This is a genomic window from Saccharopolyspora sp. NPDC002376 (assembly GCF_053593195.1).
In genome coordinates this window covers 1-56,590 of sequence record NZ_JBSFBZ010000024.1, presented here as the reverse complement: position 1 = coordinate 56,590, position 56,590 = coordinate 1, and the positions used below count along the sequence as shown (strand labels likewise).

Sequence of the window (56,590 nt, the reverse complement as noted above, 5' to 3'; positions counted from 1 at the left end):
GACCTGGTCGACGCGGTCTCCGCGGGGCGGCTCGACTGCGCGGCGGTGCACCACCCCGCGCTGATCGGTGCGCTGACTTCCGGACCGGTCCTGAAGATCCCGCGCTGGCTGCTGATCCCGGCCGACCGCAAGCCCGCGCTCCGCTCGCTGCGCGGGTTGGCGTGCGCGACGGCTCCGCGCAGCCACGGCACGGCCGCCTTCGACCTGCTGGTGGACACCCTTCGAGCCAAGGGACTGGACGCCGACTTCTTGCCCGCGCCAGGGGACCGCGACGCGATCACCGCGGTCGCCGCCGGTCGGGCGTTCGCGCTGACCGCCGACCCGATGTTGGACGGCCCGGGCGTGGTCCGGGCACCGGCCGGGGACGACCTGGCGCTGCGGGTGCGGCTGGTCTGGCAGGAATCCGCGGCCGAAGACGTGCGCACCGCGTTCGAGGCGGCGCTGCGGAGGACGCGATGAGCCCCGTCGAGCGCCGGATCCGCGAGGTGCTCGCCGATGCCGGTGCCGAGGGCTGGGTGCACGCAACGCAGTTCGGCGGTGGACGGGAGCTCTGCGTCGGTGCCGACGAGCTGGTGGTCACCGCCTCTGTCTACAAGCTGCCACTGCTGGTCGCGCTGTGCCGGGCTTTCGACAGCGGACGGGTAGACCCGCGCGGCGTGGTGCGGATCGACCCGACTTCCTGCACACCGGGACCGAGCGGCTTTTCGACGTTCCTCGACCCGGTGTCGGTGTCCTGGCGCGACCTGGCCGCGTCGATGATGGCCGTGTCCGACAACTCCGCCGCGGACGTCATCCTCGGCGCCGTGGGGTTGGATGCGATCGCTGAGGCGCTCGACGACCTGGGGCTCACCCGCACCCGCGTGGTCGGTGGCGTCGCCGACCAGCACGCCTCGCTGGTCCGCGACCTCGGCGCCACCACGGCTGCGGAAGCGTTCGAGCTGCTCAGCAACAACGACGCTGCGCGCACCGCCAGCGCCTACGACCCCGCGTACGCGAGCGCCACCACGCCGCGCGACATGACCCGGCTGCTGGAGCTGATCTGGACCGACGCCGTCGCCTCGCCGCAGCAGTGCGCGTTCATCCGGCGGCTGATGGGCCAGCAGATCTGGATGCACCGGGTGCGATCCGGTTTCCCGTTCCAGGGCGTCCAGGTCGCGGGCAAGACCGGCACCGTCGGTGCGGTGCGCAACGAAGTGTCGGTGGTGGAGTTCGAGGGCGAGGAGCCGGTCGCGGTGGCGGTGTTCACCCTCGCCGCACGAGCCGATTCTGCGCTGCCGCGCGTCGACACGGCGATCGGGGAGTGCGCCCGGATCGCCGTCGACGACCTGCGTTCCGGGCGGCTTTGAGAGATTTTTTCAGCCGAAATCGGGCAGTTGGGACTAGTCGAACGCTGCGGTCATAGCGAACTGCTATCAACGCGCCGTCGACTGCGGATTGGCGCGATCGCTCAGACGCTGCTTAATTGGTTCCCGACCGGGCTTCCGGTCGACGGACTGAACGGAGAAGTAGTTGCGGCACAACGAAATTCGCGTCGGGCGACGTGCTGTTCTGGGGGCGCTGCTGGCGGTTCCGGCGTTGGTGGCGTGCGGCACCGTCGAGGGTGCCGCGCCGCCTGCGCCCGCCGCGCCCGGCCCTGATCTGAGCGAGCTGGAGCGGCATTACGACGCCCGCCTGGGCTTGTACGCGGTCAACGTCCGCACCGGTCGGACCCTGGTGAACCGCCCCGATGAGCGGTTCGCGCTGTGCTCCACCTTCAAGACCTACGCCGTCGCCGCGATGTTGCGCGAACACGGCCTGGCCAGCGATTTATTCGCCAAGGTGATCCACTACTCGCGCGGCGACCTGGTGACCTACTCACCCATCACCGAGCAGCACGTGGACACCGGCATGACGGTCTCCGCGCTCTGCGAGGCGACCATGACGGTCAGCGACAACACAGCGGCCAACCTGCTGCTGCGCGAACTTGGCGGCCCGCAGGCGATCGCGCCGTTCGCCCGCTCGATCGGCGATGCGACCACCCGCCTGGACCGGTGGGAGCCCGACCTGGGCACCGCGATCCCCGGCGACGAGCGGGACACCTCAACCCCGGCCGGACTCGCCGCGGGTTACCGCGCTTTGGTGGTCGGCGATGCGCTCGCGGCCCCGGAACGCGACCAGCTGACCAAGTGGCTCATCGCCAACACCACCGGCGCCGAGAAGCTTCGCGCCGGGCTGCCGCCGAACTGGCGCACGGGGGAGAAGACCGGTTCCGGCGACTACGGCACGGCGAACGACGTCGGGGTCACCTGGACCGAGGACGGCGCGCCGATCGTCATCGCGGCGCTGACCACGAGGCCTGGGCCGGACGACGAGGGCAGCAACGAGCTGATCGCCGAAGCCGGCCGTTTGGTGGCCGCCGAGCTCCGCTGACCGGCACGGGTTTTTCCGGCTCGCTGAACGACTTTCCCCGCAGCGCGCCGGGTTCGGTCCTTTGTGGAGAAGTCTACCGAGAACGGAAGCACAGCCGGACGGACGCCCGCATCGATCGAACGGTTGATTCCGCACTCCAGCTTTCGGCCGCGGACGACCGACCCCCGGGTCGATGCAGGTCAACGAGCAGCGGAGGACAGTAGGCCCCGTAGACAGTGATCGCACGGAAGGAATCGCATTGCGATGAAGAAGCTCTACTGGGCTGCGTTGAGCTACACGGTTCTCGGGCTGATCGCCGGGCTGTACTACCGCGAGCTGACCAAGGCCCAGGGTTTCACCGGTGACACCCAGCTGGCGGTGGTGCACACCCACCTGCTCGCGCTGGGCATGCTGTTCTTCCTGGTGGTGCTCGCGTTGGACAAGGTGTTCGGGCTGTCCGGCAACCGCCTGTTCACGCTGTTCTTCTGGTTCTACAACTCCGGTCTGGTGCTCACCGCCGCGATGATGGTGGTGCACGGCACGATGACGGTGTTCGGCGCGGAGAGCTCGGCGGCGATCTCGGGCATCGCGGGGCTCGGCCACATCCTGATCACCTTCGGCGTGATCCACCTGTTCCTCGCGCTGCGCAAGGTGCTGCCAGGCCAGCAGGCCAGCAAGGAAGCCGACGAGGCGAAGGTGGGCTAGTTCCGCTTGGCGCGGCTGGGTGCGACGCGCGGTGGTTCGTTGGGCTGCTTCGGGTAGACCGGCGGCCACGGCGCGTCCTGCAACCCGCTGGCCATGTCCCGAGCGGACTGCTCCAGCAGCGGCTCGATCGACTGCGGCTGCCGACCGGCCCACGGATCACCAAGCGCGGCCAGCCGATCCGGCACGGTGGCGATGGTCAGCGAATCCGGCTCCACTGTGCCCAGTTCGTCCCACGAGATCGGCGTGGACACCTGCCCGCCCACTCGCGGGCGCACGCACCACGCGCCGAAAACGGTCTTGTGCGGGGCGTTCTGGTTGTAGTCGACGAACACCCGCGAACCCCGCTCTTCCTTCCACCACTTGGCGGTGATCAGGTCGGGGCGCCGGCGTTCCAGCTCGCGGGCCAGCGCTACTGCGGCGGCCCGCACCTCGTAGCTGTTCCACCGCGGCAGGAGCGAGGAGTAGACGTGCAGGCCCCGCGAGCCGGATGTCTTCACCTGCGCGCCGATGCCGTACTCGCCGAGCAGCTGCCGAGTCAGCTGGGCCGTCTCCACGACCTGCGGGAACGTCACGCCGGGGGAGGGGTCGAGGTCGATGCGCAGCTCGTCGGTCACTTCGGGAGCGTCGGCGTGGTACGGCCAGACGTGGAAGCCCAGGCAACCGAGGTTCACGGCCCAGGCGATGTGCGCGAGGTCGGCGGCGACCAGCGCATCGCTGGTGGTCCCATTCGGCGTGGACACCACGGTTGTCCGCAACCACGGCGGAGCGGACTTGGGCACCCGCTTCTGGAAGAACGACTTGCCGCTCGCCCCGTCGGGATACCGCTCCAACAGCAGCGGCCGCCCCTGCAGAGTGCCCAGCAGCGGCTCGGCCACGGCCTGGTAGTACCGGATCAGGTCGAGCTTGGTCTCCCCGCGCTTGCTGAAGAACACCTTGTCCGGATGCGAAACCGAAACCTCGGTGCCCCCGATCTCCAGCACCACCGAATCACCCACGGTCGACCTCCACCCACCGTCTCCACGCGTCACCCTAGAACCAGCCCCCGACGAACGCAGTGGTTTCCGCGGTGCTGATCGCGCTGCAGGGCGCTGAGGCAGCCGTTGTACTGAGGTCGACGTTCGAGGGGATGGGAGTGTCCGGTGAGCGAGCTGCCCTTTGCCGACCGCACCGATTTCGAGGACGCCGATCGCGGTTTCCTCGCCGCGCTGGAACCGGGTGTTGTGAAGGACGAGCGCGGAGGAGCGGTGTGGAACAACGACGCCTACTCCTTCCTGGCGGACGACTGCCCGGAGACGGTGCATCCGAGCTTGTGGCGCCAGTCCCAGCTGTGCGCGAAGCAGGGCCTCTACGAGGTGGTGCCGGGCATCTACCAAGTCCGCGGACTGGACTTGTCGAACATGACGCTGGTCGAAGGTGACCGCGGCGTCATCGTGATCGACCCGCTCATCTCCACCGAAACAGCCGCAGCCGCCCTGGCGCTGTACCGGGCGAACCGCGGTGACCGCCCGGTCACCGCGGTGATCTACACGCACTCGCACGTCGACCACTTCGGCGGAGTCGCCGGAGTGGTGTCCGAGAAGGTGCCGATCCTGGCCCCGGTCGGTTTCACGGAGCACGCCGTGTCGGAGAACGTCTACGCCGGCACGGCCATGTCGCGCCGCGGCAACTACATGTACGGCATGGTGCTGGAGAAGGGGCCGACCGGGCAGGTCGGCACCGGGCTGGGGCAGACGACTTCGGTGGGCACCGTTTCGCTGATCCTGCCCACGGTCGACATCACGCGCACTGGTCAGGAGGAGTCGGTCGACGGCGTCCGCATCCGCTTCCAGCTCACCCCGGGCACGGAGGCACCGGCGGAGATGAACTTCTACTTCCCGGAGCACCGAGCGCTGTGCTTGGCCGAGAACGCCACGCACAACATGCACAACGTCCTCACGCTGCGCGGCGCGCAGGTCCGCGACGCCCGGAACTGGTCGCGCTACCTCACCGAGGCCATGGCGCTGTTCGGATCCGACGCCGAGGTCGCGTTCGCATCGCACCACTGGCCCACCTGGGGACGCGAGCGCATCGAGCAGCACCTGACCGAACAGCGGGACCTCTACGCCTACCTGCACGACCAGACGCTTCGCCTGATCAACCGCGGGTGGACCGGCATCGAGATCGCCGAGCGGTTCGAACTGCCGCCCGCGCTGGAATCGGCGTGGCACTCGCACGGCTACTACGGTTCGGTGAGCCACAACGTCAAAGCGGTCTACCAGCGGTACATGGGCTGGTTCGACGGCAATCCGGCTTCCCTGTGGGAGCACCCGCCGGTGGAGTCGGCGCAGCGCTACGTCGACTGCCTCGGAGGTGTGGATCGGGTCGTCGAGAAGGCCGCTGAGTACGCGTCCGCTGGTGACCTGCGCTTCGCCGCTCAGCTGCTCAAGCACGCGGTGTTCGCCGAGCCCGACCACACCGCCGCGAGGGACCTGCTCGTCGACACCTACCAGCAGCTGGGGTTCGGCGCGGAGAACGGCACCTGGCGAAACTTCTACCTCACCGGCGCGCAGGAGCTCCGGCACGGCGTCACCCCGAACCCAATGAGCCTCTCGGCCGGGATGCTGGCTGCGCTGACCGTCGAGCAGCTGCTCGACTCGGTGGCGATCCGGATCGACGGGCCGCGGGCGGCGGGAACCAGGCTGGTCGTCGACTGGCACGTCACCGACGTCAACGAGCACGTGCGCACCACCCTGTCCAACGGTGCGCTCGTCCAGGAGCCGGTCGGCGCCGAACCGGCCGATCTCGTCCTCACACTGACCAAACCGCAGCTGCTCGCACTGGTCAACGGACAACAACCGGTTGACGTCGACCACCAGGGCGACCGCGAGGCCCTCACCGCGCTGCTGGGTTTCGTGGACGACCCGGACCCGAACTTCCCGATCGTCACGCCATGACCCACCGGACGGTCATGCGGCGGTGTGCTCGGCGCGGGCCTGGTGGTAGAGGACCTTCAGCGCGGCTGTGATCGGCAGTGCGATCAGCGCGCCCAGAACACCTGCCAGCGATCCGCCGAGCAGGATCGCCACGAAGGCGGCCAGCGGGCTCAGCTCGACGGTCCGCGCGAAAACCCTTGGCGCGATCAGGTAATTCTCGATGGCCTGGTAGACGATGAAGAACAGCAACGTGATCACGGCCAGCGCGAAGCTCTGCGACAGCGCCACCAGGATCCCCGCCACCGAAGCCAGCGTCGCCCCGACCTGCGGAATGGCGTCGAACAGGGCGACCACGATCGCCAGGAGCGCGGGGTAGGGGATTCCCGCTATCAGGAAGAACACGTACGACACCGCACCTGCGCACAGCGACACCAGCGCCTGGCCGGTGACGTAGCCCCCGACCCGGTTCATGGCGGCAAGGATTGCTTCCGGGCGCCCGGGGTGGTTGGAAGCGGCACGCGTCATCGCGCCCTGGAGTCGAGGCATGGCGAGCGAGAAGTAGACCAGCAAGGCCCCCGTCGTGCACGCCGCGAAGATCCCGCCGAGCAAGGAGCCGATGACCGCGAACCCGGCGCCCAGCGCGGTCGCCAGGAGCGCGGCGCCTTGCTTGGCTACCCCCTGCACCTTGCTCTGGACGGCCGGGTCGTCGAGCTCGGCGCGCAAGTCGTGGTTGCCCAGGTGCAGGCCCAGCTGCGACAGGACCTGGGGGAGGTTGGCCACGAATTGGCCGACCTGGCCCACCGCCGGTATCACCGCGAACAGCACGATGAAGCCGACGACGAGCACCACTGCGAAGATGACCGCGGCTATCGCCAACCCGCGTCGCCAGCGGTGCCGGTGCAACCACGCCACCAGCGGTTCCACCCCGAGGCCGAGGAAGAACCCCACGAAGATCAGCACGAGCATGTTGCGCACGGAGTAGGCAAGCACTGCCAGCACCACCACCGCGAGGTAGACGCAGGCGATCTGCGCGTGGCGCAGCAGGGACGGGCCCGTGCTTGGTTCGGAGTCGGCCATGATGCACCAGCCTCCTGCTGGGATGACTCCCCAACAGGATCCGGCAGACCCCGCGGCCTCGCCCGTGGATCGTGGTCAGGCCGCGGTTTCGTGCACGTGTTGCCAGCGCAGGCCGTCAGACGTGCGGCGCAGGACCGCGGTGGTGCGGCGTGCCGTGGCCCGGCCGTCGTGGTGGTGGGTTTCGCGGAAGCGGACGACCGCGAACTCGGCGCTCTCAGCGACCGTGGCGACCTCGTCCACCTCGATCACCAGGCCCGGCGCGGAGTTGTTCGCACCGGCGAGCGCAGCGAAGAGCTGCTCGGCGGTCAGCACCGCGCCTTCGGTGGTGATCAGGGTGAAGTCGTCCGCGTGCGAGTCCCGGAGCTCGGCGAGAACTGCGGGGTCGCAGTCCTGGCCGAGCCAGCGTGCCAGCAGCTGGTGCAGGCGCTCGACCTCGGTGTGGATCACCAGCCGCGTTCCCGCCACTCGGCGAGGTGCGGGCGCTGCTCGCCGATGGTCGAGTCAGCGCCGTGGCCCGGGTAGAACCAGGTGTCGTCCGGGAGCTCGGCGAAGATGCGGTTCTCCACGTCGTCGAGCAGCGACCGGAAGTCGGCCGGCGAGTTCGTCTTGCCGACCCCACCCGGGAACAGCGAGTCGCCGGTGAACAGGTGCGGGTGACCCTTCGGGTCGCGGTAGAGCAGCGCGATCGAACCCGGCGTGTGGCCGCGCAGGTGGATCACCGACAGCTGCGAGTCGCCGACCTCGATGGTGTCGCCGTGCTCGACCAGGCGGTCCGGCGGCACCGGCAGTGCCTCGGCGTCGTCCGGGTGCGCCAGCGTGAAGCAACCGGTCTGACCGGCTACCGAACCTAGCGCCTGCCAGTGGTCGTGGTGTTGGTGGGTGGTGACGATGGTGCGCAGCCGGGGGCGCTGCTCGTCATGGCCGAGCAGGTCGGTCAACCGCTCGGAGTCGTTGGCGGCGTCGACCAGCAACGCGTCGCCGGTGTTGCGGCACACCAGCAGGTACGCGTTGTTGTCCATTGGGCCGACCGAGATCTTGGTGATGGTCAGCGCATCAAGCTCCCGCCGAGCAGGCTTTCCACCGTGGTCGACATGTCCCGTGTACTCAGCTTCGAACTCCACGCCCCGAGCTTAGAGCCTGTCCCTCAGCTCGTTCTGCGTGGCGGAGCGATCAAGCCGGGGCCTTCTCGGCCGGGACGATCAGGCCGTAGATCACCAGGACCGACAGGGCGATCACCAGCAGCGACCACAGCGGGAACGCCGCCAGGAACGCCAGGTGGCCGATCGCGACCAGCGCCGCCAGCACGATGCCGGTGGTGCGGGCCCACTCCTTCCCGTACATGCATCCCACCCCGGCGGCCAGCTGCAGGACGCCCAGCACCAGCCAGATCACGCCCCACGCGGCGAAGTTGAAGACCAACAGCTGGGCCGCGCCGACGACGTAGTAGTCGGCGCGGAACAGCGAGGTCAGGCCGTCGATGATGTTGAAGATTCCGACCAGCAGCATCAGCGAGCCGGCGAACGCCAGCCACCCCGACATCGCGGTCGGCTCCTGCGCGGACGTCATCGCCCACTGCTTCTGCTGCTCAGGCGCCTGCGCCTGCTGCTTGGCCTCCTGCGCTTCGGCGCGTTGCTGCTCCGAACCGGGGCCGGTCTGCGGACTGGACATCTCGAGCGCCCCCTCTGCGAACTCGATGACTTCCACCGCCAGCGTCGCGCGATCGGGCGAACTGCGCAGCCCGGGCACTGGTCGCCCCAGGCGCCCTTCTGCATGCCGGAAGTGACGTTCCGGGAATTCCGAATTTCCCTAAAATTGGGCGATCACTGGGAGCGACCGGGAGCCCGGGGTCAGCGCCAGTCGGGGAGGTCTGGGGCGGTGCCTTGGAGGTCTTGGGCGTCGGTTCGGCCCAGGAGCCAGCCCAGCATCGGGCCGGGCTCGCCGCGGACGCGGCTCGGCGGGGCCGTGGTGCCGCGCAGGTCCCAGGTGCGCTGGTGGTCGCCGAAGTCGACCTCCACCGCCAGCGCTGGCACGTCCGGGCGCCCGCCGAACTGCTGGACCGCGTCCTCCAGCAGCTGTTCGGCGTCGTGCCGCGGGATGTCGGCGAAGTCCACGTCGTGGTCGAGGTCGACCAAGTGCACCCACACCTCCATCAGCCGCAGCCGCAGCACGTGGTGGGCGGGGATCGGGTCGCCGGCGGAATCGGCGATCTCGGCGGTCCACGCGTTCTCGGGCATCTCTTGTGCGGAGTTCGCGAATCGGTCGCAGGATGCCGCAAGGTCCTCGAACAGCAGCCGGTGGCTGTGCTGGGAGCCCTCGGCGATGGCCTGGTCGCGGTCGTCGCTGCTGGCGTACATCGCGTGCTCGATGCCGGTGCGCGCCCAGATCATCAGGTTGACCAGTCCGTCGGCGTTGCGCGCCAGGTGGGCGATCACGTGCGCCCGGCTCCAGCGGGGCAGCAGGCTGGGCTGCCGCATGGACACCTCGTCCAGGTCGCCGACCGTGCGCAGCAGCCGTTGGGTGGCGCGTTCCACCGCGGCCAGTTGAGCGGAGACTTCGCGGGTCACGTGCGCGGTGGTTCCGGGGGCGATGTCAGCCATGCTCCACCTCGCGGAAGAGTGAGGGGCGCGCGGTGCGCGATGTGAGACACCGAGCCTAATTGCGCAGGCCACAAGGGCAACAGTGCCCATTCCGGGGGAATTTGCGTATCGTCGGTAATGGCGGCGGCCAACCGCTTCGGATGTCACACCTTGGAGTGATAATCGGGGGTCGCGCCGGGTGCGGGGCGCAGCCGGTCCGGGACTGTCGGTGGCCCCGAATAGCATGGACGACGCGACGTCGCGACCTGCCGATGACCGGGTTCTCGCGGCCCGGCCCGCAGCGGTGCGCGTCGACCTCAACGCCAGAACTTCCGAAGGGATCACTGTGGCTGACCGCCTCGTCGTCCGCGGCGCCCGTGAGCATAACCTGCGCGGGATCGACCTCGATCTGCCCCGGGACAGCCTGATCGTGTTCACCGGGCTTTCCGGGTCCGGCAAGTCGAGCTTGGCCTTCGACACCATCTTCGCCGAGGGGCAGCGCCGCTACGTCGAGTCGCTGTCCGCCTACGCCCGGCAGTTCCTCGGTCAGATGGACAAGCCCGACGTGGACTTCATCGAAGGCCTGTCCCCGGCGGTGTCGATCGATCAGAAGTCCACCAGCCGCAACCCGCGGTCCACGGTGGGCACCATCACCGAGGTCTACGACTACCTGCGCCTGCTGTACGCGCGGGCCGGCAAACCGCACTGCCCGACCTGTGGCGAAGCGATCAGCAAGCAGACCCCGCAGCAGATCGTCGACCAGGTGCTGGAGATGCCCGACCGGGCCAAGTTCCAGGTGCTGGCGCCGGTGGTGCGCGGCCGCAAGGGCGAGTACGTCGACCTCTTCGAACAGCTGCAGTCGCAGGGCTACGCGCGCGCTCGCGTCGACGGCGTGGTGCACCCGCTCGACGCGCCGCCGAAGCTGAAGAAGCAGGAGAAGCACGACATCGCGGTGGTCGTGGACCGGCTCACCGTGAAGGCCGGTGCCAAGCAGCGGCTGACCGACTCGGTGGAGACCGCCCTGCGGCTGGCCGACGGCCTGGTGCTGATCGAGTTCATCGACCTCGACGAGGACGACCCGAACCGGGAGCGCAAGTTCTCCGAGAACCTGGCCTGCCCGAACGGTCACCCGCTGGGCGTCGACGAACTGGAGCCGCGTTCCTTCTCCTTCAACTCGCCCTACGGCGCGTGCCCGGAGTGCGTGGGGCTCGGCATCCGCAAGGAGGTCGACCCCGAGCTGGTGGTGCCCGACGAGGACTTGTCGCTGGCCGACGGCGCGATCGCGCCCTGGGCCGGTGGGCACACCGCCGAGTACTTCACCCGGCTTCTCACCTCGCTGTCGGAGTCGATCGGCTTCCGGATGGACGCCCCGTGGCGGCAGCTGTCCACCAAGGTCAAGAAGGCCGTGCTGCACGGCTCGAACGACCAGGTGCACGTCCGCTACAAGAACCGCTACGGGCGAACCCGCTCCTACTACGCCAACTACGAGGGCGTCATCCCGTTCCTGGAGCGGCGGTTGGAGCAGACCGAGTCCGACTACGCCCGCGAGAAGTACGAGGGCTACATGCGGGACGTGCCGTGCCCGGCCTGCGACGGCACCCGCCTCAAGCCCGAGATCCTGGCCGTGACCATGGAGAACGCCGATCTCGGTGAGCTGTCGATCGCCGAGGTCAGCGCGTTGAGCGTGCACGAGTGCGCGACGTTCCTCAACGGTCTGGTGCTCGGCCCGCGCGAGCAGATGATCGCCGGCGCGGTGCTCAAGGAGGTGCAGGCGCGGCTGGGCTTCCTGCTCGACGTCGGCCTGACCTACCTGTCGCTGGACCGCGCGGCCGGGACGCTCTCCGGCGGTGAGGCGCAGCGCATCCGGCTGGCCACCCAGATCGGGTCGGGCCTGGTCGGCGTGCTCTACGTGCTGGACGAGCCGTCGATCGGTCTGCACCAGCGAGACAACCATCGGCTGCTGGAGACGTTGAGCCGGCTGCGGGACCTGGGCAACACTCTGATCGTCGTCGAGCACGACGAGGACACCGTGCGCAGCGCGGACTGGGTGGTCGACATCGGCCCCGGCGCCGGCGAGCACGGCGGCCAGGTCGTGCACAGCGGCCCGTACAAGAAGCTGCTGTCCAACAAGAAGTCGCTGACCGGTGACTACCTGTCCCGGCGGCGGCAGATCCCGGTGCCGGAGCTGCGCCGCGTCCCTGACCGCAAGCGCCAGCTGACCGTGGTCGGCGCGCGCGAGCACAACCTGCGCAAGATCGACGTGTCGTTCCCGCTGGGCTGCCTGACCGCGGTCGCCGGTGTGTCCGGATCGGGCAAGTCCACGCTGGTCAACGACATCCTCGCCTCCGTGCTGGCGAACAAGCTCAACGGCGCGCGCCAGGTGCCCGGCCGGCACACCCGGGTCAAGGGCCTGGAGCACGTGGACAAGCTGGTGCAGGTCGACCAGTCGCCGATCGGCCGCACCCCGCGGTCCAACCCGGCCACCTACACCGGTGTGTTCGACCACATCCGCAAGCTGTTCGCGGCGACCACCGAGGCGAAGGTGCGCGGCTACCAGCCGGGCCGGTTCTCCTTCAACATCAAGGGCGGTCGCTGCGAGTCCTGCGCGGGCGACGGCACGTTGAAGATCGAGATGAACTTCCTGCCCGACGTCTACGTCCCGTGCGAGGTGTGCAAGGGCGCCCGGTACAACCGGGAGACCCTGGAGGTGCACTACAAGGGCAAGACGATCTCCGAGGTCCTCGACATGCCGATCGAGGAGGCCGCGGAGTTCTTCGAACCGATCACCGCCATCCACCGCCACCTCAAGACGCTGGTGGACGTCGGTCTGGGCTACGTGCGGCTGGGCCAGCCCGCCCCGACGCTGTCCGGTGGTGAGGCGCAGCGCGTGAAGTTGGCCAGCGAGCTGCAGAAGCGCTCCACCGGTAAGACGGTCTACATCCTCGACGAGCCGACCACCGGCTTGCACTTCGAGGACATCCGCAAGCTGCTCGGCGTGATCAACGGCCTGGTGGACAAGGGCAACACGGTGATCGTGATCGAGCACAACCTCGACGTGATCAAGACCGCGGACTGGGTGCTCGACATGGGGCCGGAAGGCGGCTCCGGCGGCGGCACCCTCGTGGCCGAGGGCACGCCGGAAGACCTCGTCGAGGTGGACGAGAGCCACACCGGCCACTTCCTCGCTCCGGTGCTGGCCGAATGCTGAAAGCACTGGTCTGAGGCGTAAAAGCGAGACGGGGCCTGCGTTCGCAGCAGGCCCCGTTTTGTAACCATTGCGCCACGGCACCGGCCGATCGAACCCTGAGTCGGACAGACTGTGCCGACCGAACAAAGCGGTGATCTTTGGCGGGCGCATACACCAGATGCGTGCGGGAACGCTGATGCTCCGCAACAACCCTGCGGAAAGGTTCTACGTGGAAGCGCTCAACGACGCGATCGTCGCGCTGAACGACACGTTCTGGCTGTACCTGATCATCCCGGTGCTGGCCGTGCTCAGCTTGTACTTCACGGTCCGCTCCGGCGCGGTGCAGATCCGGATGATCCCGGAGATGGTCCGCGCGATGGTCGGCAAGGCCGAGACCGCGGAGGACGGCAAGAAAGCGATCTCGTCGTTCCAGGCGTTCGCGATCTCCGCGGCCGCCCGGATCGGCACCGGCAACATCGCCGGTGTGGCCACCGCCATCGCGCTGGGCGGGCCTGGCGCGGTGTTCTGGATGTGGATGATGGGTCTCGTCGTCGGTGCGGCGAGCTTCGTGGAGTCCACCCTGGCCCAGCTGTACAAGGTGCGCGACAAGGCCGGTTTCCGCGGCGGTCCGGCCTACTACATGCTGCACGGCCTGCGCTCCCGCTGGATGGGCGTGCTCTTCGCGGTGGTCATCACGATCACCTTCGGCTTCGTGTTCAACGCGGTGCAGAGCAACACCATCGTCGGCGCGGTCATGACCTCGGTGGAGGCGACCGGCGCGACCGGGATGGACTGGTTGCAGCCGGTGCTCGGCCTGGCCCTGGTGGTGCTGACCGCCGCTGTCATCTTCGGCGGTGTGCGCCGCATCGCGCACGTCGCGCAGCTGCTGGTGCCGTTCATGGCCGGGCTGTACATGATCCTCGGCCTGGTCATCGTGGTGCTCAACATCGACGCGCTGCCCAGCGTGTTCGGCCAGATCTTCGCCAACGCCTTCGGTTTCCAGGAGATCGCCGCCGGTGGTCTGGGCACTGCGATCGTGCAGGGCGTGCGACGCGGCATGTTCTCCAACGAGGCCGGTCTGGGTTCGGCCCCGAACGCCGGTGCCACCGCTTCGGTGAGCCACCCGGTCAAGCAGGGCCTGGTGCAGACCCTCGGCGTCTACGTCGACACCCTGCTGGTGTGTTCCACCACGGCGTTCATCGTGCTGCTGTCCAACCCGACCTACGGTGAGAACCGCGGCCCGACGATGACTCAGGAAGCTCTGCAGTTCAACTTGGGCAACTGGTCGCTGCACCTGCTGACGCTGATCATCCTGCTGGTGGCGTTCACCTCGGTGCTGGGCAACTACTTCTACGGCGAGTCCAACGTCGGCTTCCTGACCCAGAACCGCGCGGTGCTGACCGGCTACCGCTGGATCGTGCTGGCGGTGACCTTCCTGGGCGCGATCGGGTCCTCGGACCTGGTGTGGAACTTGGCCGACACCACGATGGGCATCATGGCGCTGGTGAACCTGGCGGCGATCGCCCCGCTGAGCGCGATCGCGTTCAAGCTCCTCCGCGACTACAACGAGCAGCGCAAGCAGGGCCTGGACCCGGTCTTCACCCGGGACCGCCTGCCGGAGCTGACCGGCGTCGAGTGCTGGGAGCCGAAGGCGACCGAGCCGGAGAAGACCTCGGCCAGCTGAGGGGTTTTCCCGCACATCTGAGCTGCGGACGGGACGCCCACCAGGGGCGCCCGTCCGCAGCGGCGTTTCCAGGCGCTGGTGGTGCGCGTCAGGTTGCGGCCATCGTGCCGGGTCCGGCCCGGCAACCGGTGGACGGTCACGGCTCGCAGATGCCGTTCCCACAGGTCCAGACCGGTCGGGGATCGGTTTTTCCGTCCGTGCGCATGATCGAGATCTGTTTCTGAGCCGGTACCTGCCCGGTGCCTTCTGCGTAGTTGAGGTCGCCGGTGATGCCGAAGAGCAGTTTGTCGGGCGCCTTGATCTCGGCGATGCCGCGCCACACAGACGGGCCGTCCAACGGGACTCCTCTTTCCTCCTCCGGCGGGAGGCTGGCGCCCACGACATTGATCAGCGCTCGTTGCAGGACGTTGAACGCGTCGTATGCCAGCGATGCGCGTCCTTCCAGCTCAACTCCCGCGTCTTCGGTGGTCTTCCCGTAGAACGAGGTGTACTCCAAGTTTCCGGTCACGCTCTCCTTCAGCTCGCCCCGGAGCATGAACTTGGTGATGTCGTCGCCCGCCATCACGTGCGGAAGGGTGGCGCGCTCGCGCTTGCAGGCGTTCCGCACTATTTCGAGGAAGTTGCGGAGTTCGTCGGCCCGTCCGGTGAAGAAGACCACTTCCTGCTCGCCGCAGTTGATCCGGGCCTCTTGGGAGAACCGGATCCTCGCGGCCGCCCCCGGGCGGTACGCCTCCGTCAGGTCTTCGGCCAGGTTGGAGCTGTAGAGGTCGTCGGTTGAACCCGAGTAGTAGACCGTGAGGTTCTTGTTCTGGTGGAACCTGTCGAGGTAGCTCTTGATGAACTGCGCCTGCTGCTCGTTGTCCGGCCCGACCTGGTGGTAGAGCTTGCTGGTCTCCTGGAACTTGTCCGCCGACGTCGTCGTGCCCGCCATCGGCAGTCCGGCGGCACCTAGCTTCTTGATCGCCTCCCTGGTGCCGGTCCAGCTGCCGCCGAGCCCGACGACGCCGATCACCGGGGAGTCCGAGTTCTTCTTGCGCTCCGCGAACTTGATGATCTGTTCCGCGACTGCGCTGCCGTGCTTCATGCGGTCTCCGCCGTTGGCGAACTCGATGCGGATCAGCGGTCCGCCGCTCATCGCGGAGTTGCGCTGCGCCATGGCCAGGCCCCTGAGCTCTTCGCGGACTCCGTTGAGCGTCGAGGAGTACAGCTTCGGAGCCGACAGCGTGCTGAAGTAGACGATCGTCGCGGACGGACGCGTGTCCTTGCCGCGTTCGAAGTCGATCTCGTTGTTCTGCCTCTTGATCTGATCTTGGGCGTTGATGAAGTCGGCCAGGAAATCGTTCTCGGTTTTGTTGTCACCGTCAGGCGGCAGTTGCTTGGTGAACTCGAAAGTGCCGTCGGAAAGCCCGACGCACTCGTCACCCTCCGCCCACAGCTTCAGGCCGTTCCAAGGAAGCAGTTGTCCGCACGGGCCGACGTACTGCTTGACGTAGGCGCCGGTGCCGACGAGCAGCAGTGCCACCAGCGCGATCGCCGGGACGCGGCGCACCAGCCGAGAGCGCTTGAGCGGTAGGTCCGCCTGGCCCAGCGACAGCGTGGATTCGTCGTCAGTGCTGCCAGGTTCGTCGGCGACCTGCACCGGGACGTACCAGGCGGTGGAGGAGCGGCGGCGGCGCGCGTTCTGCAGCTTCTCCGGCCACTGCTCGAGGGTCACCGATTCGCTCGACGATTCCTCCGGCAGGGCAGCCGCTCCCGCACCGATGACCAGCAGCGGGTCCCGCGAGCCGGTCTCGTTGCGGACGTCGTTGATCAGGCGCACCAGCAGCTTGCCGGTGCTCTCGTCGCGCAGGTTGCGCAGCAGCAGGACCGGATAGCAGTCCTTCGGCACCCACTTCCAGCGCCACAGCCGCCGTTTGTAGGAATCGGTGAGGTCGGCCAGGAACGCGTGCACCAGCAGTTTTCGGACCTGCTCGGCGTTCTCGAAGCGGGAGGGCGTGGCGATCAGGCGCTGCGCGAAACTGGGGAAGTCGGCCGATTCACCGGGGGACAGATAGGGCTGTCGCATGAACCAGCGCGCGACGCGGCCCGCCCGCATCCACCACGCGTAGTAGACCGGGAAGAACATCAGCGACAGCAGGTGCAGGTACCAGGGCAGGTTCTGCGCGGCCAGCTCCCAGCCCTGCGACTCCAGCTGCTCTTCTTGCTGAGTGCGCCGCGGGCGACGACTGCTGAGGTACTCGCGCAGCAGGTGGCGAACGTCGGAGTGCGGTGCTCGGGCCAGGTTCGTCTGCGGCAGGTTCTTCTTGAGCAGCCAGCTCAGCAGCGCGTAGCGGCGGAAGCGCAGACGACCGATGCGCGGCCACGAGTCGGCGTCGCGCAGGCCCAGCGCCGCGCGGTCGAGCAGCTTGCGGATCTGGACGGACTTCTGCCGCTGGGTCTCGGCCGGGCCGGCGCCGACGTCGAGCACCACGTGCGGGACGACGGCGCCCAGGTGATCGGAGAGCTGGTCGACCAGCGCGCCCGGGTTCTTCTCGCGCAGCAGGTGGACGATCGGCTGGTCCGGGATCTTCTCCAGCCGCTTGCGCCTGATCCACCGCCAGCCGAGGCGCTGCGGCAGCTGAGCGACCGGAACCCCTTGTCCCGTGGTCGCTTCCGTCATGAGCACCCCCAGTGGTCAGCTGACCATCAGCAGTGACACTACAGATGAGGTGTGACGGGAGGCACTGGTTTCGCGGATCTGCCTGAAGGCACGTTCAGCGGAACATTCCGGCCGCCGACCAGCAACCGTGCTTGGTTCGTGACCTGAGGTCGTTACGTTTTGGCGCATGGGTCAAAACGAGTTCTCGGTGTTCAGCAGCGTGGTCGTGAATGCTCCTGCGGAGGCTGTTTTCGCGGTGCTGGCCGATCCGCGCAAGCATGCGGTCATCGACGGTTCTGGCACCGTGCAGGGGGAGATGAGCGGGCCGGAGCGGTTGGTGCTCGGGTCGAAGTTCGGGATGCGGATGCGCAAGGGCATCGGCTACCGGGTCACCAACACCGTCGTGGAGTACGAGGAGAACCGGTGGATCGCGTGGCGGAACATGATGCCCGGTCGCTGGCGGTACGAGCTGGAGCCGGCAGGCGAGTCGGCGACCAAGGTCACCGAGACCTACGACTACACGACGATGCTGCCGAAGCTGACCGCGCGGACTGGTCTGCCGAAGCAGAACCTCCGGTCCATCGAAGCCACCCTTCAGCGCCTCAAGTCCCACCTCGAGGAGAACCAGGACTGACCTTCGTCCGACATCAGCGGGGCATGCCGGGGACGCCGGGGCGGGTTTGCCAGGGGTGCGGGCCGCCGAGGGGGCGGTACTCGACGCCGCAGGCGTCCAGGCGGGGGAGGTGGTGGTCGACCAGTCTGCGATGGAAGTCGGTGAGATCGTGCTGCTGGCTCCAGGCCACTTCCGCAAAGGCCGAGAGTCGGGGGAAGGCCGCGTAGTCCAGGCGGCGCGGGGTGTCCAGGTGCTCGGTCCACACCTGCGCCTGGACGCCGAGCGCTCCGGGCAGCGGCTGGTAGCCGTAGACCTTCTCCAGCGTGGTCAGGAAGCCCACCGGGATCGGTTCGTCGGGGTGGTCGGCCTGGCGGTGGTCGAAGTAGAGGTGGTCCTCCGGGCACAGGACGACGTCGTGGCCGCGTTCGGTGGCGCGCACCGCCGCCTGCTCGTCGCGCCAGGCCGCGATGATCGTGCCGGTCGGCAGCGGGTCCACCGACTCCAGCAGTTCGTCCCAGCCGGAGGCGCGGCGGCCGCGCGCGTGGACGTGCTCGATGAGTTCGCGCAGGAAGGTGCCGTGCTCCGGGGTGATGCCGGGGACTTCGTCGCCGCCGAGGCAGATCACCGGAGACGGGAACACGTCCATCAGGTGGTCGAGGACCGCGCGGTAGAAGTCGGTGGTCGCCGGGTCGGTGTTGAGGATGTCGTTGCTGACGCCCCAGGAGTCCCAGACCTCGCGGCGCTGGCCGGTGCCCAGCTCCGGGTACGCGGCGATGGCGGCCTGGCTGTGGCCGGGCACGTCGATCTCCGGGACCACGGTGACGTGGTGGCGGGCCGCGTGGGCGACGATCTCGCGCAGGTCGTCGGAGGTGTAGAAACCGCCGTGCGGCTGGGAGTCGAACTCCGGTTGCGGGCCGCGGCCGACCATCGAGCGCTTGCGCCAGGCGCCGACCCGGGTCAGCTCCGGGTAGCGCGGCATCTCGAACCGCCAGCCCTGGTCGTCGGTCAGGTGCAGGTGCAGCACGTTGAGCTTGTGCACGGCCAGCAGCTCGACGAACCGCAGCACCTCCCGCTTGGGCAGGAAGTGGCGCGCCACGTCGAGGTGGCAGCCGCGCCAGGCGAACCGCGGCCGGTCCTCGACCTCCCCGCACGGCAGCACGAACCGCCCGTAGTGGATCAGCGCGGACCGGTACGCCGACGGATCCAGCAGCTGCCGCAGGGTTTGCGCTGCGTGGTGCGCGCCGGCCACGTCGTGCGCGACGACCTCGACGCCGTCCGGGCGGACCTGCGCGTGGTAGCCGCCCGGCACCGATTGGCGCCCGTCGACGCGGAATTCGATCGTCGGGCGCTCGGCGTCGGCGAACCGCAGTCCGGTGCCCGCCCCGACGTGGCGGCGGAACCAGTCGGCCGTGGTGGGTTCGCCGCCGACCGTGCTGTTCTGGTCCAGCTCCAGCACCCCGGCCGCCGGGCTGACCCGAACCGGGCGCGGCAGCAGCGAGTCCCAGCTCATCCCTTCACCGCCCCGGCCAGGCCGGACACCAGCTTTCGCTGCACCAGCACGAAGAAGATGAGCACCGGGATCGTCATCATCGTCGAACCGGCCATGATCGCACTCCAATCGTTGCCCTCGGGCTTGAAGAAGACCAGGATCGCCATCGGCAACGTCTGGTTCTCGGTGGCCGAGATGATGAACGTCTTGGCGAACAGGAAGTCGTTCCAGGCGTGGATGAACGACAGCACGCTGGTGGCCACCAAACCCGGTGCCACCAGCGGGAAGAGCACCTGCCAGACGAACCGGCCGCGGCTGGCGCCGTCGAGGGTGGCGGCCTCCTCCAGCTCGTCGGGGACCGCGGCGACGAACCCGCGCAGCATCCAGATCGCCAGCGGCAGGCTGAACGCGAGGTGCACCAGCACCAGCGAGCCCAGGTGGTTGAGGCCGAACGCCGGTGCCACGCCGCCGACTTCGCGCATCAGGAAGAACAGCGGGATGGTCAGCGCCTCCACCGGAACCATCTGGGCCACCAGGATCATCAGCAGCAGCACGGTGCGGCCGCGGAACCGGAATCGGGTCAGCGCGACCGCCGCCAGGAACGACATGAGCAGGGACAGCAGCACCACCGCCCCGGCCACCAGCAGGCTGTTCGCGAAGTAGCCGCCGAGACCGTCCACTGTGAACACTCGGCGGAATCCGCCCAGGGTGGGGGCGAACGTCCACGGCCGCGGATCGGCGGACAGCAGCTCGCCTTCCGGCTTGAACGCCGAGAGCACCATCCAGTACAGCGGGAACGCCACTGCGACGGCGATCAGCACCGCCACCGCGTCGGCGATCCGGCGCGGCATCCGCTTTCGCGACGAAGTCATGCGATCGCCCCGTCCTTGCGCTGCGCCCGAAGGTAGGCCAGCGTGATCAGCATGAGCAGCACGGTCATCACCACGCCGATGGCCGAGCCGAGCCCGTAGTTCGAACCGGCGAACGCCTCCTGGTAGACGTAGACGTTGAGCACCATGTTCTGCCCGGCCACGCCGCCGCCGTTGGTCATCACGTAGATCTGGGTGAAGATCTTGAAGTCCCAGATGATCGACTGGATGGTGGCGATCACCAGCACCGGTTTGAGCATCGGCAGCAGCACGCTGCGCGCGGTCCGCCACGTCGACGCGCCGTCCAGCGCCGCGGCCTCCACCACCTCGCCGGGAATTCCGCTGAGTCCGGCGTAGATGGTGACCAGCACGAACGGGAACGAGCACCAGATCACCTCAGCGGCCACCAGACCGAAGGTCACGAACCTGTCGTAGGTCCAGGAGAAACCGGCCGCGCCGTCGACGCCGATCCCGGTGAGCACCTCGTTGACCAGCCCGAAGTCCTGGTCGAACAGGAACAGCCACACCGTCGAACCGGCCATCGCCGGGGTGGCCCATGCCCCGATCGCGGCCAGGAACAGCAGCAGTCGCGGCAGCGGGCTGATCCTGGTGGCCAGCACCGCCAGCGCGATGCCGACGGCCAGGCTGCCCACCACGCACACCGCGGCGAACAGACAGGTCTGGGCCAGGATCGCCCAGAACTTCGCATCGCCCAGCAGCGTCAGGTAGTTGCCAGCGCCGAGGAACTCCAGTGCGGCACCGCCGGAGGCCTGCGCCTGCCCGTACTCGTAGAGGGAGATCTGCACCAGCTGGTAGAGCGGGTAGCCCATCATCACGGCCAGCAGCAGCCCGGCCGGTGCGAGGTAGAGCAGTGCGGCCATCAGCGGCCTTCGAAGACGACGTTCATCTGCTCGGCCGCGCCGGAGGTGGCCTCCTCGACGCTGGTGCCGGTGATGACCTGCTGCACCATCGTCGGCAGCACGCCCTGCGCATCGATCTTCGACCAGCCGTCGGTGGTGGGCACGAACCGGGTTCCGGCTTGCAGGGTCTGCACGAACGGCGCCACGGCGGGATCGTTGGCGGCGATTTCCTGCTGCACGTCGGTGAAGGTGGGCAGGTTGCCCATCGCCTCGTACATCTTGCGCTGGTACTCCTTGCCCGCCAGCAGCTGCACGAACTCCTTGGCCAGCGTCGCGCGCTTGGAGGACTTCAGCACGCCGAGCATGTTTCCGCCGGCGAAGGCCGGGGCGATCGATCCGTCGGTCTTGCCGGGCAGCGGGACCACGGCGTACTTGCCACCGGCTACACCGGCTTCCACCGCGGCGCGGTTGAAGTCGCCGCCGATGGTCATCGCGGCTTTGCCGGAGGCGAACGCCTGCACGGCCTGGCTGCCGGTCATGTCCGCGCACTGCTCGCGCGGGCACGCACCGCCGCTGATCAGCGACGAGTAGGTCGCCACGCCCTCGCGGGCGGCAGGCTGATCCAAAGTGGACACCCAGTTGTCGTCGTCTGGGCGGGCGATGTCGCCGCCCGCGGCCCAGATGAACGGCATCAGCGCGTAGTGGTACTTGCCGCCGACGGAGATGCCGTAGAGGTCGGGGCGGGCTCCGCGGATCCGCTGCGCGGTGTCGACCAGTTCTGCGCTGGTGCGTGGCGGTTTCAGGCCGAGCTCGTCGAAGACGTCGGTGCGGTAGTACAGCGCCCGGATGCCGGTAAACCAGGGCACGCCGTAGACCTTGCCGTCGACCTTCGCGGTCTCCAGCACCGAATCGTTGAGGTCGGCGGCCGCTGGCCACTGGCCGAGCGGGTCGGTCAGATCGGCGAGGCCGCCTGCGGCGACGTAACCAGCCACGTCGGTGTTGCCGTACTCGGCGACGTCCGGGGCGCTGGCCGGGTCGTTGAACGCGCCGGTGAACCTTTCCGAGCGGGTGTCCACGGGGATGTACTGCACGTCGACCTCGACGCCTTGGTGCTCGGCCTCGAAGCGGGCCACCGCTTCGTCCACAGTGGCCTGCTTGGGGCCGCGGGTGGCCTCGTCGAACAGCCAAACCCGCAGAGTGCCGGTGCTTTCGTCCTCAGCGGGTCCGTCCTGCTGCACCTGCGGCGGTCCGCAGGCGGCGAGCAACGCACCGATGGCGGTGACGGTGATGGCTTTCCAGGCGCGCATGGCAGTCTCCGTTGCACTGTCCGCAATTCCTGTTTTGCGCCGAGCAATCGGATGCTATGGATCACAACCGGGAAAAACAAGGTCTGAACCAATTTTCGCGGTTGGATCGAGGTGCGGCGGGAAAAGTGTTGAATTCACAGATGTTTTCGTCTTGTCGATCCCTGCGAAAGTGCCGGTCCTCCCTGGGAAGATGAGCGGTTCGCCGTCCGCGATTCGTCCGAACCAAGGGAGAGTGCATGATCGCCGGGGTGCTCACCGCCGTCCTCGCGGCAACGCTGGTGCAACCGCTGCAGCCCAGTCCAGCTCCAGCCGAAGAACCAGATCTGGCCGCGACGTGGACCGCGCCGCTGCACACCGAAGGGCGCTACATCGTCGATGCCAACGGTTCTCGCTTCAAGCTGAAATCCGGGAACTGGCATGGCGCCAGCGGCACCTACGACGGCAGCGGCGACGTCGACGATCCAGCCAACCACCATGCGGGCGAGAACAGCAGCGGCATCCCGCTGGGCCTGGACCGGGCGCCGATGGACGAAATCCTCGACAGCTTCACCGGGCTCGGGCTCAACAGCATCCGGCTGCCGTTCGCCAACGACATGATCCGCGACGAGTCGATCGTGCCGGACCAGGCGGTCGCGGCGAACCCGGAGCTGCGTGGCAAGACCCGCCTGCAGATCTACGACACGGCGGTTTCCGCGCTCACCGACCGCGGATTCGCGGTGATCCTGAACAACCACACCAACACCACCCGCTGGTGCTGCGGGATCGACGGCAACGAGCGCTGGAACAGCAGCCAGAGCGACCAGCAGTGGGAGGACGACTGGGCGTTCATGGCCGGTCGCTACCGGGACAACCCGCGCGTGGTCGGCGCCGACCTCTACAACGAGGTGCGGCGCGATGTGTTCGACGACCCGAACTGGGGGCTGGCCGATGCGCACGACTGGTTCGCCGCCTCGCAACGTGCGGGGGACCGGATCCTCAACGAGGCCAACCCGAATCTGCTGATCATCATCGAAGGAATCAACTGGGTCGGCATCCCGGTGGACGGTTTCCCGCACAGTCGGCCGACGCTGGAACCGGTCCGGACGCTGTCGCACACGTTGGCAAAACCGGGAAAACTGGTGTACTCGGCGCACTTCTACGGCTACACCGGCCCGAACCACACCGGCGCGACGGGCATGGGGGAGACAAGCGACCCGCGCTACCAGGACCTGTCCCGCGATGAGCTGTACGACGTGCTGCAGCGCCAGGCGTTCTTCGTGACCGAGGACGGCCAGCCCTACACCGCCCCGCTGTGGATCAGCGAGTTCGGCGTGGGCGGCCGTGACGAGCAGGACCCGAAGGTCCGGGCGTGGTTCGAGAACTTCGTCGACTTCCTCGTCGCCAACGACACCGACTTCGCCTACTGGCCCCTGGTCGGCTGGCACGAGAACCGCGAGGGCAACGGCTGGGCCCTGACCCACTGGGACAGCACCGGCAACCGCATGTTCCTCGACGACGGCGACGACTGGCGAGCCAGCGCATGGCACCGCTTGGTGAACGCTTCCCGTGCGGCCGACGATCAGCCGTGGAAGGTCACGGCTGCGACCGATGGGCACTCGTAGACGTCCTGAGTGGGGGAGAGCCCGCCGGAGCTCGCGTCGCGGGCGAGGCGGGTGATCGCGCCGGAGCGCTGGTTGGCCACGTAGAGGGACGTCTGTTCCGGGTCGAGGGCGAAATGGCGGGGCCAGTCGCCGCCGGCCGGTGTGGTGCCCCGGAACTCTAGGCCCTCGCCGATGATCGCGAAGGTGGCGATGTTGTTGTCACCGCGGTTGGAGGCGTAGGCGAACTTGGCGTCGCGGGTGATCGCGATCTCCGCCGGGAAGTTCTCGCCGCTCGCGTCGGGTTCGCGGGTGCCGATGACCTGGCCTGGGGTGAACTGCCCGGTGTCCAGATCCCAGTCCAGCACGGTGATTTCGGACTTCAGCTCCGCTAGCAGGTAAGCGCGGTCGTAGTTGAACGCCAGGTGGCGCGGTCCGGTCCCGGCGGGCAGTTCGAGGTGCTGGTGCTGAGTGAGCTTGCCGGTGGCCGCGTCGAAGGCGTAGACGAAGACGGCGTCCGCGCCGAGGTCCACCGCGACCACCCACTGCTTGCTGGGATCGACGAGCACCTGGTGGGCGTGCGGTTCGGCGCCGGGGTGCTTGACCAGGTCGGTGGATTCGCCGATGGTGCCGTCGGCGTTGCGGCGGTGCACGGCGACCGTGCCGTCGGTGTAGTTGGCGGTGAAGATGAACTCGCCGCTGGGGTGCACGGTCAGGTGTGTGGGACCCGCGCCGCCGGTGGGCTGGCTGCCCAGGACCACCGGGTGGTGCCCGGAGAGGTCCACGGCGATGATCGTGCCCTCCGGTACCTCGTTGGTCACGTAGAGGTACTTGTGGTCCGGCGACCAGGCGAAGAACGAAGCGTCGGGAACCCCGTCGACCACACCGGACGGTTCGAGCACGCCCGCGTCGTTGCGGATCGCCACCTCCAGGCCGCGGCCGGCCGGGGAGGCCGAGGTGTAGCTGCCGATGAGCGTCATCAGCCCGGCAGCGTGGTGCATCGCCGGATCGGCCTGGGGTGCGGCCGACGAAGTGGTCGCGCACGCGGTGCTGGTGGCGACCACCCCGGCCGCGCCTGCGAGGCCGAGAGCGCCTGCGGCGGTGAGGAACCGGCGACGCGGCATTGCGTTGTCCCGCACGATGCTCTCCCTGCTCGGTGGATGATCGCGGGACAGTCTGCCGCATTCGAACCCAGTGGACTAGACCACAAAGACTTAAGTTTTCCTCAAGTCCGACCGGGCGGTGGACTTCCCAAATTTCCCTAAATTTGGGAAGTCCACCGCAGGTGCTACGGCAGCGGTGCGGCGCGTTTCGCGGGTTCGACGGGTGGTGCGACGCCGACACCGGGGCTGCCGCCGCAGGGGCCGGACATGCTCCAGTCGGGGTCGACGTCACCGCACGCGCCGGCCGACTTCTGCGCCTGCACCATCTCGGCGACGTCGGCGAGGAGCCGCTTGGCGTCGTAGACGACGCCGTTGCGGATCGTCCACTGCACTCCGCCGACGCGGGCGATGTCACCGGTGTCCTGGTTCAGCCGCGGAGTTCCCGTGCCGTAGAGGGTTTTCAGGTCCTCCAGCGGGTTCTCCCCGAGGATGGCCAGGTCGGCGATGGAGCCCTCCGTCACCGAGCCGTACTCCGGCGGCTGACCGGTGGGTTCGGCGATGGTCCGCGCGGCCGCAGAGCTCATCGCCTCGATCGCTTCCAGCGACGTCAGACCCGCTTCGCGCAACATCTCGAGCTCGTTGATATTCGCGAAGCCGTACAGGTTGTAGATGAACCCGGGGTCGGTGCCGCCCGCGATGCGTCCGCCCATCTCTTTGTAGTCGTGGATGAGCTGCATGTACTGCACGTAGAAGCGCTTCCAGCTCGCTTCGTCCTCGGAAGTCCAGGAGTAGTAGAACGAGCCGTGCGCCTCCGGGCTGGGTTCCCAGAAGTTCCACAGCGTCGGCAGCGCGAACCGCGGATGCCACTCCAGGCCGCGCGCCCGCAGCAGATCGCGCCCGGCGAGGTAGACGCCGAGGGTGGGTCCGAACGTCACGCCGTTGTCCAGCTGCTGCGAGAGGTACGAACGCCACTGCGCGGAGCCGGGCGGGAAGGTGTAGTTGATGACCTCGGCGACCGCCCGCCACCGCGACGCTTCGTTGGAGTAGTCGTAGTCCGGCGGTTTCGGGTGCTCGCGACCCTCTTTGAGCAGCGCCTCGAAGTGGCCGTAGAAGTGGGTGACCGTGCCCAGTCCGAGCCGACCGGTCTCCAGCGCGTTGAGCTGCGGGTAGATCGGCGGGGAGTGGTGCATGGTGGTGCCCAGCCCGGACTGCCGGGCGGCCTCGATCGCGGCCTCGATCTCCGGGCGGCCGTAGGGCCCTTCGCCGAAGAACTTGATGCCGTCCACGCCGTTCCGGGCCGCCCACGTCACCCACCGGCGGGCCTTCCCCGGGTTGTCGACCGGGCCGTCCTCCCAACCGCTGCCCGGGGTCTGGTAGTTGACGATGCGCGGCGCCACGATCTCGTTGCGCTCGCTGCGCTCCTTGTCCGAGACCGCGTCGGGGTTCTTGGCCAGCGAGACGCCGCGGACCGTCGTGACCCCGTGTCCCAGCCACAGCTTGTAGGCGTAGGTCCGCGGGGTGCTTCCGGTCCCGGTGTGGGTGTGCTCGTCGACCAGGCCCGGCATCATCCACATGCCGGTCGCGTCGATCTCGTGCTCGGCGTCGTGCGGGGGTCGATCGGCCGGCAGTGCGCGGGACGGCTGACCTGCGGGGATGATCTGATCGATGCGGTTGCCGCGGACCACCACGTCGACCGGTCCGCGCACCTCGCCGTTCGCGCCGACGATCAGGTTGACCCCGCGAATCACCAGCTTCCGGAACGGGCCGTCTCCTTCGCCCGGGCCGCGCGGTGGAGTCGGGGAATCGGCGGGAACCACGGTGCCGGCGTGGCCCAGGGCCGGTGCGACCCCGATCAGCCCCGCGGCGGCACCAGCGGACAGAAGCAACGACCGTCTGCTCAGATCCATTCGGACCCTCCTCGCTTCGGAGTCGGATACCGGCGAACATTACGGGCGTTTCCGACGCAGCGGCAAGGGTTTTCCAGCTGCGCCTGCGAGTGCTCCCCGGCGTGCAGCAGCGGTGCGACGATGCCTCCGGTGGTCACGATCGCCACCGTCGCCGAGCCCTGCGCGATGCGCAGACCCGAGCTGATCACGTACGCCGAGACCAGCAGTGGCAACCCGGTGGACTGCAGCGATCCGGCCAGCGCCTCACCGACCCCGGTTTCGGCCAGCACCTTGCCGAAGAACCCGCCCGCGCCGACCACCAGCAGGATCATGCCCAGCGGCGCAGCGAAGTCCCGGTCAGCTTGGCCGGTTTTCTGGGCTTGGTGCGTGATCTTTCGTCGAGCAGCTGCAGGTCCGAATGCGCGTGCATGTCGATGAAACCGGGGGAGAGCACCAGCCCGTCGGCGTCGAGTCCATTGTGGAGCCCTCCAGCGGTTTGGAGTTGTCAGCTGCTCCAGGACCGTGCGATCAGAAGAACGTGCGGACCAGGTCGATCACGTTGTCGCCGTCCACCACCGGGATCAGCGACCACTTGTCGAACACCGTGCAGGGGTGGGACAGTCCGAAGCCGACCCAGTCGCCGACCTGCGGGTCAGCGCCCGACAGCTCCAGGAAGGTGTGCTGGTCGGCCAGCTTCCGGACCCGGCAGGAGCCCTCCGGCAACTCGCGGACCTCGCCATCGGCACCGCGGATCACCTGCGGTTCCGGCAGACCCTGGTCGAAGGAAACATCCCGGCGACCCACGGTCAGCAGCGCAAGATCGGGCTCCGGACGCGACATGACCTGCGCCCAGATCCGCATCGCGGGCCGGAACGGGTTCTCCTGGCCGGCCAGCCGGTGCTCGCGGCTGAACGGCGAGCGGATCCGGTAGAAGCCATCGTCGTGCAGCAGGTAGCCACCGCTGCGGATCACCGGCAGAACGGGCAGCCCCTCCGGCCACCCCTTCGTCAGCGCCTCGGCGACCTGGTCGAAGTAAGCGCTGCCGCCCGCGGTGACGATCACCTGCTCGAGCCCGGCGAAGTGCCCGGCCTCGGACAGCTCCGCCACCAGCTCGCGCACGTGCTCCAGGTATCCGTCCACAGCGGACAGCGAGGTGTCGCTGATGTCGTGCGCGACCTCGCCCTCGTACCCCGCCACACCGACCAGCCGCAGCACCGGGCTGGCCAGCACGGCATCGGCGACCTCACGGGCCTCGGCCTTCGTGCGCGCACCAGTGCGCCCACCGGGCAGGCCCAGCTCGACCAGCACGTCCACCGGCCGGGAAGCACCGTGCGCCGCCAGCGCCTCGGACATGAGCTGCGCGCCGCGCACCGAGTCCACGTAGCAGCAGAACTCGAACTCGGCGTCGCGGTCGAGCTCGTCGGCCAGCCACGCCAGGCCGCTGGGGTCGACCAGCTCGTTGGCGAACAGGATCCGCTCGACGCCGAACGCGCGGTAAACGCGCAGCTGGCTGATGCTGGCCGCGGTGATGCCCCACGAACCGTTCATCAGCTGCTGCCCGAACAGTTGCGGCGCCATCGTGGTCTTGCCGTGCGGGGCGAGCTCCACCCCGTGCTCGGCGCACCAGTCGGCCATCGTCCGCAGGTTGTGCTGCAGGGCGGCGCAGTCGAGAGTCAGGAGCGGCCCGACGAAACCGCTCTCGAAGACGGTCGGGCTCGTGGCGAGGAATTCGCCCACCGTGGTGCCGAAGGCATCCGAAGGCATGCCCTTGAAGCGCCAGTCGATGCGCTCGTCGTGCAGGGCTTGGACCGCTTCGACGTTGATACCCCGTGCTGACACCAAGATCTCCTATTGCGTGAGATGCAACAATAGTTGCGCATAATGCTGGCTAGGTGTGTACCAGCGCGCCGCGCGACGCGTCAACGGATCGGAGAGCTCGGTGAGTCAGAGCCTGGAACGAGGACTCGCCGTGCTGACCGCGTTGGCCGCCGGGCCGCAAACCCTCGACCAGCTCGCCCAACGCCTCGGCGTGCACAAGTCCACCGCGATGCGCCTGCTGCGCACCCTCGAAGCCGGACGCTTCGTCCGCCGCGAGGACGTGCACCACTACCGCCTTGGCAGCACCCTATTCGGCCTCGCCCACCAAGCGCTGGAAGACCTCGACGTCCGCGACGCCGCCCGCCCGCACCTGCTGGAGCTGGGCGGCATCGGGGGTCACACCGTGCACCTGGCGACGCTGGAGGACGACCACGTCATCTACATCGACAAGGTCGACAGCAAGCACCCGGTGCGGATGTACTCGCGCATCGGCCGCCGTGCACCCGTGCACTGCACCGCAGTCGGAAAAGCCCTCGTCGCGGACTGGGCGCCGCAGCAACGCGAGCAGTTCGCCGAGCTGCTGACCTACCCGAAGCTGACCCCGAACACCATCGACTCCGCTGAACGGTTCCTGACCGAACTGGAGCGGGTGCGCGCGCTGGGCTACGCGGTCGACCGCAGCGAGCACGAGGACTTCATCCACTGCATCGCCGCGCCGGTCCGCAACCACCGCGGCGAGACCATCGCCGCGGTGTCGCTGTCGGTGCCGAAAGTACTGCTGGACTTCGACGGCCTGCTCGGGCTCGTCGACGACGTGCTGCGCGCAGCCGGCGGGATCTCGGCCGAGCTGGGCTGGCAGCCAACGGACAAGAGGAAGGAATCCTGATGGCCCGCACAGTGGTCAGCACCGACAACGCCCCGAGGCCGCCGGCGAACATCCCGCTGTCGCAGGGCGTCCGCAAGGGCAACATCCTGCAGGTCTCCGGGCAGACCGCGGTCGACCCCGCCACCGGCAAGGTCGTCGAAGGCGGCGTTCCCGAGCAGACCGAGCAGTGCCTGCGCAACGTCATCGCGATCCTGGAAGCCGAAGGCGGCTCCCTCGAAGACGTCATGATGCTGCGCGTGTACCTGACGGACACCTCGCAGTTCGCGGAGATGAACGAGACCTACGCGCGCGTGGTCGGCGAGCCCTTCCCAGCCCGCACCACGGTCTACGTGGGCCTGCCCGCCGGCCTCCTCGTCGAGATCGACGCCCTGGCCGTCCTGGACTGAGCTGGTCCCTGAAGGGCACCTCCCGCCGCCCGGCGCGAGGTGTCCTTCGCGCGTTCGGGTGGTCTTGGTCGCGACGGCCGGGACCGACCCGAATTGATCAAGACCAAACCGCCCGTCCAGTGACACAAGCACCGCGGATTCGCGTTCCCGGCCCCGCGCGAAGCGATCTCGGCTTCTACCGTGCACGCATGTCGCCGCGATCGTTGCTGTCCTGGAACGTTCTGGTGCCGGTGCTGGCCATCATCACGCTGGCCATATCCCTGCCCCAGAAGGGGCTGGGGCTGGGCATGATCCTCGTCATTGCCGTGCTGCTGACCGGTGCGGTGCTGGCCGCGGCTGCCGGAACTTCTGTTCGCCAGGCGAGGCGGCGGGGAACAGGTGCGCAGCCGCGCGCGGGCGCGGCTGCGCGGGTGGATCAGTAGACCGGGCCGGTGTACTTCTCGCCGGGGCCCTGGCCCGGGGCGTCCGGGAACGCCGAGGCTTCGCGGAAGGCGCGCTGCAGGGTCTGCAGGCCGTCGCGGATCGGGCCCGCGTGGGCGCCCAGGTACTCCACCGACGCGGTGACCAGTCCGGCCAGGGCGGTGATCAGGCGGCGGGCCTCGTCCAGGTCGCGCTCTGGGGCGGCATCCGGGTCCTCGGCCGCCAGGCCGAGCTTCTCCGCTGCGGAGGACATCAACATGACCGCCGCGCGGCTGATCACCTCGACGCTGGGAACATCGACGAGGTCGCGGACGTTGTCCTGAATGTCCGCGTCGTGTGCTGGCTCACCAGTCAGGTCGGCACTGGTCAGGGGCGTTGGCTGCGGTTCGGTCACGCCTGCTACCCTGACACGCACGACCAGCCCCCGATTAGTCGGGGGCGGCAAAGTGGAGTCCCGCTCCCACCCGAGTAGCCGCCACAGGCTTCCGGGTCCGGTCCATCCGGTGGCCTTGTGCCGCTGGTGGTGCGAACGGTACGTGAGGTACCGGTTCGATCGGTTGGAGTCAGGATCCCGCGGTCCGCGCGAGCGGAGCGACGGGATCTTCGCATTCCGGGGTGAGCTCTACACGCCGCGGTGCACTAGAACAGCCATCGAACCGAGGAGGGCCCATCAGCTCCGAGACGCGCATCAACGACCGCATCCGGGTTCCGGAGGTCCGACTGGTCGGACCGAACGGCGAGCAGGTCGGAATCGTCCGCATCGAGGACGCGCTCCGACTGGCCCAGGAAGCGGATCTGGACCTTGTCGAGGTCGCCCCGCAGGCGCGCCCGCCGGTCTGCAAGCTCATGGACTACGGCAAGTTCAAGTACGAGAGCGCGCAGAAGGCCCGCGAGTCGCGTCGCAACCAGCAGCAGACCGTCATCAAGGAGCAGAAGCTCCGGCCGAAGATCGACCCGCACGACTACGAGACGAAGAAGGGCCACGTGTCCCGCTTCCTCGGTCAGGGCCACAAGGTCAAGGTGACGATCATGTTCCGCGGTCGTGAGCAATCGCGGCCCGAGCTGGGTTTCCGCCTGCTGCAGCGACTGGCCGATGACGTTTCCGACCTCGGGTTCATCGAGGCGAACCCGAAGCAGGACGGTCGGAACATGATCATGGTTCTTGCGCCGCACAAGACGAACAAGACCAAGCCCGTCAAGGCGAACGCCTGAGGTAGTCGCCAGGGCTCGTGATTGTGACGCCGGGCCGGGACGCAGTCCGCGCCCCCGCCCGGCATCAGTACGAAACGAGGACGAGAGCATGCCGAAGAACAAGACCCACAAGGGCACCTCGAAGCGCTTCAAGGTGACCGCTACGGGCAAGCTGCGGCGCGAGCAGGCCGGTCGTCGGCACATCCTGGAGAAGAAGTCCAGCCGTGTCACCCGCCGCCTGGAGGGCACCGAAGCGGTGTCCAAGCACGACACCCCGCGCATCAAGAAGCTGCTGGGTCTCTGACACTCGCTAGCTCCCCGAACCGGGGCAGCAGCGGTTCAGCACGACACCAGCCACCAGCACGGGCGGTCATCCCGCCCCCGATGAGATAACAGGACGGACCCCGTGGCACGCGTCAAGCGGGCAGTCAACGCCCAGAAGAAGCGCCGCACCATTCTTGAGTCGGCCCGCGGCTACCGCGGTCAGCGCTCCCGGCTGTACCGCAAGGCCAAGGAGCAGATGCTCCACTCGATGACCTACGCCTACCGCGACCGGCGCGCCCGCAAGGGTGACTTCCGGAAGCTGTGGATCACCCGCATCAACGCGGCGACCCGTCAGCACGGCCTGAGCTACAACAAGTTCGTGCAGGGTCTGAAGGCCGCCGAGGTCGAGGTCGACCGCAAGATCCTGGCCGAGCTCGCGGTGAACGACTCCACCGCGTTCGCGGCGCTGGTCGAGGTCGCCCGCAAGAACCTGCCGGAGAGTGCGGCCTGATCGCCGACGACACCTCTGCTGCACCGCGACCCGGGACGGCTCCGCTCACGGAGCGATCGTCCCGGGTCGCGGTCGCTCGCAAGCTCACCCGCCGCGCTGGCCGCGAGAAGGCCGGGGCCTTCCTCGCTGAAGGCGCTCAAGCGGTGGGGGAGGCTTTGACCGCGCACACCGCTGGATCGCTGCGGGTGCGCGAGCTGTTCGCCACCGAGCACGCTCGGCACGCCGAGTACCTCGACCGCGCCCGCGCCGCTGGTGTGCCGGCGCACCTGGTCACCGAGAAGGCCGCGGCATCGCTGTCGGAGACGGTCACCCCGCAGGGCCTGGTCGCGGTGTGCGATCTGCCCGCGGTCGAGCTCGACGCCGCGCTGGCCGAGCGCCCTGTGCTGGTCGCCGTGCTGGTCGGGATCTCCGACCCGGGTAACGCCGGAACCGTGGTGCGGGTCGCTGACGCGGCCGGTGCCGGGGCGGTGCTGTTCGCCGGGGACACCGTCGACGCATACAACGGCAAGGCCGTGCGCGCGTCCACCGGTAGCCTGTTCCACCTGCCGGTCGCCCGGAACCGCGACGTCAGCGCGGTGCTCACCGCCTGCCGCGAGGCCGGGCTCCGGCTTGTCGGCGCCGACGGCTACGCCGAAGGCGACCTGGACACCGCCGATCACGCCGGTGAACTGGCCGGACCCACCGCCTGGGTGTTCGGCAGCGAGGCCCACGGACTGCCCGATGAGGTGAAGTCGCAGCTGGACACCACGCTGCGCGTCCCGCTCTACGGCCGCGCCGAGAGCCTCAACCTCGCGACCGCCGCAGCGGTCTGCCTCTACACCTCGGCCCGTGCCCAGCATCGCGCCGGATGAGTGACAGTTTTAGGCAAAACCGACCCGGCATACCGGTCGCTGACAGCGCGCGGGTGCGGGCAGAATTGCGATCCAGCTGGTCACGGGGTGCGCTGGCGGAACTCGCCGGGAGCGGATCTCCGCGAAAACGGGTTGGGGCCGTCGCATAGACTCTAGGGGCTAGCTTGCGGTCGGAGTCCGCATGCCGACGAGCAGGTTCGTCAGCCCGGGAGGCTCGGGCGCTGATGCCTGTCGGATCAACGGGAGTCACGCACACACGATGTCTGGAGCCAACGACCAGTACGACCCGAAAGAGGTCGCCGCGCTGTCGCCGGAGACGCTGGACCGCGCGGTGGTCGAGGCCAGCAAGGCCTTCGCGGCGGCCGCGGATCTCGACGAACTGGCCGCCGTCAAGCCCGCGCACCTCGGTGACCGCTCGGCGCTGTTGACCGCGCGCCGCGAGATCGGCGCCCTGCCGCCCAAGGCGCGGTCGGACGCGGGCAAGCGCGTCAACCAGGCCCGCGAGGCGATCCAGAGCGCGTTCGACGACCGTCGCGCCGCTCTCGAAGCCGAGCGCGACCAGCGGGTGCTGCGCGAAGAGAGCGTCGACGTCACCCTGCCCTGGGACCGCGAGCCGGCTGGCGCGCGGCACCCGATCACCCAGCTCGCCGAGCAGATCGAGGACACCTTCCTGGCGATGGGCTGGGAGGTGGCCGAGGGCCACGAGCTGGAAACCGAGTGGTTCAACTTCGACGCGCTGAACTTCGGCAAGGACCACCCGGCGCGCACCATGCAGGACACGTTCTACGTGGCCCCGGAGAACTCCGGACTGGTGCTGCGCACGCACACCTCGCCGTCGCAGATCCGCGCGCTGCTGGACCGCGAGCTGCCGGTGTACGTGGTGTGCCCCGGCCGCACGTTCCGCACCGACGAGCTCGACGCCACCCACACCCCGGTGTTCTCGCAGGTCGAGGGCCTGGCGGTGGACAAGGGCCTGACCATGGCGCACCTGAAGGGCACGCTGGACGCCTTCGCCCGGTCGATGTTCGGCTCGGAGTCCAAGACCCGGCTGCGCCCGTCGTACTTCCCGTTCACCGAGCCCTCCGCCGAGATGGACATCTGGTTCCCGGAGAAGAAGGGCGGGGCCGGCTGGGTCGAGTGGGGCGGCTGCGGCATGGTCAACCCGAACGTGCTGCGCGCCTGCGGCGTGGACCCCGAGGTCTACACCGGTTTCGCCTTCGGCATGGGGCTGGAGCGGACCCTGATGTTCCGCAACGGCATCCCGGACATGCGCGACATGGTCGAGGGCGACGTCCGCTTCACCCAGCCGTTCGGTATCTGAGGGCCTGCCGATGGTTGATTTGCGTATGACACCCCCCGACATCACTCACCCGAACGAGAGAAGGGCCTGACCAAGTGCGGATTCCGGTTTCCTGGTTGGCCGAGCACCTTGAGCTGCCCGAGGAGACGACCGCGGAGACGCTGGCCGAAGCGTTCATCCGGATCGGGTTGGAGGTCGAGGAGGTCACGCACCTGACGCAGGTGCAGGGGCCGCTCGTGGTCGGCCGCGTCGCCGAGATCGAAGAGCTCACCGAGTTCAAGAAGCCCATCCGGTACTGCCAGGTCGAGGTCGGCGCGAACGAGGCCGGCGAGCAGCAGGTGCAGGGCATCGTCTGCGGTGCCCGCAACTTCCAGGAGGGCGACCTGGTCGTGGTCGCCCTGCCCGGCACGGTGCTGCCCGGCGACTTCGAGATCGCCTCGCGCAAGACCTACGGCAAGCTCAGCGAGGGCATGATCTGCTCGACCACCGAGCTGGGCATCGGCGAGGACGCCGACGGCATCCTGGTGCTGGCGCCCGGTTCGGCCGACCCGGGTGACGACGCGGTGTCGCTGGTCGGGTTGGACGACTCGATCATCGAGCTGGCGATCACCCCGGACCGCGGCTACTGCTTCTCGGTGCGCGGCCTGGCCCGCGAGCTGTCCAACGCGCTGGACGTGCCGTTCGGCGACCCGGGCACCCGCCCGGTCCCGGAGGACGACCGGCCGTCGCGCTCGGTGGAGCTGAGCGACCCGACCGCGTGCTCGCGGTTCGTGCTGCGCCGCGTGACGGGCGTCGACCCGACCGCGCCGAGCCCGTGGTGGATGCGCCGCCGCTTGATGCTGGCCGGGATCCGCTCGATCTCGCTGGCCGTGGACGTCACCAACTACGTGATGCTCGAGCTGGGGCAGCCGCTGCACGCGTGGGACACCAACAAGCTGTCCGGTGACCTGGTGGTCCGCCGCGCCGAGGCGGGCGAGAAGCTGACCACCTTGGACGGGCTGAGCCGGGAGCTGGACACGGATGACATCGTCATCGCCGACGACTCCGGCCCGGTGTCGCTGGCCGGTGTGATGGGCGGCGAGTCCACCGAGATCGGCCACGAGACGCACGACGTGCTGCTGGAGGGCGCGAACTGGGACCAGGCGAGCATCGCCCGGGCCATTCGCCGCCACAAGCTGCCCAGCGAGGCGGGCAAGCGGTTCGAGCGGCAGGTCGACCCGGCGGTCGCGCCGGTTGCCGTCGAGCTGGCCGCGCAGCTGCTGGTCCGCTACGGCGACGGCACCATCGCGCCGGGTCGCACCGACGTCGGTGCGCCGAAGCAGCCCGAGCCGGTGACCATGCCGCTGGCGCTGCCGGACAAGGTCGCCGGTGTGTCCTACGAGCGGGGTGTGACCGCCGAGCGGCTGCGCCAGATCGGCTGCCGCATCGAGGTCAGCACCTCCGACGAGGGCGTCGGCCTGGTCACCGCGACCCCGCCGACCTGGCGCCCGGACCTGACGCAGCCCTACGACCTGGTCGAGGAGGTGCTGCGGCTGGAGGGCTACCACACGATCCCGTCGGTGTTGCCCGCCGCGCCGCCCGGCCGCGGTCTCACCGGCGAGCAGCGCCGCGAGCGGGCGGTGTCCCGCGCGCTGGCTGGCGAGGGCTACGTCGAGGTGCTGCCGTTTCCGTTCACCAGCAAGGCGACGCTCGACGCGTTCGGCCTGGCCGAGGACGACGAGCGGCGCCGCACCATGTCGGTGCTCAACGCGCTGGAGAGCGAACGGTCGCTGCTGACCACGACGCTGCTGACCGGCCTGGCCGAGGTCATGCAGCGCAACGTCTCCCGCGGGCAGCGCGACCTGGCTCTGTTCCACATCGGACAGGTCGTGCAGCCCGCCGCGGACCAGCCGGCGGTGCCAGAGGTCGGCGTCGACCAGCGTCCGAGCGTCGAGCAGGTCGCCGCGCTGGAGGCCGCGCTGCCAGCGCAGCCGACGCACGTGGCCGTGATGCTGGGCGGTCACCGGGAGCAGGCCGGCTGGTGGGGCAAGGGCCGCGAGGCGAGCTGGGCGGACGCCGTCCAGGCCGCTCGCGTGGTCGCCTCGGCCGCCGGTGTGGAGCTCGAGGTCGGCGCCGGTGAGCTGGCGCCGTGGCACCCGGGCCGCTGCGCGCAGCTGAAGGTCGGCGAGACCGTGGTCGGCCACGCCGGTGAGCTGCACCCGAAGGTCGTCGAGGCGCTCGGCGTGCCGAAGCGGACCTGCGCGATGGAGCTCGACCTGGACGCGTTGCCGCTGGCGGACCGCCGTCCGGCGCCGGAGATCTCGGCCTACCCGCCGGTGCTGATGGACATCGCGCTGGTGGTGGACGCCCAGGTCGCGGCGACGAACCTGATCGACGCGGTCCGCGCGGGTGGCGGTGACCTGCTGGAGGACGTCCGCCTGTTCGACGTCTACGCGGGTGAGCAGCTGGGCGAGGGAAAGAAGTCCCTGGCCCTTGCCCTCCGCTTCCGGGCGCCGGACCGCACCCTCAAGCAGGAGGAAGCCACCGAGGCCCGCGACGCGGCGGTCAAGTCCGCTGCCGACCGCCTCGGCGCAACCCTGCGCGGCTGACACGAACGCCCCAGCGGCCCCGTTCCTCACCGGGACGGGGCCGTTGGCCTTTTCGGGGAGGTGCGGATTGGTAAAGCTGGATCGGTTGATCAACGTGCTCGGCGGGTTCGGGGCTCGGCTGGTCAGCGCACCGCGGAGCAGGTCCGCGGATCTTCGTTCCGTGGCGCTGCACGATCTGGCCGATGCCGGGGCCACCGGGGATGTGCTGCTGGCGGTAGGCGTCGACACCGACGACGCGGGGTTGATCAAGCAGACGTCGGCCGCGGTCGTGGTGTTCCGGGCCGCTTCTGTCGGGGACCAGGTGGTCGCGGCCGCTCGGGAGCGCGGTTTGGCCGTCGTGCTCGTGGACCCGGCTGTTTCGTGGGGCCAGTTGGCCGGGGTCGTGTACGGGCTGGTGCTCGAGGGACGCGAGACCGAGGCCGGGCGCGGGCCGACCGACCTGTTCGCGCTGGCCGACGCGCTCGCGGATTCGGTGGGTGGGCCGGTCACCATCGAGGACCACCGGTCCGGGGTGCTCGCGTACTCCCGGCGGCAGCTCACCGCCGACCGGGCGCGGCTGGCGACGATCCTGGGGCGGCAGGTCCCGGAGGAAATCCGGCGGACGCTGGCCGAGCGGGGCGTGTTCCGGCACCTGGAGACCTCGGACGAGCCGATCTTCGTGGCGCCGCTGGAACCGCAGGACTCGCACGGGCGCGTGGTCGTTGCGATCCGCGCGGGCCGGGAGCTGCTGGGGTCGATCTGGGTGGAGACCCAGCACCCGCTCACCGCCTCGCACGAGGCCGCGCTGACCAGTGGTGCTCGCACCGCCGCACTGCACCTGCTGCGCACGCGGGCCAGCGCGGACCTCGAGCGGCAGGTCGAGTCGGACCTGGTCATAGGCCTGTTGGAAGGGCACGAGGACGCTTCGGCGGTGCTGAGCCGACTCGGGCTGCGCGGCGAGCAGTTCCGGGTGGTGGCCGTGCAGGTGCACGGCGGTGCTGCGCCGGACGAAACCGCGTTGCTGGCTTTCGAGCGGTCGACGATTGGGTTCGGCTGGTCGCGCCCCGGGCGCAGCGCGTTGTTCGCCAACACCGTCTACACCGTGCTGCCCTACGACGATGCCGCGCGCGCCCGCGAGTGGGTGCGCGCGCTGGTACGGGAACTGCCGTCGGAGACCACGATCCTTGCCGGGGTCGGGGGAGCGGCCGGGCCGAACCAGCTCGTCGACAGCCGGCGGGAAGCCGACGAGAGCCTGGCCGTCCACGAGTCCCGGTCCGGTCAGGACGCCGTGGTCTACGACGAGGCGTGGCACGAGATCCTGCTGCGCCGCCTGCGGCACGCCGCCTCGACCGGCCGGTTGCCGGATCGCGGGCCGGTCGTGGACCTCCGGCGGCACGACCGGGAGCAGGGCACCCGTTACGTCGAGACGTTGCGGGCCTGGCTGGAGTGCCAGGGCGATCTCGGGGCGGCCGCGGCGCGGTTGGAGATCCACCCGAACACGGTCCGGTACCGGATGCGGAAGATGGCAGAGTTGACCCGGTTGGACCTGGACGATCCGGCCACTCGGCTGGCGATGATCATCGCCATCGCGGTCGGATAGTGGATTCCGGCCAATGGGCTCGCCGGGAATTGTTCGGATTGAACACTGGCCGCGCTTGGTAGCCGAGGCATGCTCCTCTGCAAGGTTCGCACCTAGGAGGGCAGCATGCGCGAGGACGGGATCGACGGGATTCCGCGACGGGCAGTGGTCGTCGGGGCCGGGGTGGTCGGGTTGTCCACCGCGTGGTTCCTGCAGGAGCACGGCGTCGAAGTGACCGTGCTCGACAAGCAGGACGTGGCGGCGGGTTCGTCCTGGGGCAACGCCGGATACCTCTCGCCGGCCTTCTCCATTCCGCTGCCGGAACCGGGAGTGCTGAAGTACGGGCTGCGCACGCTGTTCTCCCCGGACGCTCCGCTGCACGTGCCCGCGTCGATGGACACCAGCCTGTGGTCGTTCCTGACGCGTTTCGCCACGCACTGCACGCCGTGGGCGTGGAAGCGGTCGATGACCTCCTTCGTGCCGATGAACGCCGAATGCCTTGACGCCTTCGACGCGCTGACTGCGGGCGGGGTCGAGGCGAAGACCGAGTCGGCGCCGATGACCGCAGCGTTCGAAAACCCCGAGCAGGTCGCTGAGCTGCGCCACGAGTTCGACCAGATCCGGCAGTGCGGTCAGCAGATCGCCACCACCGAGCTGTCGGTGTCCGACTCCGGTGTGCCGCAACTGTCCGACCGCATCTCATCGGTGCTGCGCGTCGACGGGCAGCGCTACGTCGACCCCGGCGAGTTCACCCGAGCCCTCGCGCGGTCCTTCGTGGAGCGCGGCGGGACGCTGCGCACCGGGTTCACCGTGCGGGAGATGGTGCGCACCAGCGGACAGGTGATCGTCAAGTCCGACAAGGACGACCGGGTCTCCGCCGAGACGGTCGTGCTGGCCACCGGTGCCTGGATCAGCAAGCTCGCCAAGCCGCTGGGCGTGCGCACCCCGGTGCGCGCCGGTCGCGGCTACTCCTTCACCGTCCCGACCGAAGAGCCGGTCCCGGGCCCGATCTACCTGCCCGCCGCGCGAGTGGCGTGCACGCCGTACCAGGGTGCGCTGCGCGTCGCAGGCACCATGGAGTTCCGGCCGGTCGACGCCCCGCTGGACCAAGGCCGCATCGAGGCGATCGTGCGCTCGGCGCGTCCGCTGCTGAAGGGTGTGCGCTGGGAAGAGCGCCACGACGAGTGGGTGGGCGGACGTCCGGTCACGCCTGACGGGCTCGCGCTGATCGGTGCGACCAAGGTGCCCGGCACCTACATCGCGGGCGGGCACGGCATGTGGGGCCTGACCCTCGGCCCGCTCACCGGACGCCTGCTCGCCGAGCAGATCACCACCGGCAAGCGCCCGGCGCTGCTGCGGCCGTTCGACCCGTTGCGATGAACGAACTCACGACTGCGGAGCGCGAGGAACTCGACCGGCTCCGCCGGGAGAACCACCTGCTGCGAGTGGAGAAGGAGATGCTGTTGCGCATCGCCACCGAGTACGCGCTGGACCAGCGCGTCCCGGTGATCACGCACGACAACTGATCTGACGGGGGTGGTTTCGCGCGAAACCACCCCCGCAGTTCACGAGGTGACGGCGCACTGGCCGCGGTCCTCGACGGTCGGCCCGGCTGCCGTGGGCCGGACGTCGAAGTCGAAGATCGCCGTGGGCAGGTACAGCGTGCAGCAGGCGTTGGGGATGTCCACGATGCCGCTGATCCGGCCCTCCACCGGTGCCGAACCGAGGAGCAGGTACGCCTGCTCGCCGGTGTAACCCCACTTCTTGAGGTACTCGATGCCGTTCAGGCAGGCCCGGCGGTAGGCGATGGTGGCGTCCATGTAGTAGTTCGTGTCCGACTCGTGGTCCACCGAAACCCCGGAGAACGACAGGAATTCCGAGTACCGCGGCTCGACGTTGCCCGGCATGAACAGCGGGTTGGTGGTCACGCCGAACTTGGCCATGCCGCCCTTGATCAGGTCGACGTGCAGGTCGATGAACCCGCCCATCTCGATCGCACCGCAGAAGGTGATCTCGCCGTCGCCCTGGCTGAAGTGCAGGTCGCCCACGGACAGCTTGGCGCCCGGTACGAAGACTGGGAAGTAGATCCGCGATCCGCGGGAGAGGTTCTTGATGTCCTGGTTGCCGCCGTTCTCGCGGGCCGGCACGGTCCGCGCCCCCTCGGCGGCGATGCGGTCGGCCTCGGCACCGGTGGCCTGACCGGCCAGCGCGCCGTTGACCGTCGGGGGCAGCCCGAGCGGCGGCACCCGGTTCGGGTCGGTGTCGATCAGCGCCTGCTCGCGCCGGTTCCACCTGGCCAGCAGGTCCGCGGACGGCGCGGTGCCGATCAGGCCGGGGTGGGTGATGCCGGTGTAGCGGATGCCGGGCAGGTGGCGGGAGGTGGCCTGCTGGCCGTGGAAATCCCAGATCGCCTTGTAGGAGTCGGGGAACTGCTCGGTCAGGAAGCCGCCGCCGTTGTTCCTGGCGAACACCCCGGTGTAGCCCCAGCCCTGGCCCGCCGCGTTGCCGGTCTGCACCGGCACCGGCCCGAGGTCGAGGATGTCGACCACCAGCAGATCGCCCGGCTCGGCGCCCTCCACCCCGAAGGGGCCGGAGAGCATGTGCGTGACGTCGAGGTCGACGTCGCGGACGTCGTTGGCCGAGTCGTTGTTGCCGAGCTGCCCGTCGGTCCACTCCCGGCACTCGACCCGGAACTCCTCACCAGGTCGGACCACGGTGGCCACCGGCACGTCCGGGTGCCAGCGGTTGTGCCCGGGCACCTCCTGGTCCCGCATCGACTTCGACTGGTTAACGCTGAACACCACTTCTGGCATGGCAGAACCTCCTCGGAGCCGGAACAGGTCAGCGGCGGGAAGGCAAGCCCGGGACCTCGGTGACCACGTCCGGTTCCGAGCGGCTGCGCTCCTCGTGGTCGAGGGCGGCGTGGAGCTGCGCAGGCACGGTGGTCAGGTGTGGTGCCGAGAAGACTCGACGGGAACTGCGCTGGCAGTCCGGGCAGGCGTGCGAGTCCGCCGCCGTTCCGATCGCCTGGTGCGTGTCGAACCGACCGCACCGCGGGCACTCGTACTCGTAGGTCGCCATGCGGTCCCTCCCCCTGAGACCTCTGAAGGCGTGCTCGAGCCGCCCGAAGGCGGCCCAAAGTCGAGGGGAACCCGGGCCGGGAGGACTGTCAAGTGGACCTCGACCGCGCGGATCAGCGGTGCGGCGAGCAGTTCACGCCCGTTGACCGCAGGTGTTCGATGCGTCGAGGATCCCGCCCACGAAGGTGGACCACCTGTTGGTGGGGCTCACGATGCGCGTTCCCGGTGGCATCGGACTGCGCCGGGTTGTGGATCTTCTCCGGAATCGCCGCTGCAGCGGTGTGCGCCCTGGCACCATGATCCGGTGGTCGGACCCGGAGGTGCTCGGAGCCTGCAGGAGGTCCTGCGGCAGCGGCAAGGCGGCGAGTTCGTCGGTCGACGTCTGCAGCGCGATGCGTTCTCCGCGAACCTGGAGCTGCCGGCCACCACGCGCAAGTTCGTGTTCGGCCTGCACGGCCAGGCCGGCATCGGGAAGACGTTCCTGCTGCGCCAGCTGCGCGAGATCTCGCTGCAGCGGTCCGCGCTGGTCGCGGTCACCGAAGACAACGAGTCGAACCTGGTCCGTGTGCTGGCCGCGATCGCTCGCCAGCTGGCCGGCCAGGGCGGGGAGGCGCGGAACTTCGCGCAGCGCTTCGCCGAGTACGAGCGGCGCCACGACGACGTGCTGTCCGATCCGCAAGCGCCGTCCGAGGCCAGGGAGCTGGTGATGTCGACGGCGGTCAAGTTCGGGCTCGGCGTCGTGCGCGCCGCCGCGCCCGGCCTCGGGCCGGTTGCCGATGCCGTCCCACCGGAGAAGATCCAGGAGTGGGTGGAGCAGTGCCGCGGTTATCTGGCGAAGCGCTTCGGCAGCCAGGCCGATGTCCGGTTGCTGCTCTCGCCGGTCGAGGAACTCTCCCCGTACCTGGTCGATGACCTGCGGAAGATCGCCCGGCATCGGCAGCTGGTGGTGCTGTTCGACAACTACGAGCGCACCTCCGAGGTCGTCGAACCGTGGCTGTTGCGCATGCTCCAGGGGCACTACGGGGACCTCCCGCTCGGCTTGGTGATCGGCATCGCGGGGCAGCACCCGCTCGACCTCAACCGCTGGGGCGAGTACTCGTCGATCATGGTGTCCTGGCGGCTCGATCCGTTGACCACCGAGGAGTCCAGGACGCTGCTGGACCGGAAGGGCGTTCGCGACCCCGATCTGGTGGACGTGGTCCTCGAACTGTCGGGCGGCCTTCCGCTGCTGCTCGCCAGCCTGGCCGAGTCGGGCCACGACGACGCGTACGACCCGACCGGGATGGCGGTGGCGCGGTTCCTGAACTTCGTTCCGGAGCAGGAGAGCAGAGATGACGCGGTGCTCGCGGCACTGCCACGGGTGCTGGACGAGGACGTGCTCGCAGTGCTGCGGGAGCCTGGCAAGGCGGTGAGCCTGTTCCGGTGGCTGCGGGAGCGGCCGTTCGTCCACGAGAGCCAGGGACAGCTGCGGTACCACCAGGTCGTTCGGGAGAAGATGGTGCGCTACGAGCGGGGCCGCGCGCCGCGGCGCTTCCGCCAGTACCACCAGGCCCTCGCCGAGCACTTCCTCCAGCGCCGCCAAGAGCTCGGACTGCCCGGGGATTCCTGCTGGTACGACTGGGAATGGCGGACGCTGCTGGTGGAGGAGTTCTACCACCGGCTCTGCTCGTCGGCGCACCGGTGGTTGCCGGAGGCGTTGCACCACTGCGCCACGGCTTGCGGGATGGAGACCGGGGCCGAGTCGTCCATGCGCGCATGGCTCGACGTGATCGGCGCGGCCGCGCGGGATTGCGAGGTCGGTGCTGTCGTCGCGTGTGCTGGTGATCTGCAGCGGTTCGTGGTGCCCGGCGGCTCGATCGATCGCATCGGCCTGCAGCGCTACCTCGCGAAACGGCTGGAGCAAGCGAGTTTCGGACCGGAGATGGGCGCGCGGTCCAGCACCGCCGACCGGGGAGCCGCGATCTCCGGTGGAAGTGCTCGCAGTTCCGGTCAGAACAGAGGGGCGATCTATTCGGACGACGACTTCTTCGGCGCCGATGAGCAGAGGCCGGCACCGCCGGTGATCGGGGAATGAGCCCTCAGCGGGTGCGGGGGAGGTGGCGGGTGGCGAACTCGTCGGCGGTGATGCCCATCAGGACCAGGTACTGGGCTCCGCCGCAGAGGAATTCCGGGTCGTGGAGGTGGCCTTCTTCGCGGAAGCCGAGCCTGGTGTGCAGGGTGAGCGACGCGGTGTTGCTGCCGTAGATGCCGACCTCGCACTTGGTGAAGCGGCGGTGGCCGAACATGTAGGCGAGCAGGGTGTTGATCGCGTCGTCGGCGTAGCCGTGGCGGCGGTGCTGCGGGCCGATTCCGATGCCGTAGCTGAAGATCTCCGGTTCCGGCTGGCTGGTCGACAGCGAGCCGACCAGGGTGCGGTCCTGCCGGGTTTCGATCGCCAGCTGGAGGTCCTCGCCGGCTTCGAGGTGGTCGGCGCGGTGCGCCGCCCAGTGCCGGTAGCCGTCGAACTGCGGTGGTCCCTCGCGCGCGGATTCCCGGTCGAAGCCGACCAGGGTGCGCCGGTCACCCGGTTCGATGCCGCGTAACCGCACCCGATGTCCCACCCAGCCTGAAGTCGGCCGCGAAGCATGGCGGTTGACCGCACTCGGGCGCGGCGGGGTCATGGTCATCAGCAACGATGATCTCGCGTCCCCGAAGCGATCTCGCAAGGGGGTCGGGTGAGATACGACACTTCGATAACCCCGATGGAACCTCGTTTTGCAGTGGATTCAGCACGCAACGTGCAAGTCGGTGGTGAGATGCTGCGGCCTAGCCCTTCGAGTCCGGCTTCCAGTCCTGGGCGAGGAGTCCGAGCAGCACCTCGTCGAGGAACTCGCCCATCACCCAGGCCGAGGAGCGCAGCACGCCCTCGCGGACGAAGCCGTTGTGCTCGGCGGCGCGCAGCATCGCGGTGTTGTCCGACAGCGTCTCGATCTGCAGCCGGTGCAGGCCGCGCACGATGAATCCGTAGTGGCACAGCGCCGCGACCACGTCGGTGCCGTAGCCCTCGCCGCGGGCGGACGGCAGCAGTCCCAGCCCGATGTGCGCGGACCGGTGGTGGTTGTCGATGCCCCACAGCGTCGCGGCGCCGACCAGTGCGCCGCCGTCCAGCTCCACCACGGAGAACGGGACGACCTGCTCCTTCTCGTTCTCGTCGTTCACCACGAGCCGCGGGTCGTTCGAACCGGGCGTGATCGGCCGCCACGGCTGGCCGTCGGCCCGCGAGGCGTTGACCACGTCGTCGAAGAGCTCGGCTCGCAGGATCGGGATGTCGTCCTCGTGCCGGGCCCTGAGTCCGATCGTCTTGCCTTTGAGCATTCAGGTTTCCTAGTCGAGCGGCAGGGCCGACGGCAAACGATTTTCGGTGCGTGACGAATGCCTGTTTGATTAACGTTGCATGAGGGTGCATAATCATCCGCATGACGGTTCGAGTGGCAGTTGCCGGTGCCAGTGGCTACGCGGGCGGGGAGCTGCTCCGCCTGCTGCTCGCGCACCCCGAGGTGGAGATCGGTGCGTTGACCGCGGGCGGCAACGCCGGGAGCAAACTCGGGCAGCACCAGCCGAACCTGCTGCCGCTGGCCGACCGCGTGCTGGCCGAGACCACGGCCGCCGAGCTCGCCGGGCACGACGTCGTCTTCCTCGCGCTGCCGCACGGCCACTCCGCCGCGATCGCCGCCGAACTCGGCGACGACACCGTGGTGATCGACTGCGGCGCCGACCACCGGCTCAACGACCCCGAGGACTGGTCCCGCTGGTACGGCGGGGACCACCCCGGCACCTGGCCCTACGGCGTGCCCGAGCTGCCCGGCGCGCGCGAGCGGCTGCGCGGTGCCAAGCGCGTCGCCGTTGCCGGGTGCTTCCCCACAGTGTCCTCGCTGGCGCTCGCCCCGGCGCTTACCGCCGGGCTGGTCGAGCCCGAAGCGGTCGTCGTCGCGGTCACCGGGACCTCCGGCGCCGGGCGCGCGCTCAAGCCGCACCTGCTGTCCGCCGAGGTCATGGGTTCGGCCAGCGTCTACGGCGTCGGTGGCGCGCACCGGCACACCCCGGAGTTCATCCAGAACCTCAGCGCCGCGGCGGGCGAGCCGGTGAAGGTCTCGTTCACCCCGGTCCTCGCGCCGATGTCGCGCGGCATCCTCGCCACCTGCAGCGCCGCGCTGCGCGAGGGCGTCGACGCCGCTGCACTTCGCAAGGTCTACCTCGACGCTTACGGCGATGAGCCCTTCGTGCACGTGCTTCCCGAGGGGCAGTGGCCGCAGACCTCGGCCACGCTCGGCGCGAACACCGTCCACCTGCAACTGGCGGTGGACCCCGATGCCGATCGGCTGATCGTCGTCGCCGCCGAGGACAACCTCACCAAGGGAACTGCGGGCGGTGCCGTGCAGTGCATGAACCTCGCGGTCGGCCTGCCCGAGACCACCGGCCTGCCGACGGTCGGGGTGGCCCCGTGACCGGCATGGCGCTGCGGCTGCACGGCGAACTGCTGGCCGTCGGCATGGTTCCCACGCACGTCAACCTGGCGCTGACCGGCGGCAACGCGCCGATCAAGGGCAGCCTCACCACCAGCGCGGGCCGCACCATCGTCTTCCCGCACTCGCTGGCCGCCGAAGCCGGGCGCGACGTGCGGGTGGAGGGACCCTTCCGGGCGCTGGAGGTGCACGGCCCGCTGGACTTCGCGCTGACCGGAGTCCTGGCCGCGCTGCTGGTGCCGCTGGCCGACGCCGGGATCAGCGTCTTCACCCTGTCCACGTTCGACACCGACTGGATCCTGGTCCCGGCCGACGCCGCCGCGCGGGCCGCGGAAGTGCTCACCGCTGCGGGGCACACCGTCGAAGACACCGAGGAGAGCAAATGAGCGTGACCGGACCTGCTGGTTTCCGGGCGGCCGGGGTGGCCGCCGGGATCAAGGCCGAGGGCAAGCGCGACCTCGCGCTCGTCGTCAACGACGGGCCGCAGCAGGCCGCGGCCGGGGTGTTCACCACCAACAAGGTCAAGGCCGCGCCGGTGCTGTGGTCGCAGCAGGTGCTCAAGGAGCGCAAGCTGCGCGCGGTGGTGCTCAACTCCGGCTGCGCCAACGCCTGCACCGGCCCGGAGGGCTTCCAGGACACCCATGCCACCGCGGAGAAGGTCGCCGGCGTGCTCGGTGCCGGCGCGATCGAGGTGGCGGTCTGCTCGACCGGTCTGATCGGGGATCGGCTGCCGATGGATGCGCTGCTGCCCGGCGTCGACACCGCTGCCCAGGCGCTCGGGAACGACGAACAGGCCGGTTTCGACGCGGCCACCGCCGTGCTCACCACCGACACCAAGGCCAAGCAGGCCTTCAGCCAGCACGACGCGGGCTGGTCGATCGGCGGCTTCACCAAGGGCGCCGGGATGCTCGCGCCGAACCTGGCCACCATGCTCGGCGTGCTCACCACCGACGCGGTGATCAGCGGCGACGACCTCGACGAGGCGCTGCGCGCGGCCACCCGGGTCACCTTCGACCGGCTCGACGTCGACGGCGGCACCTCCACCAACGACACCGTGCTGGTGCTGGCTTCCGGCGCTTCCGGCGTCGAGGTGTCCAAAGAGGACTTCGCAGAGCTGCTGACCACCGTCTGCGCGGATCTGGTCCGGCAGCTGCAGGACGACGCCGAGGGCGCCACCAAGCTCATCGACGTCGTCGTGCGCGGTGCGGTCAGCGAAGCCGACGCGGTCGCCATCGGGCGCACCATCGCCGAGGACAACCTGGTCAAGACCGCGATCTTCGGCTCCGACCCGAACTGGGGCCGCATCGCGATGGCGCTCGGCCGGGTCGACGCCGAGATCGACGTGGACAAGATCGAGATCGCCACCAACGGCGTCACCCTCTACGCCAACGGCACCAAGGCCCGCGACCGCAGCGAGGCCGACCTGTCCGGCCGCGAGGTCGAGATCGTCGTGGACCTGCACCTCGGCGAGCACACCGCGACCATCTTGACCACCGACCTGTCCCACGCCTACGTCGAAGAGAACAGCGCGTACTCGTCATGACCCCAGAAACCACCGACCGGCTGGCCACCGCCGCGGAGAAAGCCAGCGTGCTGGTCGAAGCGCTCCCGTGGTTGCAGCGCTTCCACGGCGCCACCATCGTGATCAAGTACGGCGGCAACGCGATGGTCGACGACGAGCTCAAGCAGGCCTTCGCCACCGACATGGTGTTCCTGCGCCTGGCCGGGCTGCACCCCGTCGTGGTGCACGGCGGCGGCCCGCAGATCACCTCGATGCTCGACCGCCTCGGCATGGAGGGGGAGTTCCGCGGCGGACTGCGGGTGACCTCCCCGGAGACCATGGACGTGGTGCGCATGGTGCTGGTCGGCCAGGTCGGGCGCGAGCTCGTCGGCCTGATCAACCAGCACGGCCCCTACGCGGTCGGCATGTCCGGTGAGGACGCCGGGCTGTTCACCGCCGAGCGCCGCACCGCCACCGTCGACGGCGAAGCGGTCGACGTCGGCCTGGTCGGCGACGTCGTCTCGGTCAACCCCGACGCGGTGCTGGACCTGATCAACGCCGGTCGCATCCCGGTCGTGTCCACCGTCGCCCCGGACGTCGACGGCGTGGTGCACAACGTCAACGCCGACACCGCCGCCGGTGCGCTGGCGGTGGCGCTGGGCGCCGAGAAGCTGGTGGTGCTCACCGACGTCGAAGGCCTCTACACGAACTGGCCGGACCGCTCGTCGCTGGTGTCCCGGCTCGACGTCGATCAGCTGGCCGAACTGCTGCCGAACCTGGCCTCGGGCATGGTCCCGAAGATGGAGGCCTGCCTGCGCGCGGTGCGCGGCGGAGTCCCGCGGGCCCACGTCATCGACGGACGCCTCGCGCACTCCCTGCTGCTGGAGGTCTTCACCAGCGCCGGTATCGGCACCATGGTCGTGCCGGCGCAGAACACCGAGGAGAACTGATGACCGGCAACGCCGCGGGCGCGCAGCGCTGGCAAGCGTCCATGATGGACAACTACGGCACGCCGAAGCTGACCCTGGTCAGCGGTTCGGGCGCCGAGGTCACCGACGCCGATGGCAAGACCTACCTGGACTTCCTCAGCGGGATCGCGGTCAACTCGCTCGGCCACGCCCACCCGGCCATCGTGCGAGCGGTCTCGGAGCAGGTCGGCAAGCTCGGCCACGTCTCCAACCTCTACGTGCACGAGCTCGGCCTCACCCTCGCCGAACGGCTGCTGGACCTGGCCGGGGCGAGCGGGCAGGGCCGCGTGCTGTTCTGCAACTCCGGCGCCGAGGCCAACGAGGCCGCGTTCAAGATCGCGCGGCTGACCGGCCGGCCCAAGATCGTGGCCACCAACGGTGGTTTCCACGGCCGCACCATGGGCGCGCTCGCGCTCACCGGCCAGCCCGCCAAGCAGCAGCCCTTCGAACCGCTGCCGCCCGGCGTGGTGCACGTCCCCTACGGCGACGCGGCCGCGCTCGCGTCCGAAGTGGACGACAACACCGCCGCGGTGTTCCTGGAGCCGATCCAGGGCGAGAACGGCGTGATCGTCCCGCCCGAGGGCTACCTGCAGGCGGCCCGCGAGATCACCGCCCGCAACGGCGCGCTGCTCGTGGTCGACGAGGTGCAGACCGGCATCGGCCGCACCGGGTCCTGGTTCGCCTTCCAGCGCGCGGGCATCACGCCCGACGTGATCACCCTGGCCAAGGGACTCGGCGGCGGCCTGCCCATCGGCGCTTGCATCGGCATCGGCGCCGCGGGTGACCTGATGCACCCCGGCCAGCACGGCACCACCTTCGGCGGCAACCCGGTGGTCTGCGCCGCCGCACTCGCGGTGCTGGACACCATCGCCGCCGACGACCTGCTCGAGCACGTCGACAAGGTCGGCGAGGAACTCGTCTCCGGCATTCGGCAGCTCGACCACCCGCTGATCGGCGAAGTGCGCGGCGAGGGCCTGCTGATCGGCGTGGGCCTGACCGAAGCCGTCTCCGCCGAGATCGCCGCCGCCGCGCAGGACGCCGGATTCCTGCTCAACCCCATCCAGCCGGACGCCATCCGGCTGGCCCCACCGCTGATCGTGCGGTCCGAGCAGGTGCAGCGACTGCTCGCCGCCCTGCCCGCGCTGCTCGATGCTGCCAAGGAGAACGACTGATGCCCCGCCACTTCCTCCGCGACGACGACCTCACACCCGAGGAGCAGATCGAGGTCCTCGACCTCGCCGACCAGTTCAAGGCCGACCCGCTCGGTTCCGACGCGCTGGCCGGGCCGAAGGCCGTCGCGGTCCTGTTCGAGAAGAACTCCACCCGCACCCGGCTGTCCTTCGAGGTCGGCATCGCCCAGCTCGGCGGCCACCCGGTCGTCGTGGACGGGCGGATGATGCAGCTCGGCCGCGAGGAGACCATCGAGGACACCTCCCGAGTGCTGTCCCGCTACGTTGACGCCGTGGTGTGGCGGACCTTCGCCCAGGCCCGCATCGACGCCATGGCCTCGGTTTCCAGCGTTCCGGTGATCAACGCGCTGACCGACGAGTTCCACCCCTGCCAGGTGCTCGCCGACCTGCAGACCATCCGCGAGCGGCACGGCAAGCTCGAGGGCCTGACCCTGACCTACCTCGGCGACGGCGCCAACAACATGGCGCACTCGCTGATGGTCGGCGGCGTCACCGCCGGCATGCACGTGCGCATCGGCGCTCCGGAGGGCTTCCGCCCGCTGGAGTGGGTGCTGGAAGCGGCCAAGGCGCGTGCCGCCGAAACCGGTGGCTCCGTCGAACTGTTCAGCACCCCGAACGCCGCCGTGGACGGCGTCGACGTCCTGGTCACCGACGCCTGGACCTCGATGGGCCAGGAGAACGACGGCAAGGACCGGGTCAGCCCGTTCCGGCCGTTCCAGGTCAACGCCGAACTGCTGGCCGCCACCGGCAAGGCCGACACCAGCGTGCTGCACTGCCTGCCCGCGCACCGCGGCATGGAGATCACCGACGACGTGATCGACAGCCCGGCCAGCGCGGTGTTCGACGAAGCAGAGAACCGGCTGCACGCCCAGAAGGCGCTGCTGGCGTGGTTGGTGCGACGACCATGACGAACCGAGTGGCGCGGCAGGCCCGCATCGTCGAACTGGTCTCGTCGAACGGCATCCGCAGCCAGACCGAACTGGCCAAGCGGCTCGCCGACGACGGCATCGAGGTCACCCAGGCCACCCTGTCCCGGGACCTCGACGAGCTCGGCGCGGTCAAGCTGCGGGGCGCGGACGGCGGGGCGGCGGTCTACGTCATCCCCGAGGACGGCAGTCCGGTCCGCGGCGTCCAGGGCGGCACCTCGCGGCTGAGCCGGCTGCTCGGCGAACTGCTGGTCGGCGCCGACGGCTCGGGCAACCTCACGGTGCTGCGCACCCCACCGGGGGCGGCGCAGTTCCTGGCCAGCGCCATCGACCGGGCCTCACTGCCGGAAGTCGTCGGATCCATCGCCGGTGACGACACCGTGATGATCGTCGCCCGCGAGCCCCTCACCGGCCACGAGCTGGGGGAGCGGTTCATCGCGATGGCCGCCGGTGCCCGGCCCGCCGACGAGGACGCACCGGAGAACAACGGCAGGACCTAGAGCGCGGATCGGGTGGTGGTTCCCGAGCTGGTCATACATCAGGAGGGGCACCCGCAGTCCAGGGAAGCGCTCAGGTTCCGCTAAGCGACCACCCACCCAGACGACTGGCCAACAGGCTCTTAGGAGCAGAGCAGATGAGTGAGCGCGTGGTGATCGCCTACTCCGGCGATCCGGACTCGTCCGCGGCCATCCGGTGGCTCGTGGAGCGGACCCGAGCCGAGGTCGTCGCGATCACGGTCGACCTCGGCCAGGGCGGCGAAGACCTGGCGGCGGTCCGCCGGCGCGCCCTCGACTGCGGAGCGGTCGAAGCGGTCGTCACAGATGCCCGCGACGAGTTCGCCGAGCAGCACTGCCTGCCCGCGCTGCAGGCCAACGCGCTCCCGCTGGTCCCGGCGCTGTCCCGGCCGCTGATCGCCAAGCACCTAGTCGCCGCCGCTGACGAGTTCGGCGCGCTCGCCGTCGCGCACGGTTGCGCGGGCGAGCTCGGGAGCATCGAAACCGACGTCCGCTCACTGGCTCCGAGGCTGGGAGTGGTCTCCCCGGGGCGCGGCCAGCACGACGTCGGTGGGACAGCGCGTTGCGCGATCGAGCGGAACGTCTGGGGTCGGGCCGCGGAAACCGTTCTCCCGCAAGACGTTTGGGGCATGCCTGACGCCGAAGAGCTGACCGTCACGTTCGACCGGGGCGTTCCGGTGGCCATCGATGGCGAGACGGTCACGGTGCTGCAAGCGATCCAGGAGCTCAACCGGCGGGCCGGTGCTCACAGCGTGGGCGAGCTCGGCACCACGAGCCACCAGGTACCCGGAGCGATCACGCTGATCACCGCGCACCAGGAGCTGGAAGAGGTGACCCTGGAACGCGACTTGGCCCGGTTCAAGCGCACCGTCGGGCACCGGTGGACGCAACTGGTCGAAGACGGCCTGTGGTTCTCCCCGTTCAAGGATGCCCTGGACGCCTTCATCGCCGACTCGCAGCAGCAGGTCTCCGGCGAGGTCCGGATCGCCCTGCACGAGGGCCGCGCGATCGTCCGCGACCGCCGCGGCGAACAACCCTGGTGCGCCCCGAACCTCCCGACCTGGTACGACTCCTCCGAACGGGAGCTCGGTCAGTTCTGCGGCCAAGCCTGAGACCGGCCGACCTCCACCCAACTACGAGCACACCTAAGGAACACCGTGACGCAGCAAGGCAGCGAGCCCACCAAGCTCTGGGGCGGCCGGTTCGCCTCCGGCCCGGCCGAAGCGATGGCCGCGCTGAGCCTGTCGACCCACTTCGACTGGCGGCTGGCGCCCTACGACATCGCCGGATCCCGCGCCCACGCCCGCGTGCTGCACCACGCCGGGCTGCTCACCGCCGACGAGCTCGAGCGGATGCTGCAGGGCCTGGACGTCCTGGCCACCGACGTCGAATCCGGCACCTTCAAGCCGGTCATCGACGACGAGGACGTGCACACCGCCCTCGAACGCGGCCTGCTGGAGCGGGTCGGCACCGACCTCGGCGGCAAGCTGCGCGCGGGCCGTTCCCGCAACGACCAGGTCGCCACCTTGTTCCGGATGTGGCTGCGCGACGCCAACCGCCGCGTCGCCGCGGGAGTCCTGGACATCGTCGACGCGCTGGTCACCCAGGCCGCCAACCACCCCGACGCGGTGCTGCCCGGCCGCACCCACCTCCAGCACGCCCAGCCGGTGCTGCTCGCGCACCACCTGCTCGCGCACTGCCAGTCGCTGCTGCGCGACGTCGCGCGCATCCGCGACTGGGACGCCCGCACCGCGTACTCGCCCTACGGCTCCGGTGCGCTGGCGGGTTCCTCGCTCGGCCTCGACCCGCAGGCCGTCGCCGCCGAACTCGGCTTCGACGGTGCCACGGACAACTCCATCGACGGCACGGCGTCCCGCGACTTCGCCGCCGAAGCGGCGTTCTGCCTGGCCATGCTCGGCGTGAACCTCTCCCGGATCGCCGAAGAGGTGATCATCTGGAACACCGCCGAGTTCGGCTACGTGACCCTCGACGACGCCTGGGCCACCGGCAGCTCGATCATGCCGCAGAAGAAGAACCCCGACGTCGCCGAACTCGCCCGCGGCAAGTCCGGTCGGCTCATCGGCAACCTCAGCGGCCTGCTGGCCACCCTCAAGGCGCAGCCGCTGGCCTACAACCGCGACCTGCAGGAGGACAAGGAGCCGGTCTTCGACTCCGTCGAGCAGCTGGAACTCCTGCTGCCGGCGATGGCGGGCATGCTCGGCACCCTGACCTTCCACACCGAACGGCTCGCCGAACTCGCGCCGGCCGGTTTCACCCTGGCCACCGACATCGCCGAGTGGCTGGTCCGCCAGGGCGTGCCGTTCCGGGTGGCGCACGAGGCGTCGGGGGAGTGCGTGCGCACTGCCGAAGCCCGCGGCGTGGGTCTGGAGGAGCTGACCGACGAGGAGCTGGCCGCGGCCAACCCCGCGCTGACCCCGCAGGTGCGCGAGGTGCTCACCGTCGAAGGCTCGATCGCCTCCCGCGACGCGCACGGCGGCACCGCCCCGAACCGCGTCGTCGAGCAGCGCGAACGGGTCGTGGCCGCGGTGCGCGAACATCGCGGCTGGCTGTCTAAGTGATCACGGTTCAGCCACGACCGGTACTGTCTATGGTGTGCGCCAGGTGACACGCGACGAACTCGCCCTCGACCCGCTGTGGGTGGCTCGATGGCTCCTTGGCTGCGAGCTGCGCTCGAGCGGCCCCGAGGGCGAGGTCGGCGTGCGCCTGGTCGAGGTGGAGGCCTACCGCGGCGTGGACGACCCCGCGTCGCACTGCTACCGGGGGCAGACCGAGCGCAACGCGGTCATGTTCGGCCCGGCCGGCCACCTCTACGTGTACTTCGTCTACGGGATGCACTTCTGCATCAACGTGGTGTGCCTGACCGACGGTGTCCCCGGCGCGGTCCTGCTCCGCGCCGGGGAGATCACCGCGGGCCACGACCTGGCGCGCTCCCGGCGCCCGGCAGTCCGCAAGAAAGCCCAGATCGCCAGCGGCCCGGCCCGGCTGGCCGGAGTCCTGGGCATCACTCGGGAACACAACGGCATCGACCTCACCGACCCAGCGTCACCCATCCGGCTGGTCAACGGCTCGCCGGTCGCCGAGGACGACATCCGCAGCGGCCCGCGCGTCGGAGTAGCCGCGGCCATGGACCTGCCGTGGCGGACTTGGGTGGACGGTTCCGAGGCCGTCAGCAGCTACCGGCGCGGCGCCCGCCGCCGGGTCCAGGCCCGGGCGTAAACCCGGTTGCTCGCATGAGCGAGACTGGCAGGCGTGAGTGAGAACATCCTCGACGAGCTGACCTGGCGCGGACTGATCGCGCAATCCACCGACCTCGACTCGCTGCGACGGGAACTCGACCAGGGGCCGCTCACCCTCTATGCCGGTTTCGACCCGACCGGGCCCAGCCTGCACGCCGGACACCTGATCCCGATCCTGACCCTGCGCCGCTTCCAGCAGGCCGGGCACCGACCGGTGGTGCTGGCAGGCGGAGCGACCGGCTTGATCGGCGACCCGCGCGACGTCGGTGAGCGCAACCTGAACGACGAGAGCACCGTGCTGGAGTGGACCGAGAAGATCCGCACCCAGCTGTCGGCGTTCGTCGACTTCGACAACTCGCCGACTGGGGCGATCATGGAGAACAACGCGCACTGGACCGCGGACCTGCCGGTCACCGAGTTCCTGCGCGACATCGGCAAGCACTTCTCGGTGAACACCATGCTGGCCCGGGATACCGTCAAGCGGCGGCTGGAGACCGACGGCATCTCCTACACCGAGTTCAGCTACATGCTCCTGCAGGCCAACGACTACGTGCAGCTGAACCGCAAGTACGGCACCCGGCTGCAGCTCGGCGGCTCCGACCAGTGGGGCAACATCATCGCCGGCGTCGACCTGGTCCGGAAGCAGGAGGGCGTCGCCGCGCACGCGCTGACCCTTCCGCTGGTCACCGACTCGGAAGGCCGCAAGTTCGGCAAGTCCACCGGTGGTGGCAACGTCTGGCTCGACCCGACGATGACCACGCCGTACGCCTGGTACCAGTACTTCGTGAACTCGGCCGACGCCGACGTGGCGAAGTACCTGCGGCTGTTCACCTTCCTCGGCCGCGAGGAGATCGCCGAGCTGGAGCGCACCACCGAGGAGAAGCCCCAGCTGCGCGCCGCGCAGAAGCGTCTCGCCGAGGAGCTGACCACGCTGGTGCACGGCGCGGACACGACGCAGAAGGTCATCGCGGCCAGCCAGGCGCTGTTCGGCCGGGGCGAGCTGGGCGAGCTCGACGAGCCGACGCTGGACTCGGCGATGGCCGCGGTGCCGACCGCCGAGGTGCGGCTTTCGGACGGTCCGAACCTGGTCGACTTGCTGGTCGAGACCGGTCTGGCGAACGGCAAGGGGGCGGCGCGGCGCACCATCAAGGAGGGCGGCGCGTACGTCAACAACACCAAAATTGCTGATGAGGAGTGGTCTCCGAGCAAGGAGGAGCTGCTCCACGGCCGTTGGCTGGTAATTCGTCGTGGCAAGCGTCACACTGCGGGCGTTCGGGTCCTGCACTAGCCTGGAATCAGCACCGGAACGGGGCGCTGACCAGCGTGTTCGCTTCTTTCCGGTGCTGATCTCCGCCGATTTGACTTGGCGCGGATCGACGCGTAAATTAATTCAAGTCAGCGCGACACGGGCCGGGAAAAACCGGAACGAGCGCGGCACGGGGTAGCGAACCAAGCTCCCATCTCCGGATGGTAGAGTGGGCACCTCGATCGGGAAACCGGAAAAGCAGCAGTGGACCATCGTGCTACTAGATGCGGATTCGGATCCCAACCCAGATCTTTGAAGAAAATATGCTTGACTGCGGTCGGGTTAAATAGCGAGCCGGGATTTTCACGGTGAAGCAGTGGGAAACGAAAGTGACCCCCTGAAACACTGGAAAATAGGCCTGCTAGAGTAACCGGCACAAGAGAGCGATCGGGAAACCGGAAAGCAACTGGGAGCCGTTGGCGCCCTGAACGGATTCGGATCCCAGTCAGATCTTTGATTAAAATGCGATTCGCTTCGCGGTTGATAACTCTAAACTGGTTCGATATCCGGGAGATAACGAAACGGGAACGGGAAACGAAAGTGCCCCCCCTGAAACACCGGAAAATGGGCCTGCTAGAGTTACCGACATAAGAAAGCGAACAGAGGAAATGCTCCCCGGAGCTTCACGGCCTGAAAATGGTTGTGGGTGATGGTGTGGGTGTGTTCTTTGAGAACTCAACAGCGGACTGTTTTGGTTAGTG

Annotated in this window: 53 protein-coding genes and 1 pseudogene (1 of these 54 cut by a window edge); 33 read left to right on the top strand and 21 right to left on the bottom strand. The window is 69.1% G+C overall.

All coding sequences use genetic code 11. The features are described from left to right. The 4 genes from ACWCO2_RS17815 to ACWCO2_RS17800 all read left to right on the top strand — a co-directional run. A protein-coding gene (locus ACWCO2_RS17815) for a LysR family transcriptional regulator (protein WP_450128817.1) crosses the window boundary here: on the top strand, window positions 1-459 show its 3' portion. It extends 399 nt beyond the left edge of the window; the window shows 459 of its 858 coding nt (coding positions 400-858); the start codon falls outside the window, past its left edge; the stop codon is at window positions 457-459. Next, window positions 456-1,346, top strand: coding sequence for a serine hydrolase (locus ACWCO2_RS17810; protein WP_450128816.1), 891 nt, complete (start codon window positions 456-458; stop codon window positions 1,344-1,346). Before ACWCO2_RS17815 ends, ACWCO2_RS17810 begins: the two co-directional genes overlap by 4 nt. 178 nt (window positions 1,347-1,524) lie before the next feature. Beyond that, window positions 1,525-2,409 (top strand): class A beta-lactamase, encoded by an 885-nt coding sequence (gene bla, locus ACWCO2_RS17805; RefSeq protein WP_450128857.1) that lies wholly within the window; start codon window positions 1,525-1,527, stop codon window positions 2,407-2,409. Window positions 2,410-2,652: 243 nt separating this feature from the next. Further along, window positions 2,653-3,093 (top strand): DUF2871 domain-containing protein, encoded by a 441-nt coding sequence (locus ACWCO2_RS17800; protein ID WP_450128815.1) that lies wholly within the window; start codon window positions 2,653-2,655, stop codon window positions 3,091-3,093. Here ACWCO2_RS17800 and ligD read toward each other — a convergent pair. Next, window positions 3,090-4,088: a non-homologous end-joining DNA ligase gene (ligD, locus tag ACWCO2_RS17795; RefSeq protein ID WP_450128814.1), complete on the bottom strand. Its 999-nt coding sequence runs from the start codon at window positions 4,086-4,088 to the stop codon at window positions 3,090-3,092. The two genes, ACWCO2_RS17800 and ligD, sit on opposite strands and share 4 nt — an antisense overlap. A gap of 144 nt (window positions 4,089-4,232) precedes the next feature. Here ligD and ACWCO2_RS17790 point away from each other — a divergent pair, with 144 nt between their 5' ends. After that, window positions 4,233-6,026 carry an alkyl/aryl-sulfatase gene (locus tag ACWCO2_RS17790; protein ID WP_450128813.1) on the top strand — a complete coding sequence of 598 codons (1,794 nt, stop codon included), beginning with the start codon at window positions 4,233-4,235 and terminating at the stop codon, window positions 6,024-6,026. 12 nt (window positions 6,027-6,038) lie between these two features. On the opposite strand, the gene ACWCO2_RS17785 is transcribed toward ACWCO2_RS17790, so the two are convergent. The 5 genes from ACWCO2_RS17785 to ACWCO2_RS17765 all read right to left on the bottom strand — a co-directional run bounded on the left by ACWCO2_RS17785 (window position 6,039) and on the right by ACWCO2_RS17765 (window position 9,679). Beyond that, complete coding sequence (locus ACWCO2_RS17785) at window positions 6,039-7,082, bottom strand: AI-2E family transporter (protein ID WP_450128812.1); 1,044 nt, start codon at window positions 7,080-7,082, stop codon at window positions 6,039-6,041. A gap of 75 nt (window positions 7,083-7,157) precedes the next feature. Next, window positions 7,158-7,529 carry a DUF4440 domain-containing protein gene (locus ACWCO2_RS17780; RefSeq protein ID WP_450128811.1) on the bottom strand — a complete coding sequence of 124 codons (372 nt, stop codon included), beginning with the start codon at window positions 7,527-7,529 and terminating at the stop codon, window positions 7,158-7,160. After that, window positions 7,526-8,203 (bottom strand): MBL fold metallo-hydrolase, encoded by a 678-nt coding sequence (locus ACWCO2_RS17775; RefSeq protein WP_450128810.1) that lies wholly within the window; start codon window positions 8,201-8,203, stop codon window positions 7,526-7,528. The genes ACWCO2_RS17780 and ACWCO2_RS17775 overlap by 4 nt, the downstream gene beginning before the upstream one ends. Window positions 8,204-8,252: 49 nt before the next feature. Continuing rightward, window positions 8,253-8,750, bottom strand: a complete 498-nt coding sequence (locus ACWCO2_RS17770) for a DUF7144 family membrane protein (protein ID WP_450128809.1) — start codon at window positions 8,748-8,750, stop codon at window positions 8,253-8,255. Between the two features lie 179 nt (window positions 8,751-8,929). Beyond that, complete coding sequence (locus ACWCO2_RS17765) at window positions 8,930-9,679, bottom strand: maleylpyruvate isomerase N-terminal domain-containing protein (protein WP_450128808.1); 750 nt, start codon at window positions 9,677-9,679, stop codon at window positions 8,930-8,932. A gap of 325 nt (window positions 9,680-10,004) precedes the next feature. Here ACWCO2_RS17765 and uvrA point away from each other — a divergent pair, with 325 nt between their 5' ends. Further along, window positions 10,005-12,866, top strand: coding sequence for an excinuclease ABC subunit UvrA (gene uvrA, locus ACWCO2_RS17760; RefSeq protein WP_450128856.1), 2,862 nt, complete (start codon window positions 10,005-10,007; stop codon window positions 12,864-12,866). 175 nt (window positions 12,867-13,041) lie between these two features. Then, complete coding sequence (locus ACWCO2_RS17755; RefSeq protein WP_450128807.1) at window positions 13,042-14,529, top strand: alanine/glycine:cation symporter family protein; 1,488 nt, start codon at window positions 13,042-13,044, stop codon at window positions 14,527-14,529. Between the two features lie 136 nt (window positions 14,530-14,665). Here ACWCO2_RS17755 and ACWCO2_RS17750 read toward each other — a convergent pair whose 3' ends face one another. Next, window positions 14,666-17,188: an ABC transporter substrate-binding protein gene (locus tag ACWCO2_RS17750; protein ID WP_450128806.1), complete on the bottom strand. Its 2,523-nt coding sequence runs from the start codon at window positions 17,186-17,188 to the stop codon at window positions 14,666-14,668. A 166-nt stretch (window positions 17,189-17,354) separates the two neighbouring features. Here ACWCO2_RS17750 and ACWCO2_RS17745 point away from each other — a divergent pair, with 166 nt between their 5' ends. Then, entirely contained in the window at window positions 17,355-17,801 is a 447-nt protein-coding gene (locus ACWCO2_RS17745; protein ID WP_450128805.1) for an SRPBCC family protein, read from the top strand. 13 nt (window positions 17,802-17,814) lie between these two features. Here ACWCO2_RS17745 and ACWCO2_RS17740 read toward each other — a convergent pair whose 3' ends face one another. From ACWCO2_RS17740 to ACWCO2_RS17725, 4 genes are read right to left on the bottom strand one after another with little or no spacing between them, the layout of a single operon-like run. After that, window positions 17,815-19,290 carry a beta-N-acetylhexosaminidase gene (locus ACWCO2_RS17740; protein ID WP_450128804.1) on the bottom strand — a complete coding sequence of 492 codons (1,476 nt, stop codon included), beginning with the start codon at window positions 19,288-19,290 and terminating at the stop codon, window positions 17,815-17,817. Next, window positions 19,287-20,141: a carbohydrate ABC transporter permease gene (locus ACWCO2_RS17735; protein ID WP_450128803.1), complete on the bottom strand. Its 855-nt coding sequence runs from the start codon at window positions 20,139-20,141 to the stop codon at window positions 19,287-19,289. The genes ACWCO2_RS17740 and ACWCO2_RS17735 overlap by 4 nt, the downstream gene beginning before the upstream one ends. Next, window positions 20,138-21,019 carry a carbohydrate ABC transporter permease gene (locus ACWCO2_RS17730; RefSeq protein WP_450128802.1) on the bottom strand — a complete coding sequence of 294 codons (882 nt, stop codon included), beginning with the start codon at window positions 21,017-21,019 and terminating at the stop codon, window positions 20,138-20,140. The genes ACWCO2_RS17735 and ACWCO2_RS17730 overlap by 4 nt, the downstream gene beginning before the upstream one ends. Continuing rightward, complete coding sequence (locus ACWCO2_RS17725; protein ID WP_450128801.1) at window positions 21,019-22,305, bottom strand: extracellular solute-binding protein; 1,287 nt, start codon at window positions 22,303-22,305, stop codon at window positions 21,019-21,021. Before ACWCO2_RS17725 ends, ACWCO2_RS17730 begins: the two co-directional genes overlap by 1 nt. A 236-nt stretch (window positions 22,306-22,541) precedes the next feature. Between ACWCO2_RS17725 and ACWCO2_RS17720 the strand changes: the two genes are divergently transcribed. Beyond that, window positions 22,542-23,906: a glycoside hydrolase family 5 protein gene (locus tag ACWCO2_RS17720; RefSeq protein ID WP_450128800.1), complete on the top strand. Its 1,365-nt coding sequence runs from the start codon at window positions 22,542-22,544 to the stop codon at window positions 23,904-23,906. Here ACWCO2_RS17720 and ACWCO2_RS17715 read toward each other — a convergent pair. The 5 genes and pseudogenes from ACWCO2_RS17715 to ACWCO2_RS17695 form a co-directional block, all read right to left on the bottom strand. Next, on the bottom strand, window positions 23,864-25,021 hold the full coding sequence (locus tag ACWCO2_RS17715) for a lactonase family protein (RefSeq protein ID WP_450128799.1): 1,158 nt from the start codon (window positions 25,019-25,021) through the stop codon (window positions 23,864-23,866). The genes ACWCO2_RS17720 and ACWCO2_RS17715 overlap by 43 nt on opposite strands. Window positions 25,022-25,170: 149 nt before the next feature. Further along, window positions 25,171-26,892: an amidohydrolase family protein gene (locus ACWCO2_RS17710; RefSeq protein WP_450128798.1), complete on the bottom strand. Its 1,722-nt coding sequence runs from the start codon at window positions 26,890-26,892 to the stop codon at window positions 25,171-25,173. A 74-nt stretch (window positions 26,893-26,966) separates the two neighbouring features. Then, window positions 26,967-27,212, bottom strand: a pseudogene (locus tag ACWCO2_RS17705) (GntT/GntP/DsdX family permease); the annotation flags it as partial. Continuing rightward, window positions 27,200-27,325 (bottom strand): hypothetical protein, encoded by a 126-nt coding sequence (locus ACWCO2_RS17700; protein ID WP_450128797.1) that lies wholly within the window; start codon window positions 27,323-27,325, stop codon window positions 27,200-27,202. The pseudogene ACWCO2_RS17705 and the gene ACWCO2_RS17700, both read right to left, overlap by 13 nt. 74 nt (window positions 27,326-27,399) lie before the next feature. Beyond that, a complete protein-coding gene (locus ACWCO2_RS17695) occupies window positions 27,400-28,713 on the bottom strand; it encodes an amino acid deaminase (protein ID WP_450128796.1) in 1,314 nt (437 codons plus the stop codon). Window positions 28,714-28,810: 97 nt separating this feature from the next. On the opposite strand from ACWCO2_RS17695, the gene ACWCO2_RS17690 reads away from it, so the two are divergent. The 3 genes from ACWCO2_RS17690 to ACWCO2_RS17680 all read left to right on the top strand — a co-directional run bounded on the left by ACWCO2_RS17690 (window position 28,811) and on the right by ACWCO2_RS17680 (window position 30,383). Beyond that, entirely contained in the window at window positions 28,811-29,575 is a 765-nt protein-coding gene (locus ACWCO2_RS17690) for an IclR family transcriptional regulator (RefSeq protein WP_450128795.1), read from the top strand. After that, window positions 29,575-29,961 (top strand): RidA family protein, encoded by a 387-nt coding sequence (locus tag ACWCO2_RS17685; protein ID WP_450128794.1) that lies wholly within the window; start codon window positions 29,575-29,577, stop codon window positions 29,959-29,961. The genes ACWCO2_RS17690 and ACWCO2_RS17685 overlap by 1 nt, the downstream gene beginning before the upstream one ends. A gap of 188 nt (window positions 29,962-30,149) precedes the next feature. Then, window positions 30,150-30,383 (top strand): hypothetical protein, encoded by a 234-nt coding sequence (locus ACWCO2_RS17680; protein ID WP_450128793.1) that lies wholly within the window; start codon window positions 30,150-30,152, stop codon window positions 30,381-30,383. On the opposite strand, the gene ACWCO2_RS17675 is transcribed toward ACWCO2_RS17680, so the two are convergent. Next, window positions 30,377-30,736: a DUF1844 domain-containing protein gene (locus tag ACWCO2_RS17675; protein ID WP_450128855.1), complete on the bottom strand. Its 360-nt coding sequence runs from the start codon at window positions 30,734-30,736 to the stop codon at window positions 30,377-30,379. The two genes, ACWCO2_RS17680 and ACWCO2_RS17675, sit on opposite strands and share 7 nt — an antisense overlap. Window positions 30,737-30,996: 260 nt before the next feature. Here ACWCO2_RS17675 and infC point away from each other — a divergent pair, with 260 nt between their 5' ends. From infC to ACWCO2_RS17630, 9 genes are all read left to right on the top strand, one after another. Continuing rightward, entirely contained in the window at window positions 30,997-31,593 is a 597-nt protein-coding gene (gene infC, locus ACWCO2_RS17670) for a translation initiation factor IF-3 (RefSeq protein ID WP_450128792.1), read from the top strand. Window positions 31,594-31,681: 88 nt separating this feature from the next. Then, entirely contained in the window at window positions 31,682-31,876 is a 195-nt protein-coding gene (rpmI, locus tag ACWCO2_RS17665; RefSeq protein WP_450128791.1) for a 50S ribosomal protein L35, read from the top strand. Between the two features lie 102 nt (window positions 31,877-31,978). Next, window positions 31,979-32,347, top strand: coding sequence for a 50S ribosomal protein L20 (gene rplT, locus ACWCO2_RS17660; RefSeq protein WP_450128790.1), 369 nt, complete (start codon window positions 31,979-31,981; stop codon window positions 32,345-32,347). Then, complete coding sequence (locus ACWCO2_RS17655) at window positions 32,344-33,198, top strand: TrmH family RNA methyltransferase (RefSeq protein ID WP_450128854.1); 855 nt, start codon at window positions 32,344-32,346, stop codon at window positions 33,196-33,198. Before rplT ends, ACWCO2_RS17655 begins: the two co-directional genes overlap by 4 nt. 259 nt (window positions 33,199-33,457) lie before the next feature. Beyond that, window positions 33,458-34,519, top strand: coding sequence for a phenylalanine--tRNA ligase subunit alpha (pheS, locus tag ACWCO2_RS17650; protein ID WP_450128789.1), 1,062 nt, complete (start codon window positions 33,458-33,460; stop codon window positions 34,517-34,519). Between the two features lie 74 nt (window positions 34,520-34,593). Continuing rightward, window positions 34,594-37,086 (top strand): phenylalanine--tRNA ligase subunit beta, encoded by a 2,493-nt coding sequence (gene pheT / locus ACWCO2_RS17645; protein ID WP_450128788.1) that lies wholly within the window; start codon window positions 34,594-34,596, stop codon window positions 37,084-37,086. Between the two features lie 67 nt (window positions 37,087-37,153). Then, entirely contained in the window at window positions 37,154-38,665 is a 1,512-nt protein-coding gene (locus ACWCO2_RS17640; protein ID WP_450128787.1) for a PucR family transcriptional regulator, read from the top strand. Window positions 38,666-38,770: 105 nt separating this feature from the next. Beyond that, entirely contained in the window at window positions 38,771-40,024 is a 1,254-nt protein-coding gene (locus ACWCO2_RS17635; protein WP_450128786.1) for an NAD(P)/FAD-dependent oxidoreductase, read from the top strand. Beyond that, complete coding sequence (locus ACWCO2_RS17630; protein WP_450128785.1) at window positions 40,021-40,170, top strand: hypothetical protein; 150 nt, start codon at window positions 40,021-40,023, stop codon at window positions 40,168-40,170. Before ACWCO2_RS17635 ends, ACWCO2_RS17630 begins: the two co-directional genes overlap by 4 nt. A gap of 39 nt (window positions 40,171-40,209) precedes the next feature. Here the strand turns inward: ACWCO2_RS17630 and fmdA are convergent, their stop codons facing one another. Together fmdA and ACWCO2_RS17620 are read right to left on the bottom strand one after the other, a co-directional pair. Next, on the bottom strand, window positions 40,210-41,457 hold the full coding sequence (gene fmdA, locus ACWCO2_RS17625; RefSeq protein WP_450128784.1) for a formamidase: 1,248 nt from the start codon (window positions 41,455-41,457) through the stop codon (window positions 40,210-40,212). A 28-nt stretch (window positions 41,458-41,485) separates the two neighbouring features. Further along, window positions 41,486-41,725: an FmdB family zinc ribbon protein gene (locus tag ACWCO2_RS17620; RefSeq protein ID WP_450128783.1), complete on the bottom strand. Its 240-nt coding sequence runs from the start codon at window positions 41,723-41,725 to the stop codon at window positions 41,486-41,488. A gap of 303 nt (window positions 41,726-42,028) precedes the next feature. On the opposite strand from ACWCO2_RS17620, the gene ACWCO2_RS17615 reads away from it, so the two are divergent. Then, window positions 42,029-43,798: an ATP-binding protein gene (locus ACWCO2_RS17615; RefSeq protein WP_450128782.1), complete on the top strand. Its 1,770-nt coding sequence runs from the start codon at window positions 42,029-42,031 to the stop codon at window positions 43,796-43,798. A 4-nt stretch (window positions 43,799-43,802) separates the two neighbouring features. Here the strand turns inward: ACWCO2_RS17615 and ACWCO2_RS17610 are convergent, their stop codons facing one another. Together ACWCO2_RS17610 and ACWCO2_RS17605 are read right to left on the bottom strand one after the other, a co-directional pair. After that, window positions 43,803-44,390 (bottom strand): GNAT family N-acetyltransferase, encoded by a 588-nt coding sequence (locus ACWCO2_RS17610; protein WP_450128781.1) that lies wholly within the window; start codon window positions 44,388-44,390, stop codon window positions 43,803-43,805. Window positions 44,391-44,529: 139 nt separating this feature from the next. Further along, window positions 44,530-45,078, bottom strand: a complete 549-nt coding sequence (locus ACWCO2_RS17605) for a GNAT family N-acetyltransferase (protein ID WP_450128780.1) — start codon at window positions 45,076-45,078, stop codon at window positions 44,530-44,532. Window positions 45,079-45,179: 101 nt separating this feature from the next. Between ACWCO2_RS17605 and argC the strand changes: the two genes are divergently transcribed. From argC to tyrS, 11 genes are all read left to right on the top strand, one after another. Further along, on the top strand, window positions 45,180-46,208 hold the full coding sequence (gene argC / locus ACWCO2_RS17600; RefSeq protein WP_450128779.1) for an N-acetyl-gamma-glutamyl-phosphate reductase: 1,029 nt from the start codon (window positions 45,180-45,182) through the stop codon (window positions 46,206-46,208). 5 nt (window positions 46,209-46,213) lie between these two features. Next, window positions 46,214-46,612, top strand: coding sequence for an ACT domain-containing protein (locus ACWCO2_RS17595; protein WP_450128853.1), 399 nt, complete (start codon window positions 46,214-46,216; stop codon window positions 46,610-46,612). Beyond that, window positions 46,609-47,769, top strand: a complete 1,161-nt coding sequence (argJ, locus tag ACWCO2_RS17590; protein ID WP_450128778.1) for a bifunctional glutamate N-acetyltransferase/amino-acid acetyltransferase ArgJ — start codon at window positions 46,609-46,611, stop codon at window positions 47,767-47,769. The genes ACWCO2_RS17595 and argJ overlap by 4 nt, the downstream gene beginning before the upstream one ends. Next, window positions 47,766-48,677 (top strand): acetylglutamate kinase, encoded by a 912-nt coding sequence (argB, locus tag ACWCO2_RS17585; RefSeq protein WP_450128777.1) that lies wholly within the window; start codon window positions 47,766-47,768, stop codon window positions 48,675-48,677. The genes argJ and argB overlap by 4 nt, the downstream gene beginning before the upstream one ends. After that, window positions 48,677-49,867 carry an acetylornithine transaminase gene (locus ACWCO2_RS17580; protein ID WP_450128776.1) on the top strand — a complete coding sequence of 397 codons (1,191 nt, stop codon included), beginning with the start codon at window positions 48,677-48,679 and terminating at the stop codon, window positions 49,865-49,867. The genes argB and ACWCO2_RS17580 overlap by 1 nt, the downstream gene beginning before the upstream one ends. Then, the gene (argF, locus tag ACWCO2_RS17575; RefSeq protein WP_450128775.1) at window positions 49,867-50,793 is read left to right on the top strand and encodes an ornithine carbamoyltransferase; all 927 of its coding nucleotides are present in this window, start codon (window positions 49,867-49,869) and stop codon (window positions 50,791-50,793) included. The genes ACWCO2_RS17580 and argF overlap by 1 nt, the downstream gene beginning before the upstream one ends. Continuing rightward, on the top strand, window positions 50,790-51,311 hold the full coding sequence (locus tag ACWCO2_RS17570; RefSeq protein WP_450128774.1) for an arginine repressor: 522 nt from the start codon (window positions 50,790-50,792) through the stop codon (window positions 51,309-51,311). The genes argF and ACWCO2_RS17570 overlap by 4 nt, the downstream gene beginning before the upstream one ends. 134 nt (window positions 51,312-51,445) lie before the next feature. After that, window positions 51,446-52,438 (top strand): argininosuccinate synthase domain-containing protein, encoded by a 993-nt coding sequence (locus ACWCO2_RS17565; protein WP_450128773.1) that lies wholly within the window; start codon window positions 51,446-51,448, stop codon window positions 52,436-52,438. A gap of 45 nt (window positions 52,439-52,483) precedes the next feature. After that, window positions 52,484-53,905 carry an argininosuccinate lyase gene (argH, locus tag ACWCO2_RS17560; RefSeq protein WP_450128772.1) on the top strand — a complete coding sequence of 474 codons (1,422 nt, stop codon included), beginning with the start codon at window positions 52,484-52,486 and terminating at the stop codon, window positions 53,903-53,905. Window positions 53,906-53,939: 34 nt separating this feature from the next. Then, entirely contained in the window at window positions 53,940-54,563 is a 624-nt protein-coding gene (locus tag ACWCO2_RS17555) for a DNA-3-methyladenine glycosylase (RefSeq protein WP_450128771.1), read from the top strand. 33 nt (window positions 54,564-54,596) lie between these two features. Then, a complete protein-coding gene (gene tyrS / locus ACWCO2_RS17550) occupies window positions 54,597-55,871 on the top strand; it encodes a tyrosine--tRNA ligase (protein WP_450128770.1) in 1,275 nt (424 codons plus the stop codon). Window positions 55,872-56,590 lie beyond the last annotated feature (719 nt).

What these genes read in the sequence shown, in the direction of transcription:
- ACWCO2_RS17810 (WP_450128816.1), top strand. Translation starts at nt 456, where the DNA reads ATGAGCCCCGTCGAGCGCCGGATCCGCGAGGTGCTCGCCGATGCCGGT.
- ACWCO2_RS17800 (WP_450128815.1), top strand. Translation starts at nt 2,653, where the DNA reads ATGAAGAAGCTCTACTGGGCTGCGTTGAGCTACACGGTTCTCGGGCTG.
- ACWCO2_RS17785 (WP_450128812.1), bottom strand. Translation starts at nt 7,082, where the DNA reads ATGGCCGACTCCGAACCAAGCACGGGCCCGTCCCTGCTGCGCCACGCG.
- ACWCO2_RS17770 (WP_450128809.1), bottom strand. Translation starts at nt 8,750, where the DNA reads ATGTCCAGTCCGCAGACCGGCCCCGGTTCGGAGCAGCAACGCGCCGAA.
- ACWCO2_RS17765 (WP_450128808.1), bottom strand. Translation starts at nt 9,679, where the DNA reads ATGGCTGACATCGCCCCCGGAACCACCGCGCACGTGACCCGCGAAGTC.
- ACWCO2_RS17755 (WP_450128807.1), top strand. Translation starts at nt 13,042, where the DNA reads ATGCTCCGCAACAACCCTGCGGAAAGGTTCTACGTGGAAGCGCTCAAC.
- ACWCO2_RS17750 (WP_450128806.1), bottom strand. Translation starts at nt 17,188, where the DNA reads ATGACGGAAGCGACCACGGGACAAGGGGTTCCGGTCGCTCAGCTGCCG.
- ACWCO2_RS17745 (WP_450128805.1), top strand. Translation starts at nt 17,355, where the DNA reads ATGGGTCAAAACGAGTTCTCGGTGTTCAGCAGCGTGGTCGTGAATGCT.
- ACWCO2_RS17740 (WP_450128804.1), bottom strand. Translation starts at nt 19,290, where the DNA reads ATGAGCTGGGACTCGCTGCTGCCGCGCCCGGTTCGGGTCAGCCCGGCG.
- ACWCO2_RS17735 (WP_450128803.1), bottom strand. Translation starts at nt 20,141, where the DNA reads ATGACTTCGTCGCGAAAGCGGATGCCGCGCCGGATCGCCGACGCGGTG.
- ACWCO2_RS17730 (WP_450128802.1), bottom strand. Translation starts at nt 21,019, where the DNA reads ATGGCCGCACTGCTCTACCTCGCACCGGCCGGGCTGCTGCTGGCCGTG.
- ACWCO2_RS17725 (WP_450128801.1), bottom strand. Translation starts at nt 22,305, where the DNA reads ATGCGCGCCTGGAAAGCCATCACCGTCACCGCCATCGGTGCGTTGCTC.
- ACWCO2_RS17720 (WP_450128800.1), top strand. Translation starts at nt 22,542, where the DNA reads ATGATCGCCGGGGTGCTCACCGCCGTCCTCGCGGCAACGCTGGTGCAA.
- ACWCO2_RS17710 (WP_450128798.1), bottom strand. Translation starts at nt 26,892, where the DNA reads ATGGATCTGAGCAGACGGTCGTTGCTTCTGTCCGCTGGTGCCGCCGCG.
- ACWCO2_RS17685 (WP_450128794.1), top strand. Translation starts at nt 29,575, where the DNA reads ATGGCCCGCACAGTGGTCAGCACCGACAACGCCCCGAGGCCGCCGGCG.
- ACWCO2_RS17680 (WP_450128793.1), top strand. Translation starts at nt 30,150, where the DNA reads ATGTCGCCGCGATCGTTGCTGTCCTGGAACGTTCTGGTGCCGGTGCTG.
- rpmI (WP_450128791.1), top strand. Translation starts at nt 31,682, where the DNA reads ATGCCGAAGAACAAGACCCACAAGGGCACCTCGAAGCGCTTCAAGGTG.
- pheS (WP_450128789.1), top strand. Translation starts at nt 33,458, where the DNA reads ATGTCTGGAGCCAACGACCAGTACGACCCGAAAGAGGTCGCCGCGCTG.
- ACWCO2_RS17635 (WP_450128786.1), top strand. Translation starts at nt 38,771, where the DNA reads ATGCGCGAGGACGGGATCGACGGGATTCCGCGACGGGCAGTGGTCGTC.
- ACWCO2_RS17630 (WP_450128785.1), top strand. Translation starts at nt 40,021, where the DNA reads ATGAACGAACTCACGACTGCGGAGCGCGAGGAACTCGACCGGCTCCGC.
- fmdA (WP_450128784.1), bottom strand. Translation starts at nt 41,457, where the DNA reads ATGCCAGAAGTGGTGTTCAGCGTTAACCAGTCGAAGTCGATGCGGGAC.
- ACWCO2_RS17620 (WP_450128783.1), bottom strand. Translation starts at nt 41,725, where the DNA reads ATGGCGACCTACGAGTACGAGTGCCCGCGGTGCGGTCGGTTCGACACG.
- ACWCO2_RS17610 (WP_450128781.1), bottom strand. Translation starts at nt 44,390, where the DNA reads ATGACCATGACCCCGCCGCGCCCGAGTGCGGTCAACCGCCATGCTTCG.
- ACWCO2_RS17605 (WP_450128780.1), bottom strand. Translation starts at nt 45,078, where the DNA reads ATGCTCAAAGGCAAGACGATCGGACTCAGGGCCCGGCACGAGGACGAC.
- argC (WP_450128779.1), top strand. Translation starts at nt 45,180, where the DNA reads ATGACGGTTCGAGTGGCAGTTGCCGGTGCCAGTGGCTACGCGGGCGGG.
- ACWCO2_RS17595 (WP_450128853.1), top strand. Translation starts at nt 46,214, where the DNA reads ATGGCGCTGCGGCTGCACGGCGAACTGCTGGCCGTCGGCATGGTTCCC.
- argJ (WP_450128778.1), top strand. Translation starts at nt 46,609, where the DNA reads ATGAGCGTGACCGGACCTGCTGGTTTCCGGGCGGCCGGGGTGGCCGCC.
- argB (WP_450128777.1), top strand. Translation starts at nt 47,766, where the DNA reads ATGACCCCAGAAACCACCGACCGGCTGGCCACCGCCGCGGAGAAAGCC.
- ACWCO2_RS17580 (WP_450128776.1), top strand. Translation starts at nt 48,677, where the DNA reads ATGACCGGCAACGCCGCGGGCGCGCAGCGCTGGCAAGCGTCCATGATG.
- argF (WP_450128775.1), top strand. Translation starts at nt 49,867, where the DNA reads ATGCCCCGCCACTTCCTCCGCGACGACGACCTCACACCCGAGGAGCAG.
- ACWCO2_RS17570 (WP_450128774.1), top strand. Translation starts at nt 50,790, where the DNA reads ATGACGAACCGAGTGGCGCGGCAGGCCCGCATCGTCGAACTGGTCTCG.
- ACWCO2_RS17565 (WP_450128773.1), top strand. Translation starts at nt 51,446, where the DNA reads ATGAGTGAGCGCGTGGTGATCGCCTACTCCGGCGATCCGGACTCGTCC.